The following is a 57,671-nucleotide window of genomic DNA, read 5'->3' as shown; positions in this document are numbered from 1 at the left end:
GGGCTCGCGGCTCCATAGCGAATATTCGATCTGCACGGCGCTGATGGGGTGGACGGCATGGGCGCGCCGCAGCGTTGCGACCGAGCATTCGGACAGGCCGAGGAAACGCACCTTGCCGGCGTCCACCAGTTCCCTCATGGCGCCGACCGTGTCCTCGATGGGAGTGTTCGGGTCCACGCGGTGCTGGTAATAGAGGTCGATGGTGTCGATGCCGAGCCGTTCAAGGCTCGCATCGCAGGCCGAGCGCACGTAGTCCGGCGTGCCCGACACGCCGAGGCGCTCGCCGTTGGGTCCGCGCACGTTGCCAAACTTGGTGGCGAGCACAACCTGATCGCGCCGCCCCTTCAGGAAGCGGGCGAGAAGGCGTTCGTTGGCGCCGGAACCGTACATGTCTGCGGTGTCGAAGAAATTTATCCCGAGATCGAGCGCCGCTGCTAGGGTTGCGAGCGATTGCTCGTCGTCGGTGGGGCCGTAGAATTCGGACATGCCCATGCAGCCGAGGCCGATGGCGGACACGGATAGGCCCGAGCGACCGAGGGAGCGGTGGTCCATGGGGGACCTCATGATGAGAGGATGGCAGGCCGGGGAGGTTTCCGCTGGCCATAGAAGTAAACTACACCGTATAGTTTACATATGTCAATGACCCCGCCTGCGAAACCGCACGCTGCCCGCCCGCCCGATCCCGGCGGGCCTGCCGCCGCCGCGCCCCGCCGCGGCCGGCGCGACACGGCGGAGCGCATCCGTTCCGCCGCGCGCAAGCTGTTTCTGGAAAAGGGCTATGGCGCCACCTCCATGGATGCGGTGGCGGCGGCGGCGCCGGTGTCCAAGCGGACGCTCTACCAGCACTTTCCCGGCAAGGCCGAGCTGTTCGGCGCGGTGATCGACGAGGCGTGGTCGCATTTCACCCGGGCTCCGCTCCTCTCCAGCGAGGCGCCGGGAGATCCCCGAGCGGTCCTCCACTCTTATGTCCAGCGCCTGACGGACCATTGGGACCGTCCCGACGTCATCCCGCTCCTGCGGCTCGTCATCGCCGAGGCACCGCGCTTCCCCGAGATGTCGCAGGCCTATTTTGCCGCCGGCAAGGAACCGGCGGTGATGGGCCTCGCCGCCTATTTCGCCACGCTCGCCGCCGACGGGCGGATTGATGGCGCGCGCGACCCCCAGCTGGCTGCCGCGCAGTTCCTCGGCGCCATCAAGGAGCCCCTGTTCTGGCCCCGCGTCCTCGGCGTGCCGGTCGCGTTCGATGCCGAGGACGCCGTGGCGCGCGCCATCGACGCCGTGCTCCGGCGACGCTGAGCACGGCCGACGTCTTGTCTGCCGGCTGAGACTATCGTCGCGGCATCCTGCGATTGCGCCGGCGCTGCGGCCTCGGCTACGTTCCCCGCCCAATTCGACCGGGAATCCCGGCGGCAGCACTCATGGCAGGGGGGACCTGATGGCCGGCATCTACGATCTTCATCTCGAACGCACTCCGGCGAACTTCCAGCCGCTCACCCCCCTCGGCTTCCTGGAGCGCGCGGCCAGCGTCTTCCCGGACCGCACCGCCATCCTCCACGGCCGCCTTACGCGCACCTACCGCGACTTTTACGGCCGCAGCCGCCGCCTCGCCTCGGCGCTGGAGAAGCTGGGCGTCGGCGTCGGCGATACCGTGGCGGTGATGCTTCCCAACGTGCCGGCCATGCTTGAGGCGCACTACGGCGTGCCCATGGTGGGTGCGGTGCTCAACTCGCTGAACACCCGGCTCGACGCGGCCATCCTCGCCTTCACCCTCGATCACGGCGAGGCGAAGGTGCTCATCACCGACCGCGAATTCTCCCCGGTGATGAAGGCGGCCCTCGCCATGGCCACCCGCAAGCCCATCGTCATCGATTATGACGACCCGGAATTCACCGGCGCCGGCGAGCGCATCGGCTCCATGGAGTACGAGGATTTCCTCGCCACCGGCGATGCGGACTTCGCCTGGAAGCCGCCGGCGGATGAATGGGACGCCATCGCCCTCAACTACACGTCCGGAACCACGGGTGACCCCAAGGGCGTGGTCTATCACCACCGCGGCGCCCATTTGCTGGCGGTGGGCAATGTGGTGACGTGCAGCCTGGGCAAGCACCCGGTCTATCTGTGGACGCTGCCCATGTTCCACTGCAACGGCTGGTGCTTCCCCTGGTCGGTCACTTTGGTGGCGGGCACCCATGTGTGCCTGCGGCAGGTGAGGGCAAAGCCCATCTTCGATGCCATCGCCGACCATGGGGTCACCCACATGTGCGGCGCCCCCATCGTCATGTCGACCCTGCTCAACGCGCCGGAGCACGACAAGCGACCGCTGCCGCGGCAGGTGGAGTTCATCACCGCCGCCGCCCCGCCGCCCGAGGCGGTTCTCGCCGCCATGCAGGATGCCGGCTTCAACGTGGTCCACGTCTACGGCCTCACCGAGGTCTACGGCCCCGCCGTGGTCAATGACTGGCACAGCGAGTGGGACGCCCTCGACGCCACCGAGCGCGCCATCCGCAAGTCCCGCCAGGGGGTGCGCTACAGCGCCCTCGAGGCGCTCGACGTGATGGACCCCGAGACCATGGTCCCGGTCCCGTCCGACGGCGAGACGCTGGGCGAGGTGATGTTCCGCGGCAACGTCGTGATGAAGGGCTATCTCAAGAACCCGAGCGCCACCGACAAGGCTTTCGCCGGCGGCTGGTTCCACTCCGGCGACCTCGGGGTGAAGCATCCCGACGGATACATCCAGCTGAAGGACCGCTCCAAGGACATCATCATCTCCGGCGGCGAGAACATCTCCTCCATCGAGGTGGAGGATGCACTCTACAAGCATCCCGCCATCGCCGCCGCGGCGGTGGTGGCGAAGCCCGACGACAAATGGGGCGAGACGCCGGTTGCCTTCGTTGAGCTGCGTGACGGCATGAGTGCCACGGCCGAGGACATCATCGCCCATTGCCGCACCCATCTCGCCGCCTATAAATGCCCACGCTACGTGGTGTTCGACGAGATTCCCAAGACCTCCACCGGGAAGATCCAGAAGTTCCGCCTGCGCGAGATGGCGAAGGGAGTGTGATGCGTGTCCGATCTTGAAGTCCGCGACGCCAACGGCGCACCCCTGAAGGACGGTGACAACGTGACCCTCATCAAGGACCTGAAGGTCAAGGGCACCTCCGTCACCTTGAAGCGCGGCACGCTGGTGAAGGGCATCCGCCTCACCGGCGACCCGGAGGAGATCGACTGCAAGGTCGAGAAGGTGAAGGGGCTCGTGCTGCGCACCGAGTTCGTGAAGAAGGCCTGAGGTCGAACCGGTCGCGCACCGACTCCCTCAGGCGCAGAGGTCGTCCAGTGTCAGGCGAAGCTCCTTGAGGGAGCGCTCGATGGGGCGCTTCCAGCCGGCGATCCCCTGCGCGCAGGCATCCTCGCAAGCGTCGGACAGGGCGAACGGATCCGCTGCCTTGAGGGCCTGGATCAGGGCGCCGGCCTGCACCAGATCCTTGGCGCGTTTGGCCGTATCGCCTCCCAGTTTCTGGGCGATGACCAGCTTGCGGGCGCGGCGATGAGCCACGGGAGGTGTTGAAGAGGCGCCGCCCCGGCCGCGAGCGCAGGCAGCGGCATGGGATTGGGATCGGCGCGTCGGTACTGGGGCGTGAGAAGGTCCACCACGAAACCCGCTGCCGAGCGGAAATGGGAGGGCGGCGCAGCCCGATCGAGGCCGGGCAAGGGTCGGAAGCTGGGATCGGCCCGCTTCAGAATGGTTTCCATCGTCTCGCCCGCATCGGCAGCGCTGATGGCGAGGCTGGCGGTAGCAGGATCGGCACCCTGCCTCATCATGGCAGAGGCGGGCAGCGCGTGGCCCACCGGTGCGGAATAGCATTGATAAGCGGCCGTCCCCACCACCACGGCCTGGCGCAGCAATCCTGCCTCTTCGAGCGCGTCGAGCCCCTGCGACAGGGCTCTCGTCGGGGACGGAATGCCGGAGCGCCGCAAGGTGGAGACGAGACTTGAGCGGACCTTCGCCGCCTTATTCTCCTCCTCGATCAGGCGGATGCTCTCCCTCGTCCCCGCCCGTTGCTCTCTCTCCCCGCCCCTCGTCCCTGCCCCACCGACACCTTTCCAATCCTTCATCCTGCGGCCATGGTTCCGCCATGCGCGAAGCGCCAAAGCTGCGCGGCCCAGTTTGCGGAGAAGTGCCCCGTGCGCGCCCTGATGACCCTCGTCGGCGACATAAGCCGCCTCGCCATGCCCTATTTCCGCAGCGAGGAGCGGTGGAGCGCCATCGGCCTCCTCGCCGCCGTCATCGCGCTGGAGCTCGCCTGGGTCGGCGCCTCCGTGCTGCTCAACGAATGGAACGTCGCCTTCTACAACGCCATCCAGGACAAGGACTTCGACGCCTTCAAGACGCAGCTCCTGGTGTTCTGCGGCCTCGCCGCCGTGGCCATCGCGGTGGCGGTGTACCAGATCTACCTCAAGCAATGGCTGGAGGTGCGCTGGCGGCGCTGGCTGACCCGGCGCTATCTCGACGCCTGGCTGGAAGACAATGTCCACTACCGCCTGCGCCTCTCGGGCGATGCGGCGGACAATCCGGACCAGCGCATTTCCGAGGACGTGCAGCTGTTCATCAACCGTACCATCTCGGTGGGCGTCGGGTTGCTCGGCACCATCGTCTCGCTGGTGTCGTTCAGCGTGATCCTGTGGATGCTGTCGGGCCCCATGTCCTTTGAGCTGTTCGGCCACGAGGTGAACGTGCCGGGCTATCTGTTCTGGGCGGCGCTCATCTACGCCGCGGCCGGCACCCTCATCGCCCACGTCATCGGCCGCCCGCTCATCCGGCTCAATTTCGAGCAGCAGCGCTATGAGGCAGATTTCCGCGTCGATCTCGTCCGCGTCCGCGAAAATGGCGAGCAGATCGCGCTGCTGGAGGGGGCGGGCGCGGAAGGCCGCAAGCTGGAAGGCCGGTTCGCCGCCATCTTCGGCAATTTCGTCCAGCAGATGAAGGCGCAGAAGCGACTCACCTGGTTTACCGCCGGCTACAATCAGATCTCCACCATCTTCCCCTACGTGGTGGTCTCCCCCGCCTATTTCGGCGGGCAGATCCAGCTCGGGCAGCTGATGCAGACGGCGAGCGCCTTCTCCTCGGTCCAGGGCGCCTTCTCCTTCTTCATCACCAGCTATGTGACCCTCGCCGAATGGACCTCGGTGGTGCAGCGCCTCACCGGTTTCGAGGCCTCCATCGCCGCCGCCCGTGCTTCCCGGCCGGCGATGGGCGCGGATGGGCCGCTGCCGGACGGAAAGGCCCTGTTCCTCCAGGCGCTCGACATCCGCCTGCCGGGTGGCGCACCGCTGCTGGCCACCGACGAGCTGCACATCGAGCACGGCGAATGCGTGCTCATCACCGGCCCGTCCGGGGCGGGCAAGACCACCCTGCTGCGCGCCATCGCCGGCATCTGGCCCTATGCCACCGGACGGGTGGACCGGCGCGACGAGCACCGCCTCATGGTGCTGCCGCAGAAGCCTTACGTCCCGGTGGGGCGGCTCGATGTCGCCCTCGCCTATCCAAGGCCGGTGGACGAGGTCTCGCGGGAGGCCCTTGCCGACGCCCTCGCGGCGGTGGGCCTCGGCGAGCTGGCCGGCCGCCTCGGCGAGGAAGCGCCCTGGCCGCACGAGCTTTCCCTCGGCGAGCAGCAGCGCATCTCCATCGCCCGGGCCCTGCTGGAGCAGCCGGAAGTGCTGCTGCTGGACGAGGCCACTTCCGCGCTCGACGAAGCGGGCGAGGCCATGCTCTACCGTCTGCTGCGCGAACGCCTGAAGGACACCACCTTCATCTCCATAGGCCACCGCGCCACGCTGGTGGATCTGCACGACCGGGTGCTGCACCTCCATGGCGAGGAGGCCCCGCGCACGCTGGGCCCGGCACAGCCGCCGACGCTGCGGGCGGTCTGACCCGCTCCATGTGACGCGCGGGGGGAAAAGGGACGTCGGGAAGCAAGGCACAACGCTCGGCTTCTTGCGCCGGGCGCGTGGCCTCAGCTAAGTCTGCTGCACGGCGCCAAGCTGCCGCGACAGGCTGCTTCTGCCTCCAGTTCCGCCCCGAGGTCCCGCGTGACATCCGCCGAGCCCGCCCAGAAGCCCCGCGACGTCGTCTATTACGCCCTCGCCGCGGTGGTTGGCTTCCTCGGCGGCGGCGTGGGCGCCGGCTTTCATTGGGCGACATCCAAGGCCGGCGAATGGCCGCTGCTGCTGCGCGACCATTTCCAGGGACCCGCCCTCTATGCGGCGCTTTCGGCGGGGGCGGCGGTGATGGTGGCGCTCGCGGTCTTCCTGGTCCGCCGTTTCGCCCCGGAGGCGGCGGGCTCCGGCGTGCAGGAGATCGAAGGCGCGCTGGAAGGCCTCAGGGAGGTGCGCTGGAAGCGGGTGCTGCCGGTGAAGTTCGCCGGCGGCGTGCTGGCCCTCGGCTCCGGGCTGGTGGCAGGCAGGGAAGGCCCGACCATCCACATGGGCGCCTCCATCGCCAAGGCCATATCGGAGGCCACTCACCTCGACCTGCGCGACAGCCGCGGCCTGCTCGCCGCCGGCGCGGCGGCCGGCCTCGCCGCTGCCTTCAACGCGCCGCTGGCCGCCATCCTCTTCGTCATCGAGGAGACCCGGCGCCAGTTCCCCTACGGCCTGCGCACCTACAGCGCGGTCATCATCTGCTCGGTGGCGAGCGCCATCGTCGCCGAGGCCATCGGCGGCACCGGGCCCGACATGCAGATGACGGTGGCCGCCGTGCCCCTCTGGCTGCTGCCGGCCTTCATCCTCCTCGGGGCGGTCCTGGGCATCGTGGGCATCGCCTTCAACGCCGCCTTGGTGGCGTCCCTCGATGCCGCGCGCGGCCTCGCCGTGCGGGTCTCGCCCTATCTGCTGCCGGTGCTGGTGGGCGCGGCCGTGGGGCCGCTGCTGGTGCTGCGGCCGGAAGCGACCTTCGGCGGGGAATTGCTGGCGGTGTCGCTGCCGGGCATGGGGCTCTCCGCCCTTACTCTCGCCGGCATCGTGGCCATCCGCTTCGTCATGACCATGGCAAGCTATTCCACCGGCATTCCCGGCGGCATCTTCGCCCCCATCCTCGCTCTCGCCACCGCCGTGGGCGTGCTGGTGGCGACGCTGCTGGGCGCACTCGTCCCGCTGCCGGAGGGGGCGGTGGCCGCATTCGGCGTAGCGGCCATGGGCGGGCTGTTCTCGGCCACGGTGCGGGCGCCCCTGGTGGGCATGGTCCTGGTGGCGGAACTGACCGGCGCCTACGACATCCTGGTGCCGGTAATCCTCACCTGCGTCACCGCCAATCTCGTGGCCGAGGCCCTCGGCGGCAAGCCGATCTACGAGGTGCTGCTCGACCGCACCTTGCGCCTCGCCGGCACGCCGCGACCGCCGGAGCCGGCGGAGGACGCCATCGGCGGCTGGGACGAGCGCGAACGGCGACCGAGCTGAGCGCGGCTCACCACCATCGCACGGGCCATTTGCGCCCGCCGAACATGTTGTGCCAGCCGAAGGCGTAGACCAGCAGCATCAGCGCGCCCGACAACACCGGCACCATGAGGAAGCCGGCCGTCATCCCCTCGATCACCACGATGATGGGATTGATCGCCGCCGGTGGATGCAGGGTGCGGGTCGCCCGCATGGCCACCACGGCGAGCCCCACGGCGGCGGCCGCCGCCGGTTCGGAGCGGCCGAACAGGGCCAGCATGGCGAAGCCGACCAGGGTGGAGATCACATGCCCGCCCACCAGCGCCCGCGGCTGCGCCGCCTCGGCATCGGGCATGCTCAGCACCAATACGATGGAGGTGGCGAAGGGGATCAGCGCCAGCGGTGTCTCGCCGAGATGGGCGGCGATCTCCATGGCTCCCACTGCCAGCGAGGCGCCGAGCCCCTGCCAGGCCCACAGAGCGACGCTCCGCCATGCTGGCCGGCGCCAGCGCGGGGGGGCGGAAATCTGGGGCGTGCCAGCGACAGCTGCGGGAGGAGCTGCGGCAGCCGGCGGCTGGGGTGGCGCGGAACTGGTCATGCCTCATGATGCATCATCCGCCCGCAGCGCCGCAATCTTCGGCAGCATCACTGACGCAGATCCGCGGTCGGCGATCCGCCCCTCGTTCATGAGCACGATCTCGTCCATCAGATCGAGCCCCGAAGCCCGGTGGGTGATGAGCAGGACGGCCCTGTCCCGCGCCTCGTCCAGCACGGCGGCGATGACGGCGCGGGCGGTCTGCGTGTCGAGGCCCTCCAGCGGCTCGTCCAAGATCAAGAGGGGTGCATCCTTCAGCAGGGTGCGGGCGAGATTGAGCCGCCGCGCCTGCCCGCCCGAGAGGCTCGCGCCGTGGGCGCCGACGAAGGTGGCAAACCCGTCCGGCTCGGCGTCGATCACATCGAGTATGCCCGCGGTGGCGCAGGCCGCAGCGCGGCGGGCAGGCGGCGCCTGGGGGTCGGCGAGGGCAAGGTTCTCCGCCACGGTCGCAGCGAAGACGTGGTCGTGTTGCTGCAGCACCGCGAGGCGCCGGCGCAGGGCATCGGCATCGAGCAGCGCCACGTCGCGGCCAGCGAAGGTGATGCGGCCCGCATCGGCCGCGCGGAAGCGCAGGGCGAGGGCGACGAGGCTCGATTTGCCGGACCCGCTCGGCCCCACCACCGCCACCCGCCGCCCCGGCACGAGATCAAGGTCGATGCCGGCGAGCGCAGGACGCGTGGCGCCGGGATAGGTGAGACAGACATTGCGGAACGCCAGCGTCCCCTGAGCCGGCACGTCCGCGGCGCCGGCCTCCGCCACGGGCGGGGCGCGATCGGCCAAGGCGAACAGGCGGCGGGCGCTGGCGAGCGTCGCCGGCAGCGCCTGGACGGCGGCAGGCAGGGGGGCGAGGGCATCGAACAGGGCGAGCGCCATCAGCGCCAGCATCACGAGGTCCGGCCCGGCGAGGGCGCCACCCAGCGCCACCGGCGCGCCCGCGAGGAGCACGCCGAGCAAGGCCGCCTGCCCGGCAAATCCCACCCCGGCCGTGCCGGCGGCGGCGACGCCGGCGAGGTGGCGCGCATCGGCGAGCAGCGCGTCACCCGCTGCCTCTACGCGGCGCCTGTGACGACCGTCGCCGTCATAGACGAGAAGCTCGGCCTGGCCCTCCAGATGGTCCACCAGCGCCGCCTCGAACGCGCCGGTGTCGCGGGCAACCCGCGCCGAGGCGGCCGCCCCCAGCCGATGGACGGCAAGGGGGATCAGTCCGCCCGCCAAGAGCGCGAGCACCGCCAGCACCAGCGCCGCGGCGCCGGACCACAAAGCGGCGAAGGCCACCGCCACCAGCACCACCACGACGGCCGTCAGCGCCGGCGAGAGGATGCGCAGGAAGGCGAATTCCATGCGGTCGATGTCGCCGGCGAGGCGCGCGAGCAGGTCGCCGGAGCGCTCACCCTCCAGCACCGCCGGAGCCAGCGGCACGAGGCGGCGGAAAAACCAGGGCCGAAGGTCGGCAACGAAGCGCAGCGTCGCATCGTGGCCCAGCAGGCGCTCGGCGTAGCGCGCGACGGTGCGCAGCAGGGCAAAGGCCCGGATCGCAGCGGATGCGGTGAAGGGGTTCATGGCCGCACCGGCGACGCCGGCCAGCGCCATGGCACTGATGAACCAGCCGGAGGCCGCCATCAGCCCCACATGGGCAAGGCTCGCCGCCGCCGAGAGCAGCACCGCCAGCGCCATCCACCCGGCCTGCCGGCGCATGGCGGCGAGCAGCCGGAAAAACACCGCCCACGCCCCGGGGGTAGACGCCGCCGAGGCGGGTGCCCCGCTGCCCTCCCGCCTCATGGCGCCACCTCCCGGCCGGCACCCGCCGCAACGAGGCGGGCATAGAGACCGCCCTGCGCCATGAGGTCCGCGTGGCGGCCACGCTCCACCACCCGCCCCGCGTCCAGCACCACGATGAGGTCCGCCGTCTCGGCCTGCGACAGGCGATGCACGGCGAACAGCGCCGTACGCCCCGCCACCAGGCGCGCGAGGGCGGCCTCGACCTCGCCCGACAGCGCGGCATCGAGATGCGCGGTCGGCTCGTCGAGGGCGACGAAGGGCGCATCGCGATAGAAGGCACGGGCGAGGGCGAGGCGGTGGGCCTCGCCGCCGGAGAGGCCGGCGCCCCCCTCCCCCACCGACGCAGCGAGGCCTTGCGGACGGCCCGCGACCACCCCGGAAAGCCCCGCGGCCTCCACGGCGGCGGCGAGCCGGCCGGGCGCGGGCGCGTCCTCTCCCGGGGCGATGTTGTCGGCGAGGGTTCCTGCGAACAGGCGCGGGCGCTGGGCGGCATAGGCCACATGAGAGCGCCAGCCGGCCATGTCGAGATCGCCGAGGGGCACCCCGTTCACCAGCACCCGGCCGGTCGTGGGCCGCGCGAAGCCAAGCGCCAGATGAAGCAACGAGGACTTGCCGGCCCCCGACGGCCCCACCAGCGCCACCCGCGCGCCCGCCGGCACCGTCAGCGACACGCCGTCGAGCGCCCGCCGGCCGTCGGCGAAGGCGAGGCCGACCTCCTCAAAGCGGATTTCGATGCGGCCGGGATCGCGGAGCGCCAGGGTCCCGCCCGGCTCGGCGGGTGACGGCGTATCGGCCAGCGCCACGAGACGCTCGGCGGCGCCCATCGCCTCCATGCGGGCATGGTAGGCCGTGCCCATGGCGCGCAGCGGCGCGAAGAATTCCGGCGCCAGCAAGAGGACGAACAGGCCGATGAAGAAGTCCATGCCGCCCCACAGCAGGCGGAAGCCGATGAAGATGGCGGCCATGGCGATGGCGACGGTGGCGAAGAATTCCAGCACCAGCGAGGACAGGAAGGCGATGCGCAGCACCGCCATGGTGTCGCGCCGATAGGCCTGCGCCGCCTCCGCCACCTGCCCGGCCATGCGTCCCGCCGCGTTGAATGCCTTGAGCGTCGCGAGCCCCTGCACCGCGTCCAGCAGGTGGCCGGACAGGCGCGCGAGCGTGCGCCACTGCTTCTGGTTCTGCGCTTCCGCCCCCTTGCCGATGAGGATCATGAAGCCGGGAATGATCGGCGCGGTGACGAGGAGGATGAGGCCGGAAACCCAGTCGAGCGGGACCACCACAGCGAGGATGGCGAGCGGCAGCAGGACCGCCATCACCGAGGCGGGGAGATAGCGCGCGTAATAGGGCTCCACCGCCCGCACGCCGGACGAAACGGCGGCCACCGTCTCCCCCGTGCGCAGGCCGGACAAGCCTATGGGGCCGAGGCGGGCCACGTGGGCGAGGAGCTCGGCGCGCAGCCCCCGCATCACAATGGCGGCGGCGGCGAAGCCGGAACGCTCGGCCGCGAAGGCGCACAGGGCCCGAGCGAGGATGACGGCCAGAAACAGCGCGATCTCGCCTTCGGCACCTGCGCCGCGACCGCCGGAGATCAGCGGCGCCTGATCGATCAGAACGTGATGGATGAGGGATGCCGCAAGGCCCGCCTGGGCGATGGTGAGGAGGCCGGCGGCAAAGGCGAAGCCATAGGCGCTGGCGAGATCGCGTCGCGCCGGCGCCTTGCGGTCCGCCAGGAAGCGCGACAGGCGCGCGCGGTCGCTGCTGGCCTCGCTTGCGATGCTCCTGATCTCCCGCTCATGGCTGCCGCAGCCCGCCCTTCCCGATAGCACGGGATCGCCGCCGCCCCCAACGAGGCCAGCCGCCGCGCGACAGGACCGCGCGGGCCCTCAGCGGTTCAGTTCGTCCCATCCGGTGGCGGTGGCGAGGAAGATGCGGGGCGCGGGCCCGTCCACGGCGAAGGCATAGGCTGCGTCCGGCAGCGTGCCGGCGCCGGTGAGGAAGCTCTGCCCGTGGCGCGTCACCACCCCGCCGGCGGCGGGAAGGCGCACGCGACAGGGATCGGCCGACAGGCCCTCGCCGGTGGCCTTCAGCAACGCTTCCTTGCCGCACCATTGGGCGAGGGCGGCAGCGGGCCGTTGCTCGGTGGGAAGGCGCGACCAGAGGTCGATATCCTCGGGATGCATGAATTCGCCGGCGAGGCGGGTCCACAGGTCGAGGTCCCGCGCGCGCTCCACGTCCACGCCGATGATGCCCCCGTCGTTGCGCTCCGCCGTCGCCGGGGTGGCGCGGGCCAGACCCACCGCGACCCAGCCGGAGGCGTGGGCGACATTGAGGTCGTGACCGCACCCGGCGGGCAGGAAAGGCCGGCCGCTCGTGGCGCGGAACAGCGCCACGCCGGCGGGATCGCAGGCGAGGGCGATGCCCGCGAGCCGGCGTGCCAGGCGCCAGGCGGCGCGCCGGTCGGCCCGGTCATCGGCCTTCACCAGACGGGTGATGCGCGCTTCGTCGTCCTGCGGCAAATCGAAAGCGAACGTGTCGTGGCCGGCAAGGTTTGCCACGCGGCCGATGGCCACGAGGCTCGCACCGGGGGCGAGCCGCGCCGCCTCCAGCGGGCCGGCGACCACCTCACACACCCGCGCGGGCCGCACGCCACGCCGGAAGCTGGCGCTTGAGCAGGGCGAGGAGGCGCGCTTCCTCCTCCCGCACGAAGAAATGGCCGCCCGGCCAGATCTCGACCGCGAGCGGGCCGCCGACGAGCTCGCGCCACGCGTGGAGGCTCGGCTCCGGCGTCGCCAGATCGTCGGCCCCGCCGAGAATGACTGCGGGGCAGTCCAGCTTCGGGCCGGGCGCGAAGGCGTAGGTATCCACCATGCGGAAGTCGGCCTTCAGCGCCGGCAGCATGACGGCGAGAAGATCGGGTTGGGCGAGCACGGCATCGGACGTGCCGCCGATGCGGCGCAGCTCGGCGATCAGCTGGGCGTCGCTCATCTGGTGGCGGTCGAGGCTGGGGAACGGCAGATGCGGCGCCGCGCGGCCGGACAGGACGAGGCCGGCGACGGTGACGCCGTGCCGGGCCAGGGCCCGCGCCGTCTCGAAGGCGAGCAGTGCGCCCATGGAATGGCCGTACAGCACCAGCGGCACCGAGCGCTCGGCGAGCGGGGCGGCAAGGTCCTCGGCGAGGGCGACGATGCCGGCCGGGAAAGGCGCGCTCTGGCGCGTGCCGCGGCCGGGCAATTCCGGGCTGTCCACGCTGGCGACGCCGGCGAGGGCGGCCTTCCACGGGCGATAGATGGCGGCGGAGCCGCCGGCGTGGGGCAGGCAGACGAGGCGCATGGGTCAGCCTCCGCACCGCGTGGCACGGTCGGCGGGCGCCTTCCTGTGCACAAAGTCCCCCGCGCGCCCAAGGCGGGCGCTGACGGATTCCGGCGGGCTGTGGTCACGATTGCTGCGGCGCATCATTCAAGCCTCCCATGGGAGATAAGCGGTAAAGGCGCGTCCGCTCAAGCCGCTTGCCGCATCGCGGGACGAAATTGCGCGCCGCGGGGCGCACCAGCTCTACCGCAGTGCCTCCCCTTCGCCGCGTCGGGCGCGGGAGATGGCGCTTGACAAGCCGCGGAGGCGATCATGTAATTCACCGGTTAGTTACTAACGGAGCCGCAGAGCTCCGGCGCATCGAGACAGGGACAGGGAGGAGACCGCCATGGCGTCGCCGCGCCACCGCAACCGTGTGCTCGCCGTTCTGGACCAGCCGTGGGCAAAGCCCGTCGGCCTGCTCCTCATGCTGGTGGTCCTGTGGGACCTTGCGGTCCGCATCTTCAACATCCCGCCCTATCTGATCCCCACCCCCGGCGACGTCATCCTCGCCTTCCGCAACGAAGGCGGCATGCTGCTCCAGGAGGCGGTGCCGACCACCATCGCCACCCTCGCGGGCTTTGCCCTCTCCGCCATCATCGGCATCCCGCTCGCCATGCTGATCGCCGGCTCGCGCACGGTGGAGGCCTATCTCTATCCCCTGCTGGTGTTCTCCCAGTCGATCCCCAAGGTCGCCATCGCACCCCTGTTCGTGGTGTGGTTCGGCTTCGGCATGATCCCCAAGGTGATCTCCGCCTTCCTGCTGGGCGTGTTCCCGGTGGTGGTGGCGGGCGTGCAGGGCTTCAAGTCGGTGGAGGGCGACATGCGCGACCTCGCCCGCTCCATGAAGGCCTCGCGCCTCCAGACCTTCGCCATGGTGAGCCTGCCCCACGCCATGCCGGCCATCTTCGCCGGCCTCAAGGTGTCGGTGACGCTCGCGGTGGTGGGCGCTGTGGTGGGCGAGTTCGTCGGCGCCAATTCCGGCCTGGGCTTCGTGCTCCAGCGCTCCATCGGCAATTTCGAGCTGCCCACCATGTTCGCGGCGCTGATCCTGCTGGCGCTCATCGGCGTCGTGCTGTTCTGGATCATCGACCTCGTGGAGCGCCTGATGGTGCCGTGGCACGCCAGCCAGCGCCAGGACATGTTCGTCACCGCGTGAGCGTCGCGTTTCTCCGTTGTTTCGCCCCGAAAACAGGCTCGTGACCCGCCATCCAAGGCCGGCACAGGAGGAAGCCCCATGAAGATGATCCGCCGTCTCGGCGTCGCGCTGGCCGCGACCCTCGCCGTCTCGACCGCCGTCCCGGCTGCGGCCGCCGACAAGGTAACTCTGCTGCTCAACTGGTACGTCTATGGCGAGCACGCGCCCTTCTTCTACGGCAAGGCCAAGGGCCTGTATGCCGCCGAGGGCATCGACCTCGAGATCCAGGAAGGCCGCGGCTCGGCGGTCACCATCCAGGCGGTGGCGGCCGGCACCGCCCAGTTCGGCTATGCCGACGTGCCCACCATGATCCGCGCCGCCGCCAAGGGCGCCCCGGTGGTGGCCGTGGGCGTCGCGCTGCAGAAGAGCCCCATGTCGGTGATGGGCTTCGCCGACAAGAACATCCGCAAGCCGGAAGACATCAAGGGCAAGATCGTCGCCACCACGCCGGGCGATTCCATGTCGCAGATCTGGCCGCTCTTCCTGAAGCAGACCGGCCTCAAGGCGTCCGACTTCCAGGTGGTCTCCGGCGACGGTCAGACCAAGCTCAACGCCGTCATCAACGGCCGCGCCGACCTGCTGCTGGGCTACGCTATGGACCAGAGCATGAAGATCAAGGACGCCACCGGCAAGGACGTCTACCCGATCATGTTCGCGGACTACGGGATCAACATGGTGTCCTCGGGCATCATCACCTCCAAGGATCTCATCAAGTCCAACCCGGACCTCGTGCGCCGCTTCATGTCCGCCACCACCAAGGCGTTCATCGGCGCCGAGAAGGACCCCAACGCCGCGGTGGACGCGCTGCTGGTGGACCTGCCAAAGGCCGGCAAGAAGGAGACGCTGCTGGAAGGCTTCGCCCTGACCACGCCGCTCTACCGCACCGAGGAGACCAAAGGCCGCCCGCCGTTCCAGGTCACCGACGCCAACATGACCTCCACCGTCGACCTGCTGGTGGAGTACGGCGGCCTCGAAGCGGCGGCCAAGGCCGACACCAAGACCTACTACACCCGCGATTTCCTGCCCGCCGCAAGCAACTGAGCCGCGGCGCCGATCGACCGACGGGCTGAAAGGGAGAGCCTCATGGCCGTGTCCAACACATTGCGGGTGGTCGCGCGCGACGAGGGGACGGCGGTGCGCCGCCGCCTCATCGAGATCCGCGGCCTGACCAAGACCTACCGCACCCGTGACGGCGAGGTGCCTTCTCTCAGGCCCATCGATCTCGACATCCAGGAAGGCGAGTTCATCTCCGTGGTAGGGCCGTCGGGCTGCGGCAAGTCCACTTTGCTCAAGCTGGTGGCCGGCCTCATCCCGGCGACCAGCGGGGCCATCACCATCGACGGCAAGACCGTGACCGAGCCGCCGGACGACGTGGGCATCGTGTTCCAGAGCCCGGTGCTGCTCGCCTGGCGCACCGTGCTGCGCAACGTGATGATGCCGGTGGAGGTGCGCCGCCTCGACCGCGCGACGCATCTGGAGCGCGCCCGCCAGCTCCTCGCCACGGCCGGCCTCTCCGGCTTCGAGAACAAGTATCCCTGGCAGCTCTCCGGCGGCATGCAGCAGCGCGCCGCCATCTGCCGGGCGCTCGTCCATGACCCCAAGATCGTGCTCATGGACGAGCCGTTCGGCGCCCTCGACGCCATGACGCGCGAGAAGATGAACCTGGAGCTCCAGCGCATCCATTTCGAGACGCGCAAGACCATCCTGCTCATCACCCATTCCATCCCCGAGGCCATCTTCCTCGCCGACCGGGTGGTGGTCATGACCGACCGGCCGGGCTCCATCGCCGCCATCTACGACGTGCCGCTGCCCCGGCCGCGCGCGCTGGAGATGATGGGCAGCGCCGCCTTTTCCGAGCTGGCCCAGACCATCCGCGGCCATTTCTACGCCCGCGGGCATCTGGACTGAGGCGATGAGCGCACCGCGCCTCCATATCCACAGTGTGGAGCTGGGCGAGCGGATGATGCCGTTCGCGCACGCGTTCCGGTTCGGCCCCTCGGTGGTGGAGGCGGCGCCCCAGGCCTTCGTGCGGGTCGAGGCGGAGGTGGAGGGCTTCGGACGGGCCACCGGCCTTGCGGCCGAGATGATGATGCCGAAATGGTTCGACAAGAACCCGGCCAAGAGCCCCGCCGACACGGTGGACGATCTGCGCCGCGGCCTCATCCAGGCCGCCCGCGTCTATGCCAATGCCGGGTCCGGCACGGCCTTCGGATTGTCGGCTGCGGCGCGCGCGCCGCAATCCATGTGGGCGCAGCGCGACGGCGTGCCGGCGCTGGCCGCCAATTTCGGACCCGCTCTCCTCGACAAGGCGGTGCTGGACGCGCTGCTGCAGGCGATGAAGCTGCCCCTGGCGGAGGGGCTGAAGCACAATGCCATGGGCCTCGACGGTCGGCTGACGCCCGATCTCTCCGCCCGCCAGATCGACGGCTTCCTGCGCGGGCTCACCCCTGCCCCTGCGGTCGCCCTGCGCCACACCGTGGGACTGCTCGATGCGCTGGACGGGCCGCACGGCCTCGCCACCGAAATCGCGGCCGCGCGCCTCGCCTTTTTCAAGATCAAGATCGGCGGCGACCTTGCCGCCGACGTGGCGCGGCTGGAGGCCATCGCCGCCATCCTTGCTGAGGCGGCCCCCGGCTATGCCGCGACCCTCGACGCCAACGAGCAGTACGACCCCGACCGGCTGGCGGAGCTCGTGCAGGCCCTCGCCCGACCGCGGCTCAGGGCGTTCCGCGACCGCCTCCTCTATGTGGAGCAGCCGTTCGACCGGCGCGAGACCTTCGCTGCCCCCTTGCCCTCCGCGCTGGACGGGCTCGCGGTCATCATCGACGAGGCGGACGACGCTCTCGACAGCTTCCCCCGGGCGGCGGCGCTTGGCTATCGCGGCGTCTCGTCGAAGTCGTGCAAGGGCCTCTACAAGTCCATCCTCAACGCAGCGCGGGTGAGCGCCTGGAATGCCGGCGGCACGCGCGGGCCGTTCCTGATTTCGGCCGAGGACCTGACCTGCCAGGCGGGCCTCGGCATCGAGCAGGACACGGCCCTCGTCGCCGCTTTGGGCCTCACCCACGGCGAGCGCAACGGCCACCATTACGTGGACGGCTTCGGCCCGGCACCGGACGCGGAGTCGCGCGCTTTTCTCGCTGCCTGCCCCGAGCTTTACGCCGAGCGCGACGGCCGCATCGGCCTTGACGTGTCGCGGGGACTGATCCCCACCGCCGGACTTCTTCGCGCCCCCGGCTTCGCCCGGCGGGCGGAACCGGAATGGGCGAGCCTCTCGCCCATTCCCCTCACCCCCATCACCGACCAGCGTTTACAGGAGATCTCCGCATGAGCCAGCGGCGCCTCGGCCTCATCATGAACGGCATCACGGGACGGATGGGGCTCAACCAGCATCTCATCCGCTCGGTGGTGGCCATCCGCGCCCAGGGCGGCGTTCAGCTCTCCGACGGCTCGCGCGTGCAGCTCGATCCCATCCTCGTCGGCCGCAATGCCGAGAAGGTGGAGGGGCTGGCGAAGGAATTCGGCATCGCGCGCTGGACCACCGACCTCGACGCGGCGCTCGCCAACCCGGACGACCAGATCTTCTTCGACGCCGCCACCACCCAGGCCCGGCCGGTGCTGCTGGAGCGTGCCATCCGCGCCGGCAAGCACGTCTATTGCGAGAAGCCCATCGCCACCAACCTGCCGGAGGCCATCCGCATCTGCCGCCTCGCCGAGGAGAAGGGCGTGAAGAATGGCGTGGTCCAGGACAAGCTGTTCCTGCCCGGCCTGCAGAAGCTGAAGCTGCTGCGCGATTCCGGCTTCTTCGGCCGCATGCTCTCGGTGCGCGGCGAGTTCGGCTACTGGGTGTTCGAGGGCGACTGGGGCCAGCCGGCCCAGCGCCCCTCCTGGAACTACCGGTCCGAGGACGGCGGCGGCATGATCCTCGACATGGTCTGCCACTGGCGCTACGTGCTCGACAACGTCTTCGGCCCTGTGAAATCGGTGTCCTGCATCGGCGCCACCCACATACCCGAGCGGGTGGATGAGGCCGGCAAGGCCTACACCGCGACGGCGGATGACGCCGCCTACGCCACCTTCGAGCTCGAGGACGGCGTCATCGCCCACATCAACATGTCCTGGTGCACCCGCGTCTATCGCGACGACCTCGTGACCTTCCAGGTGGACGGAACGCTGGGCTCGGCCATCGCGGGTCTGTCGGACTGCATGTTCCAGTCCCGCGTCGGCACCCCGCGCCCGGTGTGGAACCCGGACCAGAAGCGCGAGGCGGATTTCTACGCCGACTGGCAGAAGGTGCCCGACACCGTCCCCTACGACAACGGCTTCAAGGCCCAGTGGGAGATGTTCATCCGCCACATCGCCGAGGACGCGCCCTATCGCTTCACCCTGCGCGAGGGCGCCAAGGGGGTGCAGCTGGTGGAATGCGCGCTGGAAAGCTGGAAGGAGCGTCGCTGGATTGACGTGCCGACGCTGGAGGCCTCCGAGAAGGCCGTGCTCCAGGCGGCCGAGTGAGGCGGCGATGAACGAGATCGCCCGCGCCACCGCCCTCTCCCTGCGCCTGCCGGTGGCCGGCGGCGCCCTGGAGACCTTCCGCCTCTCGGCGCCGCGGGACTTTCCCGCCCGCGCCGCCGGGCCCATGAACCGCATCGCCTTCTCCGCCGCCCATGTGGTGGCCGACCCGCTGAAGGAGTGCGACCCCTGGCTCGACGCCGCCATCGACTGGGACAGCACCATCGCCTACCGCGCCCGCCTGTGGGACCTCGGCCTCGGCGTGGCGGAGGCCATGGACACCGCCCAGCGCGGCATGGGCCTCTACTGGCCGACCTCGCTGGAACTGATCCGGCGCTCGGTCGCGGCCGCCAAGGCGCACGGTCCGGAAGCCCTCGTCTTCTCCGGCGCCGGCACCGACCACCTCGCCCCGCAGGACGCACGCTCCGTCGACGACGTGATCCGCGCCTATGAGGAGCAGGTGGAGGCGGTGGAGGCCGTGGGCGGCCGCATCATCCTCATGGCATCCCGCGCCCTCGCCCGCGTGGCGCGCTCGCCCGCGGACTACGAGAAGGTCTATGGCCGCATCCTCTCCCAGGTGAAGGCGCCGGTCATCATCCACTGGCTCGGTGACATGTTCGATCCGGCGCTGGCGGGCTATTGGGGGACCAGCGACCTCGACGCCGCCATGGACACCGCGGTCGCCATCATCAACGCCAACGCCCGCGGCGTGGACGGGGTGAAGATCTCCCTCCTCGACAAGGACAAGGAGATCGCCATGCGCCGCCGGCTGGACCCGGCCGTGCGCATGTATACCGGCGACGACTTCAACTATGCGGAGCTGATCGCCGGCGACGCGATGGGCCATTCCCACGCTTTGCTCGGCATCTTCGACGCCATCGCCCCGGCCGCCTCCGCCGCGCTGACCGCGCTGGCGGCGGGCGATGCCGCGCGCTTCCACGACATCCTGGGGCCCACCGTGCCCCTGTCGCGGCACATCTTCCGGGCGCCGACGCGCTTCTACAAGACCGGCGTGGTCTTCATGGCCTATCTCAACGGCCACCAGGACCATTTCACCATGGTGGGCGGGCAGGAGAGCACGCGCTCGACCCTGCACCTCGCCGAGCTGTTCCGCCTCGCCGACGCCGCCGGCCTCCTCGCCGATCCGGACCTCGCGGCGAAGCGCATGAAGGCCGTGCTCGCCGTGCGCGGCGTGGACGCCTGAGCCATGGGCGACCGCATCCCGCCCGCCGCCCTTGCCCCGGCGCTGCGCGACCTCTCGGCCGACCACCGGCTGCTGTCCCTGAACACAGCCACGGTGCGCAAGCAGGGCGATCTCGCCGCCATCATCGAGGCCTGCGCCCGCGCCGGCATCCCCGCCATCTCCCCCTGGCGGGACCAGGTGGCCGCCATCGGCCTCGACGAAGCCGTGAAGCGGGTGAAGGACACCGGCCTCAGGCTCTCAGGCTATTGCCGCGGTGGCATGTTCCCGGCCGATCCGGCCCGCCTTTCCGAGGTGATGGACGACAACCGCCGCGCCGTGGACGAGGCGGCCGCCCTGGATGCGCCCTGCCTGGTGCTGGTGGTGGGCGGCCTGCCGCATTTCTCGCGGCCGGGCTCGGCGCCGTCCAGGGACATCGGCGCGGCCCGCGCCATGGTGGAGGACGGCATCGCCGCCCTCATGGAGCACGCCCGCGCCGCCGGCATGCCCCTCGCCATCGAGCCCCTGCACCCCATGTATGCCGCCGAGCGGGCCTGCGTGAATACCCTTCGCCAGTCCCTCGACATCTGCGACCGGGTGGATCCAACGCGCACCGGCATGCTGGGTGTCGCCGTCGACGTCTATCATGTGTGGTGGGACCCGGAGCTCGCCGCCCAGATCGCCCGCGCGGGACGCGACCGGCTCCTCGCCTTCCACGTCTGCGACTGGCTCACCCCCACCAAGGACATGCTGAACGACCGTGGCATGATGGGCGACGGCGTCATCGACCTGAAGGCCATCCGCGCCATGGTGGAGGCCCAGGGCTTCGCCGGCTTCTGCGAGGTGGAGATCTTCTCGGACCATTGGTGGTCGAAGCCCATCGACGAGGTCCTCGCCACCTGTATCACCCGTCACCGCTCCGTCGTATAAGCGCGGGAGCGGGTCTGTTGGAGTAAAGGGGCATGGCGGAAGGCGGCGACATGGTTTCGGCCGCGGGGCGGAAAGCCCGCACCCGCGCCGCGAAGCCGGCCGAAGCGCCCGATGCCCGCGTGCCGCACACGCCGCCCGATCCGGCGAAAGCCGAGGCGAAGACCGCCCGCACCCGCGACCCCGAGCGGACCAAGGCGAGCATTCTCGCTGCGGCCACGGCGGAATTCTCCGCCCGCGGCTTCGCCGGCGCCGGCATCGACGCCATCGCCTCGCGCTCGGGGGCCAACCGGCGGATGATCTACCATTATTTCGGCTCCAAGCGCGGCCTGTGGCTGGCGGTGCTGGAAGCGGCCTATGAGCGCGCCCGGACCGCGGAGCTGAAGCTGGACCTGGAGCGCCTGGCACCGGAGGATGCGCTCCGGCGGCTCGTGACCTTCACCTTCAATTCCTTCATCGGCAACCGCACCTTCATCAACCTCCTGAACAGCGAGAACCTGCATCAGGCCCGCCATCTGAAGGAATCCGCGCGGGTGAAGGAGATGCATTCGCCGCTCATCGGCATGATCTCCACCATCCTCGACAAGGGGGTGAAGGCCGGCGTGTTTCGCCCGGGGCAGGATCCGGCGGAGCTGTGGATCTCCATCGCCGGGCTCTCGTATTTCTACTTCTCGAACATCTTCACTTTGTCGGTCATCCTCGGCCGCGACCTCGCCAGCGAGGCGGAGCTGGACCGTCGTCGCGCCCATGTGGCCGATCTCGTGGTGAATGCCGTCCTCGTGGCGCCGCCGGCCTGAGCCGGCCGGCGGAGCATCGGGGAGACAGCCCAGGGCGATCGTGCGCTCGCCGCGTCGGCGCCGTCACCGGCAGGCGGCGGCGGAGAGCCGGGCGCGCCACAGCACCGCGCCGGCGCGGGTGGGGTGAAGTCCATCGTTCGTCGCCGCGGCGCGGGGCGCCGGCACCACCACCGCACCGGTTTCGGCGGCGAGTTCGCGGATCGCCGCGTTCTGCTCGGCGATGAAGCCGGCGTCCAGCCGCTCCACATAAGGCGAGCGGCTGGCATCCACCGGATTGATCTCCACCAGCACCAGCTCGGCTCCGGCGAGCGCGCCGAGCAGCGCGCGATAGCTTGCCTTCCAATCGGCGATGGACGGATGGGGGAGGGCGGAGTCGTTCACACCCACCGCCACCACCACGCGCGCCGGCTTGAGATGCGCTGCCAGCGCCGGTGCGCGCTCCAGCAGGTCCGAGATGCGGTCGCCGGGCACGGCGGCGTTCAGCACCTCCTCGCCGCACAAGGTGCGGGGCGCGGCCTGATAGGCGATGCTATCGCCGATGGCGAGCACAGGGGAGGAGGCAAGGCGGGCGCCCACCTCCGCTGCGAAGGCGACGCGCGTGCGCTGGGGCAGCTGCCCGATGCCCAGCGCCACCAACCCCGCCGTCAGGAGCACCGCCAAAAGGACGCGCAGGCGCCGCGGCACAAGGCCGGCGAGTCGTTCCCATGCGCGGGCCGAAGGCAGGTTCGCGGTGGACGGGATCATACGGCTTCACCTTTCGTCATGCGCGCCGGCACCGGCAGGGCACCCTCACGCAAGGGGGAGAGGCGGCTTCGATGGGGCGATCGCCATTGTCACGGTCCCGGTGTCGGCATTGGGACGGCATCGCGACTTTTGATTTCAACGCGTGACGGAATGTTTCCGGCGCACGGAAAAAGTGCGGGTGGCACTGAACGCTTTCCCCGCCTTGGCCGTTAAGCCTGCGGTCGGGCGCCGGCGGCATCGGCCGCCACGGCGCCGCGCGACCCAAGGAGGACATCATGGCGATCATCCGCACCGGCTCGGCCGAATGGAGCGGCGGCATCAAGGACGGCAAGGGCAAGATCTCCACCGAGAGCGGCGCGCTTGCGGCCTATCCCTACGGCTTCGCCAGCCGCTTCGAGGGCCAGCGCGGCAGCAACCCCGAGGAACTGCTCGGCGCCGCCCACGCCGCCTGCTTCACCATGGCGCTGTCGCTGATCCTCGGCGAGGCCGGGCTCACCGCCACCGCCCTCAACACCTCCGCGAAGGTCTCGCTGGAAAAGCAGGACGCCGGCTACGCCATCACCAAGGTGGACTTGGTACTGACCGGCACCGTGCCGGGCGCGACGCCCGAGCAGTTCGAGGAACTGGCGGGCAAGGCCAAGGCCAATTGCCCGCTTTCCAAGGTCATCCGCGCCGACATCAGCCTCGAGGCGACGCTGGAGGGCTGAGCCGCGTCAGGGCGTGGCGGGCTCCGGCACCGCCGCGCCCTTGACCGGAGCAGAGGCGCCCTCCCCCTCCCCCGCCACCTCGGCGATCATGCGGTAGGACGCGAGGCGCCGGTCGTGGTCGAACACGTCGGACACCACCATCACTTCGTCCACCCCGGTCTGGGCCACGAAAGCGGCAATGCCGTCCGCCACCCGCACGGGATCGCCCACCACCGAGCGCGAGAGGAAGCGCGCGGCCTGTGCCTTCTCCATGGGCGACCAGTACGTCTCGATATCGTCGATGGGCGGCTTCGACAGGCCGCGGGCACCGCGGAAGATGTCGGCCACCGACATCTGCTGGGTGGTGGCGAGCCGGCGGGCCTCGGCGTCGGTCTCCGCCGCGATCACGTTGAGGCCGGCCATGGCATAGGGCCGATCGAGCTGCGCCGAGGGCTTGAAGCGCTCGCGATAAATTTCCAGCGCTGGCAGCAGGTCGGCCGGGGCGAAGTGGGACGCAAAGGCGTAGGGCAGGCCCAACGCCGCCGCGAGCTGGGCGCCGTAGGTGCTGGAGCCGAGGATCCACAAGGGCACGTTGGTGCCCGTCGCCGGCACGGCATGCAGCGCCTGCCCGTCGCGCGCCTCGGCGAGATAGGCCTGAAGCTCCAGCACGTCCTGCGGGAAATTATCGGCATTGGTGAGCGAGCGGCGCAGCGCCCGCATGGTCATCTGGTCGGTGCCGGGCGCGCGGCCGAGGCCGAGGTCGATGCGGCCGGGAAAGAGATGGGCGAGGGTGCCGAACTGCTCGGCGATCACCATGGGCGCGTGATTGGGCAGCATGATGCCGCCTGCGCCGACGCGGATGCGCGTGGTGCCCGCCGCCACATGGGCGATCACCACCGATGTCGCCGCGCTGGCGATGCCCTGCATGTTGTGATGCTCGGCCACCCAGAAGCGGCGATAGCCCCAGTCTTCCGCCTGGGCTGCGAGATCGCGGGCATTGTCGAGCGCCTGTCGGGGCCCATAGCCCTCCCGCACCCGCACCAGATCAAGAATGGAAAGCGCGGCCATGGCCTGCCTCTTTTGTCCCCGTAAAGCCCCCGAGGTGCTCAGATAGGCACGCCGACCGGCCGGCGAAAGGGCGGGCGACTTACGCGGGCGTGCCCTCGAACAGCGGCGCCTCGGCAACGAAGAGGCCGATCAGCGCCTCGCGCACCGCCGAAACCGCGCCGCCGGGCGCGGGCAGCGGGCTGGTGAGGGCGAACAGGGGGCGGGTCGGCGCAACCGGTGCGAGCGGCACGGCTACGAGCTGCACGTCCTGGCCGCCGATGAAATGCGGCAGCAAGGCGATGCCGAGCCCCTCCCGCGCGGCCAGCGCCTGCGTCACCTGGCTGTTGGCCCGCAGCACCACCCGGGCGCGGGGAAAATGGCGGGCAAGATGGGCGGCCTCGGGCAGATGGGCGTTGGCCTCGTCGAAGCCCACGAAGACCGGCGCCGCCCCCTCTGCCAGACGGCGCGCCTGCCCGGGGGTCGCATAATAGCCGAAGCCGATGCTGGCGAGGCGGCGCGCTACCACCTCGCCCTCCTTGGGCGCGCCGAGACGCAAAGCGATGTCGGCCTCCCGCCGGGCGAGGCTGGCGACGCGCCGCTCGGCGATGATCTCGATGTCGACGGCGGGAAGTTCCGCGGTAAGCCGCGCCAGCCGCGGCACCAGAAAAGCGTCGGCGAGGCTCGGCGTCGCGTGGATGCGCACCAGCCCGGCGAGCGGGCGATCCGCCGGATTGCCCCTCAGGCGCGCCGCCGCCGCTTCCATGGCGCCCACCGCCTCCAGCGCGCCCGCGCCGGCCGGGGTGAGGACATAGCCGTCGGCGCGACGCTCGAACAGGCGCTCGCCCAGCGCCGTCTCCAGACCGGCGATGCGGCGCGCCACGGTGGCATGGTTGACGCCGAGCGCCCGCGCTGTCGCGGACAGACTGCCGTACCGCGCCAGCGCCGCGAAATAGCGCGCATCCTCCCAGTCGAATGCTGTGCGTGAACGATCAGCCATTGCGCGAAGATAGGGAATTTTCGCTCAGGCCGGAAGGCGCCATCCTCGCCGCGAAACGAGAGGCCGCACCATGCACAACACCCTGTCGCCCCATTCGACCCCGCCTGAAGGACCCGCTCCCGTGGCGGCGGCCCCCGCCCCCATCACCCTGACGATGATCGGCGGGCCGACCGTGCTCATCGAGATCGCCGGGTTCCGCCTTCTCACCGACCCGACCTTCGATCCCCCCGGCCTCTACCGCACCGCGCCGGTGCGCTTCGAGAAGACCAGCGGGCCGGCCCTCCCGGTCGAGGCCGTTCTGCCGCTGGACGCGGTGCTGCTGAGCCACGACCAGCATCTGGACAATCTCGATGCGTCCGGCCGGGCCTTGCTGCCCGAAGCCGGCGTCGTCTTCACCACGCCCGCCGGGGCCGGGCGCCTGGACGGCAATGCGGTGGGCCTCGAGCCGTTCGAGACGCGTGAGCTGACGGTGCCGGGCAACGGCCGGCTGCTCGTCACCGCGGCGCCCGCCCGCCATGGCCCGCCGGGCATCGAGCCCATCACCGGCGACGTGGCGGGACTGCTGATCGGCATCGAGACGCCCGGGGACGCGATCTACGTCACCGGCGACACCGTCTGGTACGCGGGCGTAGCCGAGGTGGCACGTCGGTTCTCGCCAAGGCTGGTGATCGTCTTCGCCGGGTCGGCCGAGCCGCGCGGCGCGTTCCACCTCACCATGGACGCCAATGACGCTTTGGAAACCGCCAACGCCTTTCCCGGGGCCACTCTGGTGGCGGCCCATACCGAGGGATGGGTGCACTTCAAGGAGAGCGCCACCCAGCTTGCCGCCGCTTTCGCGGCGCTCGGCATCCCCGAACGGCTGGTGGTGCTCGAGCCTGGACGGGCGACGCCCTTCCCGCCCGATGGCGCGCCAGCCTGAGGCGGACGCGGCTTACGCCGGCAAGATGGGCGCTGTGACGGTAGTCCTGAGGCCGGGGGCGTTGTCCTCGTCCTCGATGGTACCGCCGAGGCCCTGCACCATGGCGCCGATCATGATGGTGCCGAACCCTTGCCGCTGGCCGCTCTTGCCGCGGCCGCGATCCGCCACCACGAGGCGGAAGCGGTCGCGGTGCTGGTCGAGCCTGAGATGCAGCGGACCGGGCGCGCCGCCATAAGCGTATTTGGCGGTGTTCAACACCAGCTCGGTCAGGATCAGCCCGAGACGGACGGCGCGGTCGGCAGCCAGCAGCACGGGCGCAAGGTCGAGGTGGATATGGGAGCGCCACTCGGCGCCCAGCGAGCTCGTCACCTCGGCGGACAGGTCGATGAGGTAGCGCGACAGGTCCACCGATTCCAGCTGCTCGCCGGCATAAAGCTGGCGATGCACCAGCCCCACCGCGGCGACCCGCCGCTCCGCCTCGGCGAGGGCGCCGGACGCCGCATCGGTGCCGAGGCGTCGGGACTGAAGGCGCAGGAAGGAGGACACCAGCTGCAGGCTGTTCTGCACGCGGTGATTCACTTCCCGCATGAGGAAGTCCTTGTGCTGCAGCAGGCGCTCGTTCTCCACCACGGTGGCGGAGAGCTGGCGGTTGAGATCGCGGATGCGGCGGTGCTGGCGCGCCTGCAGCACGGCATGGCCGAGGCGGGACACCGTCTCCACCTCCGCCACTGACCAAGGCCGAGCCCGACCGCGCACCGTCTGGGTCCACGCCTCGAACGAGGCGCGCGGCGTCAGCTCCATCTTTTCGTCGCCCGCCGCCGACTTGGCGTGGGGGTTGCCCGCCCAGTTCACCACCTCCACGTGCTCGGCGCGAAACCAGAGCAGCACCAGGGGATCGTCGCCGGGCACGCTGATCGCGGCGAGCCCGCTGGCGAGCGCGGAGAATTCGCTGGCCTGCGGAAACTCCCCGGTGAGGGCATGGGTGCTGAAGGCGCGGGCGGGCGAGCGATCCGCCACCCACTCCGCGAGCCTGTGCAGGGATGCGGAGGCCGGGCAGCGTCCGCTCGCATGCACGGTGGACCCCTGCACGACGGCGAAGCCATCGGCGCGCAGGGCACGGCGCAGATCGTCCGCATGGCGGACCAGCACGTCCTCGACAGACGCATCGGCGGAAAGTCGGTCGGCCAGCGTATCTTCCGCGCCCCGTAGGCGAATGCGGTCGCGATACTGCATCGCCTCCTCGCGGGCGCGGATCTGCCGCGCCAGGCTGCTCGCCAGGGACTGGCAGGCCATGCGCAGCTCGTAAGGCAGCAAGCGCGGCGTGCGGTGGTGGCAGGCCACGAGGCCCCACAGCATGCCATCCTTGACGATGGAGACCGAGGCGGAGGCGCCAACCCCCATGTTGGCGAGGTATTGCAGATGGACCGGCGAGACGCTGCGAAGGGCCACGTCGCTGAGGTCCAGCCGGGCCAGCCCCGCGCTCTCGGGGCGCAGAGGCGCGGGCACGTAGACCGAATCGGGAATGGCCCGCACCCGGTTGCGCACATAGAGCGCCCGCGCCTGGCGCGGGATGTCGGAGCCGGGAAAATGATGGTTGAGGAACGAGCCCATCTCTGGATCCCGCGCCTCGCCGAGCACGACGCCCGCATCGTCGTCCAGGAACTGGTAGATCATCACCCGGTCGAAGCCGGTGAGCCTGCGGAAAACGGCGGCGGCCTCGGCGCAGAGATTGCCAAGGTCCGGCGCGCGCTCGAAGCTTACCGCGGCGGCGTCGAGGGCCGCGAGCACCTCGGAGGCGCCGAGGGACACATCGGGGGCCGGCTCGAGCTCCACCAGCAGTCCCTGAGGCATCGCGTGCAGCAAAGCCTCGAAGGTCTCGCCCCGACCAGCCACGAAACCGATGCGAGCCGAGCCCTGGATCGGAGCGGAGCGCGCGATGGCGCTGGCGTCGACGCCCAGGAGCGCGTCGAGCGATGCGCCCAGCCAGTCGGGCGAGAGGCGCCCTTCGAGGTCGCCGGCGCCGCCGACCACCGTCATCGTGCGCAAATCGGCCACAAGCAGCAGCCCGTGGGGCTGGATGGAGCCGGGGATGTGGATGGGCTCGCGATCGCAAGCCGTAGGATCGACCAGAGGCCTGGGGGCGGGGCTACGGGAGAGTGGCTCGTTCATGCGGAAGCTTCGTCGATCATCCTGTCGCGGGCCGCGACGCGACGGATGCCGCGCCCCTTACCGCAGCAGCTTGCCGCACGATCTCCCCGCCCCCGGGTTTGATCGGCGATGGGCTGCCTCCGCGCACCGGACCTTGAAAGGAGCGGCCGCGTTCTGGGTTGAACCCCAATTATGACATCCCGGTTCCTGCCAAGCCAAACGCGATTGCAGGGCTCGGAATTGGCGCGTTTCCTGCTTACATCATGCAGACCATGAAGACGCAGCAGCTTACCCGTGAACTCATCGAGGCCGGCGGTATCGACGCGCTGGTGCGCCGCGACGCGCCAAGCCTGCGGGTCCTGACCGAGGCCGAGCGCGCCCAATCCCTGCGCGAGACACTCGCGTTGCGGCCGGACGGGCCGGTGTGGCTCTTCGCCTACGGCTCGCTCATCTGGAACCCGATGATCCGCACCGAGGAATGCCGGACAGCGCGCATCGAGGGCTGGCACCGGGCCTTCTGCCTGTCGACGATGGTTGGCCGCGGCACCTGCGAGAATCCCGGCCTCACCCTCGCCCTCGACGAAGGGGGGAGTTGCACCGGCGTCGCCTTCCGCATCGCCGAGGAGGAACTGGAGCCGGAGCTGGCGTTGTTGTGGCGGCGGGAGATGCTGTCGGGCTCCTACGTGCCCCGATGGCTGGACGTGCATGCCCCGGACGGCGAGCGATTCGGAAGCGCCATCGCCTTCACCACGAACCGATCCAGCGCCCAATATGCGGGCGGCCTGCCGCCGGAAGAGGTCATTCGCCGCCTCGCCACGGCCCATGGCGCCATCGGTTCGGCCGCCGAATATCTCTTCGCCACCTGTCGCGGGTTGGAAGGCCACGGCATTCCCGACCCGGTGCTGGAGGAACTGGCCGCCGCGGTGGAGCGCCATCGGGCGCAGTTCGCCTCGTCGACCGAGGCGGCGGACGTGCCGTGCGCCGGCGGCACCCCCTGAAGCCGGCCGTGTTCAGGCGCTTTGGGCCTCGGGCGGGTCCGCGGCGCGGGTGCGCAGCGCCGAGGGCGGGCGGCCGAAGCTTTTGCGGAACAGCCGGTTGAAGGTGGCAATGTCGTTGAAGCCGGCCTCGAACGCGATATCGGACACCTTCTTCCCCGCGTTGGCGGGATCCAGCAACGCGCCGCGCGCCAGTTGGAGGCGGGTGGCGGTGATGTGCTCCTTCAAGGTGGTGCCACGTTTCTGGAACATCTTCTGAAGGGTGCGCACGTTCACCTTGTGGCGCTGGGCGACCTGGTTGACGCCGAAGTCATGGCGGCGGCAGTTGGCGGCGATGTCCAGAAGGATTTCGCGATAGAGCAGTTCCCGGCTGTCGAGCCGGGCCTTCTCGTGGTCGCCCCCCTCGATGGCGACGGCGAGAAGGCCCGCAAGCCCGGTTTCGCACACCTGCGCGACGGGCGGCGGCAGGCTGCGGCCGACGAGGCACGCCGCCTGAGCCATCAGGACGTCCAGGGCCGGGTGCCCCGCCCCTGAGAACTGGCTTTGCGCCGGATCCGACCCGGTGAGCGCCACCTCCTGCCGGGGAACGACGACGAAAATCGCCTCACCGGGCGACAGGCGGATATCGACGCGGCCTGCGAGGGTTCCCACCAGGCTGGTGCCCGCGCCGAACTGACGGGGCGCGCCGCCATCCCAGACCACATCGGAGGATTCGCTGGCGCGGGCAGCGACAATCAAAGCCTCCTCGGCGGCAACAATACCCAACGTGCCCGCATCTCGCACGTTTGCACAAATAACAGCCATATGCATGAGCGAGGCCGCAATGATGCTGACCTCCGAATCGACCTGTCCAACCGCACCGCGCGTAGGGTGCTCGTGCCTTTGCAGACCCGTCGAAGCTTGAGTCGGCTTCGCACTTGACCAGTCAATACTGAAATATTGCAAGTGCGAAGACTTGTCGTTTTCTCGCATCTCAGAGCCCGCCGCCACCCCTGACGGACTAAAGATCAAGGCAAAGAGACGGTAAATGCAATGATAGTTATTATAGTACCGTCACTGATACTGGCCAATTTTGCGCTGTAAGGCGGTATCATGGACCGGCAAACAGCCGCGAAAATCAGCTATCACTCTGAAATCATTTAATTACAGCAATATATGGCTAATTCGCCACACTTGCCGCGAATGTGACAAAATTCGTTTATTGAGCAGCAGAGATTCGTCTTCTGCGGAGAGACGATTGCATCCCCCCGATAAGTTCGCCGGAGTTGCAAGGTGCGCCAATGCGCGTCCCGGCAAACGGCTGCGTGCATGCGCAGTGGAAGCAAGCACATGAGGCGGCAGAGCCTGGCTCCTGCTGAACCTGGGGGTGAAGATGGTCCTTTCGGGCGGCACCATCCTGTCTGGCACGCACGTGCATCCTTCGGTGAGCCGGGGGCGCATGAAGGCACTTCTCCTCAGCTCGGCACTCGCGACAGTACTCGCAGGCGTGATCCAGCCGGGCCAGGCCAATGCGGCCTGCTCGTCGGCCGGCATTCTCACCGTCACGGTCACCTGCTCGGGCGATGATGCCAACGGCTTCGCGCTGAACGACCTGCGCGCCGTAACGGTGAACGCGCCCCTCGGGGCGACGGTGCAGACCGCGCCCGGCGGCAACGCCATGAGCATTACGTCCGCGCTGGGCATCACCAGCAACAACACCGGCGCGACCTTCACCGGCTCCAACAATGGCATCGTCTACACTTCGCTGCTCAGCATCTCGATGGTGGGCTTCAGCGGATCGGCCAGCGGCGGCACCGGCGACGGCATCGACCTGACGGCCGGGACGGGCGTCACCTACTCCTCCCTGCCCACCGCCTTCGTGAGCGGCGGCACCAACGGCCTGGTCGTCAACACGGGCGGCACCGCGAACGTCACCACCATGGGTGGCTTCTACAGCGGCGGCACCGGCAACGGCATGTCGGTCAACTCGGTCGGCTTCGCAGTGGGGCCGGTCGCCACGCCGGCGGTCACCAACGTGACCACCATGAACACCTTCGTGCAGGGCGGCAACACGGGTATCAGCGCCACCGCCAGCTCCATCGGCCTCGCGGGCAACGGCACCAACGCCACCACCACCGTCACCGCCAACGGCGGCCTCATCATGGGCGGCACGGGCGACGGCATCTTCGCCTCGGCCATCACCGCCCCGCTCGGCGGCGGACCGAAGACCGCCACCACCACGGTCCAGGGCAGCGCCGACATCACCGGCGGCTCGAACGGCATCTTCGCCCTCTCGGGCAGCCTGAACGGCAACGCCAACACCACGGTGGACGTGTCGGGTGACGTGGAAGGCACGTCCGGCAACGGCATCTTCGCCATGGCCGCCAGCGTCGGAGACCTCTCCGGCTTCAACCCGACCGACCCCTCCACCTGGAACTCGGCGGTGGGCACCGGCAAGGCCACCGTCAATGTCGAGACCGACGACGACGTGACCGCCGGCAACGGCACCGGCATCCTGGCGGTGGGCATCGGCACCGGCAACGAGGTCAATGTCGAGGCCAACGACAATGTGGAGGCCACCGGCGGCTTCGCGGTGATCGCCGGCTCCATCGGCACCGGCGGCACGGTGAATGTGGAGACCGAGAGCGTCTCCGGCACCATGGGCGGCGTGCTCGGCTTCAACACCGGCGGCGACACCACCGTGACCACCAACGGCACGGTCCAGGTGGCCTCCGGCGGCCTCGTGGGCGTCGGCGCCATCTCCAACAACGGCAACGCCACGGTCAATTTCTCCGGCGTGATCGACCCGCCGCTGATCGGCGTCGCCTCGGTCGCCATCGGCAACGGCACCGCCGCCACCAACACCTCCGGCAGCATCGACGCGGACGTCGTCGGCATTCTTGCCCTCAACGTGGGCAACGGCCAGGTCGACATCGACAACAACGCCTCGGTGGAATCCAGCGTCGGCACCACCCCGATCGCCGGCATCCTCGGCGTCAAGGTGGGCGACAACAACGCCGGCCTCGACGTGAACGTCCAGAACAAGGGCGTGGTGGAAGACTTCGCGGTGGGCGTGGCCGGCGTCGCCGTCGGTAACGGCAACGACGTGACGGTGAACAACCTCGGCGTCGTCTCTGCCGGCGTCCTCGGCGTCGGCGGCATCGTGATCGGCGATGGCACCGGCACCGAGACGGTGTCCGTCACCAACCTCGGCGCCATCCAGACCGGCGGCATCGGCGTGCTCGGCGCAGCCATCGACCTCGACAGCTCCGGCCTCGGCACCAACGTCTCGGTGGACAATTCCGGCGCCATCAACGGCGGCTTCCTCGGCGTCGCCGGAGTGGCGATCGGCACGGGCACTGGCACCACGGTGGACGTGCAGAATTCCGGCGCCATCGGCAACAATTCCGGCATCGGCGTGGCCGGCATCGGCATCGGCACCGGCCACACCGTGACGGTGAACAACCAGGCTGCGGTCAACGCCGACATCGGCGGCGTCATCGGCATCATCGGCGGCGACAGCGGCACGCTGGGCCTCACCAATTCCGGCGCGATCACTACCCAGGGCGTCGGCGTCGCCGGCCTCGTGATCGGCGACAACGGCCAGGTGGACGTCAAGAACACCGGCGCCATCTCCGGCGGCGTCCTCGGCGTCGGCGGCGTGGTGATCGGCGACAACACCACCGGCATCGCCCAGACGGTTCTGGTCAATAACCAGGCGGCCATCACCAACGACGGCATCGGCGTGCTCGGCGGCGGGATCGGCGACAACCACACCGTGGACGTCACCACCTCCGCCTCGGTCAATGCCGGCATCCTCGGCGTCGGCGGCTTCTCCATCGGCGCCAACGGCAATGTGGACGTGACCACCACCGCCGCCATCACCTCCGGCGGGGCCGGCGTGGTGGGCGCGGGCATCGGCGACAATTCGGTGGTGAACGTCACCACCGGCGAGCAGGTCAACGGCGCCTTCCTCGGCGTCGGCGGCCTCATCGGCGGCACCGGCTCGCAGCTGACCATCCTCACCCAGGACAAGGTGATCTCCTCCGACGGCTTCGGCGTCGCCGGCCTCGGCATCGGCACCGCCCAGACCATGACGGTGACCACCGAGCAGGAGGTGCAGGGCGATCTCCTCGGCGTCGGCGCCCTCAACCTCGGCGGCGGCGGAACCACCGTGACGGTTGAAACGCTGGCCAAGGTGACCTCGGCCTCCGGCTTCGGCGTGCTCGGCGGCTCCATCGGTACCGGCGCCAACACGGTGAGCGTCACCACCCAGAAGGAAGTCTCGGGCGACCTGCTCGGCGTCGGCGGCATCATCGGCGGCACGGGCGGCACCCTCACCGTCGAGACCAAGGACATCGTGAACTCCGCCAACGGCTTCGGCGTGGCGGCGCTGGGCATCGGCTCGAACACCATTGACGTGACCACCGAGAAGGCGGTCACCGGTCGCTACCTTGGCGTCGGCGCTCTGGCGCTGGGCGACACCAACGTGGTGACCGTCCACACCCTCGACACGGTGACCTCGGCGGACGGCTTCGGCGTGTTCGGCGGCGCCATCGGCGCGGGTCCGAACGCCGTCTCCGTCACCACCGACCAGGCGGTCGCGGGCCGGCTCCTCGGCGTCGGCGGCATCCTCGGTGCCAACGGCGGCTCCCTCGACATCCACACCCTCTCCACGGTGGACTCGGCGGACGGCTTCGGTGTCGCCGGCCTCGCCTTCGGCAACAACAATACGGTGACCGTGCTCACCGATGCGGCGGTCACCGGCGACCTGCTCGGCGTGGGAGCGCTCTCCATCGGTAACGGCGGCACGGTTGACGTGCACACCCTCGCGGCGGTCACCTCGGCCAGCGGCATCGGCGTGTTCGGCGGCAACATCGGTGCCGGCACTTCGGTGACGGTGGTGACCGACGGCACGGTCAACGCGGCGCTCGCCGGCGTTGTCGGCATCAACACCGGCGGCGCGGTCGATGTCACGGTCAACCAGAAGGTCACGGTGGCCCCCGGCGGCCTCATCGGCGCGGCGGCCATCGGCGGCGGCGCGGGCAACGCCACCTTGAACATCAACGCGATCATCGATCCCCCGGCCGTGGGCGGCGCCGCCGTCACCATCGGCTCGGGCACGGCCACCGCCAACGTCAACGCCGAGGTCCAGGCGACCACCATCGGCATCGTCGGAGCCAACATCGGCAACGGCGCCATCGACGTGAACATCAACGCGGGCGGTTCCATCAAGTCCGACGGCATCGGCATCCTCACCTTCAAGCTTGGCGACGGACCGACCACCATCGACGTGAACGGCCCCATCGGCGGCCTGAGCCAGGCGGCCACTGGCGGCGACGGCATCCTCGCCATCGCCATCGGCCAGAGCCCCATCGCCATCACCACCACCGCCAACGGCATCATCAACGCCGGTGACGACGGCATCTCGGTCGCCCACCTCGGTGGCGGCAACATCGACATCGTCACCAACGGCATCATCTCCGCTGGCGACGAGGGCATCCAGGTGCTCTCGGCCTCCTTCACCACCGGCGACGTGAACGTCACCAACAACGCCGAGATCACCGCCGTCGACAACGGCATCTTCATCCTGAAGGGCGGCGACGGCGCGGTGGCGGTGAACGCCAACCACAGCGTCTTCTCCACCACCGCAAACGGCATCGAGGCCAACAGCCTCCTCGGCACCGGCGACGTGACGGTTCAGCTCGCCACCAGCCGGATCATCACCGCCGCCGACTTCGCCATCATCGCCACCAAGTCGCTGGGCGACGGCAACGTGCTGGTGCAGACGGGGACGAACACTGGCATCATCGCCAACGCCGGCATCTTCGCCGGGCACTTCTTCGGCACCGGCAATACGACGGTGAACACCGGCGTGGACAGCATTATCGTGGCCGGCACCACCGGCATCGAGGCGCAGTCCATCGCCACCTCGGGCGACGTGACCGTCAATACTGGCATCAACAGCCTCATCGAGGCGGGCGGCGACGGTGTCGTCGCGGGCAAGGCCGCCGGCAGCGGCGACGTGTTCGTGAACACCGCCACCAGCGCCCGCATCTTCGCCGGTGACGATGCCATCACGGCCACTAACTTCGCCTTTGGCCCGGGCAACGACGTGACCGTCACCACCGGCGGCCTCTCCGTGAGCTCCGGCAACGACAAGGGCATCCGCGCCGGCGGGTGGGACAACGTCACCATCACCACCGGGGCCTCGTCCCTCGTGCGCGGCGACGCGGATACGAACGGCGTCGGCAACGGCATCCGCATCTTCTCCGCGGACATCGCCACGGTGAACGTCGGCACCAATGCCGCGGTCATCGGCTCCGGCAAGAGCTGGCCCGAGGCGGTGATCTCCATCCAGAGCGACGACGCCACCGCCATCAACGTGGGCTCGGGCGCCCTGGTGAGCTCCTGGAGCTACACCGGCGGCAACAACCTGCCCGGCCTGATCGTGGCGGCGAGCGACATCGTCATCGACACCGACGGCGGCGCCACCACCATCACCAACGAAGGCACCATCGTCGGCCGCATCGGCCTCACCGACAATGACGACGTGTTCAACAACCTGTCGTCCAACACCTGGGTCACGGTCGGCGCCAACTTCTTCGGCGCCGGCACCGACACGGTGAACAACTCCGGCCGTGTCATCACGGCGCTGCAGGGCGCGGTGGCCGAGACCACCGCCTTCAACAGCCTCGAAACCTTCAACAACGGCGACCCGCTCTTCCTCCAGGCGGGCCTGCTGACGATGATCGACGAGGTGCCCGGCCAGATCGCCTTCAACGGCGCCCGCGACGTCACCTACGTCAGCGGCACCTGGAACGGCGTGGGCAACAGCACGGTGGGGATCGACAGCTTCCTCGGCGCGCCGGGCTCCACCTCCGACGTGCTGGCGGTGGGCGGCCTCGACGTGAACGGGGTCGAGATCGCCGGCCTCGTGACCACCGGGCAGACCAGCCTGCTCATCAACGACGTGAACGCCGGGCCCGGCGCCTTCAACCTCGCCGGCATCCTGGTGGTGGACGTGCAGAGCGCGGCGGGAACGACCCTGCCGGGCAGCTTCATCATCGACCCCAACTCTGCCAATTACGCTCCGAAGTTCGGCGGCGTGATCGACAAGGGCCTGTTCTTCTACGACCTCGCGGTGATCGGGAACGACCAGTACCTCGTCGGCCTGCCCGACCAGGAAGTGTTCGAGCTGCCCAAGCTCGTCACCGGCGCCCAGGCCATCTGGCACGAGACCACCGGCGTGTGGCTCGACCGCCAGGCCGACCTGCGCACCTACCTGCGCGGCACCACCACGCCGCTGGTCACCAAGGAAGGTGTGAAGGCCGTGCCCGGCGCCCCCGCCTCCGTCACCCCCGGCATCTGGGGCAAGGTGGTCGGCAGCTGGGCCTCGCGTGACGCCTCCAACAGCTTCTCCGCTCTCGGCAGCGTCTACGGGTTCGACACCAGCTACAGCCAGAACATCTACGGCTTCATGGCGGGTATCGACTTCGGCAAGGAGAACGTGGCGACCAGCAACGACGCGGTGGTGTTCGGCGTCCTCGGCGGGTATGTGGGATCCGACCTGTCCTTCGACAGCTCGCCGACCTCGGCGACCTACTCGGGCGGCACGGTGGGCGTCTATGCCACCTACCTGACGGGCAACTGGTACTTCGACGCCCTGTTCAAGGCCGACTTCCTCTCCATGGACTACGATGCCCCGTCCCTCGCCGGGGTGGGCTACTTCGGCCAGTCCACGGATGCCCGGAACCTCGGCTTCGCGCTCGACACCGGCTACCGCTTCTACACCTGGGGCGCGACCGGCTTCGTCGATGCCCTGGCCACCCTCAGCTACGTCAACACCAACATCTCCGACCTCGCCCTGGTGCCCAGCACCATCGTCGACTTCGGCAACAACGACAGCCTGCGCGGCGCCATCGGCGCCCGGGTCGGCGGTCAGGTGTATGACGCGGCCACCTACCGGGTCGAGGCCAGCCTGACCGGCCGGCTCTGGTACGAGTTCCTCGGCGACAATGCGGTGACCATCTTCAATCCGGGCGTGCCCTTCAGCACCGGCGACAATTTCGACGGACTGTTCGGCGAGCTCGGCGTCGGGATGAACGTCTTCGCCAAGGACTCCGGCTGGAACGGCTTCGTCAACGCCGACGTGAAGTTCGGCGAGAGCTATACGGCGGGCAGCGCCAAGGGCGGCGTGCGCTACCAGTGGTAAGCCTCGGCTGAACGGCTCGTGACGCGGGCGGCCCCATCGGGCCGCCCGTTCCATCTCAAACGCAGGGGCGCGCGCCGCCGGCGGCATCCCTGATCCCGGAGACGGCCACCGTGAATCTCGCCAAGCCCTTTCTCGCGCTCGCCGCGCTGATCGCGGTCACGCCTGTGGCCGTCCTCCTGTCGGACGGCTCCGCCGCCGTCGCGGTGGCGCAGAGCCCGCAGCCCGCGCGCCCGGCCCCGAGCCAGCAGGCCCAGCAGGCGCAGCCGCCGGCGCAGCCCGCCGGCCCGGTGAAGACCGAGACCACCAGCTTCGACAATTGGGTGCTCACCTGCCAGGAGGTGCCCCCCGCCGCGGGCGCCAAAACCGGCAAGCGCACCTGCTTTGCCGCCATGCGCGTCACCGACAGCCAGTCGAAGCGCGTGGTGGTGGTGTGGAAGATCGGCCGCGACGCCAAGGATGCGCCCACCATCGCCATAACGACGCCCACCGGCGTGCTGGTGCGCGAAGGGGTCGACATCGCCATCGGCCAGAACACGCGCAAGCTGGCCTACCAGTGGTGCAACGCCAGCGAATGCGAGGCGAGCCTCGCCTACGACCAGCCCCTCGCCAACGACCTCGGTGCCAGCAAGGAGGCCACCATCTCCTTCCGCCTCCAGGACGGGCGCCAGGTGAACGTGAAGGTCGCCATCGCCGGCATCGACAAGGTGCTCGCCGGTCTCAAGAAGGGCTGACCCGGCGCGGCCCGCCGCCACCGCGGGCTGCCTGCACTTGCGGCCTCGCCCGCGCCCCGCTGGCGCTGGTGCAAGCGGCCGTGGCGCCGGCGCACATGGACGACGCTTGTCTTTTCGCTCCGCTCGGGCAACGAGGGCACGGCCTCACCTGCCCTAGGAGCCCACCATGCAACTCGGCGTCTACACCTTCGCGGACGTGGGGCGCGATCCGTCGAGCGGCGAGATGGTCTCGCCCGGCCAGCGGCTGCGCAATCTCATGGAGGAGATGGAGCTCGCCGACGCTGTGGGGCTCGATGTTTTCGGGCTCGGCGAGCACCACCGGGCGGACTATGCTGTCTCCGCCCCCGCGGTGGCGCTGGCCGCCGGCGCCGCGCGCACCCGACGCATCATCCTCGCCAGCGCCGTCACCGTGCTGAGTTCGGACGATCCGGTGCGGGTGCACGAGCAGTTCGCCACCCTCGACCTCCTGTCGAGCGGGCGCGCCGAGATCATGGCGGGGCGCGGCTCCTTCATCGAATCCTTCCCGCTGTTCGGCTACGATTTGAAGGATTACGACGCCCTCTTCGCGGAGAACCTCGCCCTGCTCCTGCGCATCCGCGAGAGCGAGCGGGTGAGTTGGCCCGGCGGGCATCGCACCGCCATCGACGGCCTCGGCGTCTATCCGCGCCCCGAGCGGCGCATCCCGGTGTGGGTCGCGGTGGGCGGCACACCCCAGTCGGCCGCGCGGGCGGGCTCCCTCGGCCTCCCCATGGCGCTCGCCATCATCGGCGGCGAGCCTGCGCGCTTCACCCCCCTCGTCGATCTATATCGCCGCGCCGTGCGCGAAGCCGCCGCCCCGGGTGCGGACAGCGCAGTCAGCATCAACAGCCACGGCTTCGTGGGGGAGACCTTCGCCGGCGCCATGGACGCCTGTTTTCCCGCCTATGCCGCGGCCATGACCACGATCGGCCGTGAGCGGGGCTGGCCGCCGTTGACCCGCGAGCAGTTCGAGCGCGGCACCGCGCTGAAGAACCATCTGGTGTTCGGCACCCCCGACCAGGTGGTGGAGAAGATCCTCTACCAGCACGAGCTGTTCCGCCACGACCGCTTCATGCTCCAGCTCGCCGTCGGGGCCACGCCGCACCGCGAGGTGCTACGCGCCATCGAACTCTACGGCACAAAGGTCGCCCCCGCGGTCCGCAAGGCGTTGGGCGGACCCACCGCGGTACCCGCCGGCGGTGCGGCGCCTGCCGCAGCGACACCGGAACAGGGCGATCGGCAAATTCCGGTGTGATGCCGGCCGCTTCCCTTCTCGGATGGATGCACTAAGGCCCGTTCCGGCCTTATGGTCACGCTCGATGTTTCCATCGAGCGATCGCCCCGGAGGGTGCCGTGCGCCGCCGCCTCATCATCGTCCTCTGCCTTGCCGTGGTGCTGGTCGTCGCCGCGCGTCTCGTCATGGTCACGCGCGATCTGCCCGCGCAGCTCACCGGCGCGCATTTCGAGGGGCTGCGGCCGGAGCCGAACCGGCTGCGGGCCTTCCTCCACCGCATGCCGAAGGGCGGCGATCTGCACACCCATCTGTCGGGCGCGGTCTATGCCGAGCGGCTGATCGCCTGGGCCATCGCCGATGGCCTGTGCCTCGATCCCGCCGCCATGGTCATCCTGTCCCCGCCCGCGAACGCCCCGGCGGAGCGGCCGTGCGGCGACGAAGCCAAGGTGGTGCCCATCGCCGATGCGGTGGCGGGCTGGCGTGGGCAGACCACCTATGACCTTCTCGTCGACGCCCTTTCCATGCGCTGGTTCCTGCCGACACCGGCGGTGCCTTCCGGCCACGACCAGTTCTTCTCCACCTTCTCCAAGTTCAACCCCGCTACCGGCGGATCGGACTGGCAGCGCACGCTGGCGCGCACCGCCGAGATGACGGTGGACCAGCTGCGGCAATACCAGGCCGAAAACGTCCAGTATGCAGAGTTCATGGTCACGCTGCTCGAAGGCGAGGACCGCCGCAGGCTCGGCGAGGCCATCGGCAGCGAGCGCGAGCCCAAAGCCATGCTGGCGGCGCTGGAGCAGTCCGGCATCACCGCGGTGGTGACCCAGAAGGTGGAAGAGCTGCGCGCCCTCGTGGCGCGGGTGGACGAGATGCGGGGCTGCGCCGCCGACCGCACCCGTCCCGGCTGCGGCGTGCAGTTCCGCTACATCGCCCAGGTGAACCGCAACGGCGCGCCGGCCGAGGTGTTTGCCCAGACGGCGGTTGCCGCCGCCCTCGCGCGCGCCGCGCCCAGCATCGTCGCGGGGCTCAACTACGTGGGGCCGGAGGATTACCGCGCCGCCCGGCAGGACTATCGCACCCACATGCGGTGGATCGGCTTCCTCGCCGCCGACGTGCCGGTGGCGCTCCATGCCGGCGAGCTGTGGCTCGGCCTCGTCCCGCCGCCCGACCTCGACTTCCACATCCGCGACGCCATCGAGACGGCCAGCGCGCGGCGCATCGGCCACGGCACGGCCATCGGCTTCGAGCGCGACATGGACGGGCTTCTCGCCGAGATGAAGCGGCGCGGCGTCGCCGTGGAAATCGCGCTCACGTCGAGCGACGTGATCCTCGGCGTGCGCGGGCGCAACCACCCCATCCGCACCTATCTCTCCGCCGGCGTGGACGTGACGCTCGCCACCGACGATGCCGGCGTCTCGCGCATCGATCTCACCAACGAATATGTGCGCGCGGCGCGCGACCACGGGCTCGGCTATGGACGGCTGAAGCGTTTCGCCTTCGCCGCCCTCGAAAAATCCTTCCTGCCGGCGGCGGACAAGCAGCAGCAGGAGCAGAAGCTCCAGCGCGCCTTCGCGGCATTCGAGCAGGAGGTGACGGACGACCTCGCCTGGCCGGACTGGCTCGCGGCTTTCGCCCGGGCCCTCCTCCCCCGCCGCGGATGATCTCCCGCCCGGCGACGACGCCATTGAACGGCCACGCGTTACCGTCCATCCTCCCGGTAAAGAGCCCAGGGAGCGGAATGAGCATGGAGCGGGACGAGCACGGCGAGGCGCATCCTGCGCCAATGGAAGCGGGCTACTACAACGAGCATGCACAGCACCAGGCGGGGGGCGGCGTGAACGGCCTGCCGATGATCGACCGCGCCTTCGCATTGCTTGCCATCGACGGGCCGGTGACCATCGCCGACTATGGTTGCGCCCAGGGTCGCAATTCCCTCGCTCCGGTCGCGCGGGCGCTGACCCATGTGCGCCGCGCACGCGGCGACGTGCCGGTCACCGTGATCCACACCGACCAGCCCGACAACGACTTCGCCACCCTGTTCGGACTGTTGCACGACGATCCGGCAAGCTATCTGAGACACGATTCCAACATCTTCGCCGCCGCGGTCGGGCGCAGCTTCTACGAGCAGGTCCTGCCTCCGGGATCGGTGGATTTCGGCTGGAGCTCCTTCGCCACCCACTGGCTCAGCACCCCGCCGGTGGCGGAGGCCGACCATCTGTGGCCGCGCATGGCGAACCCGGCGGTCACCGCGCGCTTCGCCGCGCAGGCCGCCATCGACTGGCGGACCTTCCTCGCCTGCCGGGCCCGCGAGCTGAAGCCCGGCGGCACGCTCGTCGTGTTGCAGCCGAGCTTGGCGGAGGGCACGACGTCCACCTTTCCCGAGCTCATGGGCTTCGCGCAGGCGGAATTGGAGGGGATGGCGGAGGAGGGCGTCATCACGCCGGCCGAGCGTGGGCGGATGACCATTCTCATCTATGAGCGCACGCCCGACGACGTGCGCGCCCCCTTCGCGGAGGGGATGTTCGAGGGCCTGTCGCTGGTGGAGGACGCCGACTACGCCCTGCAGGATCCCTTCTGGCCCGCCTATCAGGCCAGCGGGGATGCCGAGGCTCTCGCCGACGGGCATCTCGGCTTCTTCCGTGCGCCCTTCTTCCCCTCGCTGATCGCCGCCCTCGACCCGGAGCGCGACGCGGCCTTCCGCGCCGCCTTCGCCGCACAGCTTTCGGCCGGGCTCAAGCGGCGCATGGTGGCCTCGCCCCTGCCCCTCCTCGCGCCCTCCGCCATCCACGTCGGCCTGTTTCGCAAGGCCGCCTGAGAGGCTCCTCCCGCTAGGTGTGGAAGCGGCGGGCCAGAGCCTCGGCACCGCGGGCGAGGAGGCCCGTGTCCGAGCCGACCGCGGTGAAGATGCAGCCGGCGGCGATGTAGCGCCGCGCCAGCGTCTCGTCGCCGGTGAGGATGCCGGCGCGGTTGCCGGCAGCAGAAATGCGGCCGATGAGCCCCTCGATGAGGGTGACGATGGCCTCGTTGTTCTGGTCGCCCAGATGGCCGATGGCGGCGGACAGGTCGCCGGGGCCGATGAACACGCCATCGACGCCGGGCACGGCGCAGATGGCCTCCAGATTGTCCATGCCGCGGCGGGATTCGATCTGCACCAGCACGCAGATCTCCTCGTGGGCGTGCCTGTAATAGTCCTTCACCCGGCCGAACCGGGAGGCACGGGAGGCGGCGGCGAAGCCGCGCACGCCGTCCGGGGGATAGCGCGTCGCCGCCACCGCGGCCGCCGCCTCCTCGGCGGTTTCCACCATGGGGATGAGGAAGCTCTGAACCCCGGCGTCCAGCAGGCGCTTGATGGCGACGGTGTCATTCAGCGGCGGGCGCACGATGGGCTGAACGTCGTGCTCCATGCAGGCCTGGAGCTGGCACAGCACCATGGGCAGCTCGTTGGCCGAATGCTCGGTGTCGAGCAGCAGCCATTCAAAGCCCGCGCCGGCGAGGATCTCCACCGTGACATGGCTGGCGAGGCTGCTCCACAGGCCGATCTGCTGCCGGCCGCCATGGATGGCGTGCTTGAAGGCGTTCCTGGGCAATTCCACGAGTGATATCCCTGTTCAGTAGATGGCGGGTTCGCCCGGGCCGGGACCGAACGCGGTTTCGAGAAAATCGAAGTCGCAGCCGAGATGCGCCTGGCTGACGTGGCGCGAATACATCCAGCCGTAGCCGCGCTCGAAGCGCGGCGCGGGCGCGGGCAGCACGGCCCGGCGGCGCTCCAGCTCCTCCGGCGCCACCTGCATGTCGATGCGCCGGTTCGGCACGTCGATGCTTACGAGATCCCCGGTGCGCAGCAAGGCAAGCGGGCCGCCCACATGGCTCTCCGGCGAGACATGGAGGATGCAGGCGCCGTAGCTGGTCCCGCTCATGCGCGCGTCGGAGATGCGGACCATGTCGCGAACGCCCGCCTTCACCAGCCGCTTGGGGATGGGGAGCATGCCCCATTCGGGCATTCCGGGACCGCCAAGGGGCCCGGCGTTGCGCAGGACGAGGACATGATCGGGGGTCACGTCCAGGCTTTCGTCGTCGGTGGCCGCCTTCAGGCTCGGATAATCGTCGAAGACAAGGGCCGGACCGGTGTGGACGCGCAGATGGGGGGCGCAGGCGCTCGGCTTGATGACGCAGCCCTCGGGCGCGAGATTGCCCCGTAGCACCGCGAGCGCCCCCTCCGCATAGATGGGCTTGCCGAGAGGGCGGATGACGTCGTCATTGTGCACCTTGGCCCCGGCGATGACCTCCCCGAGCCTGCGGCCGGACACGGTGAGGGCGTCGAGGTGGAGAACCTCCGCGAGCCGCGTCATCAGCGCCGGCAGCCCGCCGGCGAAGTAGAAATCCTCCATCAGATAGTCGTCGCCCGAGGGGCGCACGTTGGCGAGCACGGGGACGCGGCGGCTCGCGGCGTCGAAATCGTCCAGCGTGATGTCGCAGCCGGCGCGCCGCGCCTGGGCGATGAGATGGATGATGGCGTTGGTGGAGCAGCCCATGGCCATGGCCACCACGATGGCGTTCTCGAAGGCCGCGCGGGTCTGGATGCGGGCGGGCACGAGATCCTCCCACACCATCTCCACGATCCGGCGACCCGCTGCCGCGCACATGCGGATGTGCCCGGCGTCGGCCGCCGGGATGGATGAGGCGCCCGGCAGCGTCATGCCGATGGCCTCGGCGATGGCGGTCATGGTGCTGGCGGTGCCCATGGTCATGCAATGGCCGTAGGATCGGGCGATGCCCCCCTCGATCTCGTTCCAGGCCGCCTCGTCGATTTTGCCGGCGCGGCGCTCGTCCCAGAACTTCCAGGCATCGGAGCCGGAGCCCAGAGTCTTGCCGTTCCAGTTGCCGCGCAGCATGGGGCCGGCCGGGACGTAGATGGCCGGCACGCCGGCGCTGGTGGCGCCCATGAGAAGCGCCGGCGTGCTCTTGTCGCAACCGCCCATGAGCACTGCGCCGTCCACCGGATGCGCGCGGATCACCTCCTCGACTTCCATGGCGAGCATGTTGCGGTAGAGCATGGACGAGGGCTTCAGGAAGGTCTCGGACACGGAATGGACCGGCACCTCCAGCGGAAAGCCGCCGGCCTGAAACACCCCGCGCTTGATGTCCGCCACCCGCTCGCGGAAGTGGGCGTGGCAGGAATTGAAGTCCGACCAGGTGTTGAGGATGGCGATGACCGGCCGGCCCGCCCAGTCCTCCGGCGCATAGCCCATCTGGCGGAGGCGGGAGCGGTGGCCAAAGCTGCGCAGGTCATCGGCGGCGAACCACCGGGCACTGCGCAGCAGGTCGAGACTCTTGGTGCGCGTCATGATCGGAACCTGTGGATGGAATGCTATCTCGGCGCCGGACCGCTGGGCGTCCGGCGGGCCTTTATTGGGTCACGATATTCCCGGCCTTCACCACGTCGCGCCAGCGCTGTTCCTCTGCGGCCTGGAAGGCGGCGAAGTCGGCGGGCGTGCTGGCGACCACCTCGAAGCCGAGCTCGTTGAACTTGGCCTTCACCGCCGGGTCGGCAAGGCCCGCCCGGAAGGCGTCCACCACCTTGGCCCTCACGTCCGCGGGCAGGCCCTTGGGCGCCGCCGCGGCCTGCCAGGAATAGACGTCGATGCCGTCCACGCCGGCCTCCTTCATGGTGGGCACGTCGGGCAGGACCGGATTGCGCTCGGCCGCCGTCACCGCGAGGGCTTTCAGCTTGCCGGCCTTGATCTGGTTGGCCACGGCGCCGAGGTTCTGGAACGACACGTCCGCATGGCCGGCGATGAGATCGGCGATGGCCGGGCCGCCGCCCTTGTACGGCACGTGGATGCCGCTCGTGCCGGTCTTCTGCCAGAACAGCGCCGCGGTGAGGTGATCGGAGGAGCCGACCCCCGAGGAGGCGAAGGTCACCTTATCGGGTGTCTTCTTCAGGTGCGCCACCAGCTCCTTGACCGAACCGACTGGGAAATTGGGATTGGCCACCAGCACGTTGGGAGTGCGCACCGCCACCGTGACGAGGTCGAAGTCGGTCTTGGGGTTGTAGCTCAGCGCCGGATTGAGCGCGGGATTGATGGCGAAGACGCCGATGGACCCGACCAGCAGCGTATAGCCGTCTGCCGGGGAAGCCTTCACATGGGTCGCACCGGTGCCGCCGTTGGCCCCCGGCCGGTTGTCGATGACCACCGGCTGTCCCAGCGCCTCGGACGCCTTTGGCGCGATGAGCCGCGCTGTGCTGTCGGAGGCGCCGCCGGGCGGGAAGGGCACCACCACCGTGACGGGTCGCTGCGGATAGGACTGGCCGAACGCCGGCGCGGCGCAGAGCGCGGCGACGAGGGCGATCGCAAGGGAGCTCCGGCGGGTCATGTTTCCTCCTGGGCGCGTCTGGCGCTTGATTGAGGAGCCGGCGCCCTTGGCGTGGCGACCCGTCTCCTTGCCGCCCCGTCGTGCCGCGGAGCGTGCTTTCGCGCGCAACTAAAGCGCTAATGCATTAGTGCCGTCAAGCGCGAGGTAAGCTATCCTTGCGCCATGGACACGACGACGCCCTCCGCGCGCCCCTCCCGCGACCCCTCCCGCCATGCCGCACCGCAGGTGTTCGACTATCTGCGCGAACGCATCATCGCCCTCGAGTTGCCGCCGGGGACGCTGATCTCGCGGGCGGAGCTTCAGGATCTGTTCGGCTTCTCCTCGACCCCGGTACGCGACGCGCTGCTGAAGCTGCAAGAGGAGCAGCTGGTGGACATCTTTCCCCAGCACGCCACGGTGGTGAGCCCGATCGATCTGGCGTTGGCGCGGCAGGCGCATTTCCTCCGCCGCTCCATCGAGCTGGAGGCGGTGCGCACCATCGCCCTCGACGATGGCCACGCCGCCGTGGCCGGCCGGCTGGAAACGGTGATCGAGGTGCAGGCCACCCTGCTGGCGCGCGGCGACCTGCCCGGCTTCGAGACCACCGACCGCGAATTCCACCGCACCCTGTTCGACGCCACCGGCATCCAGAGCCTGTGGGTCATGTCGCGCCGCTATTCCGGCCACATCGACCGCATCCGCCGCCTGCATCTGCCCATGCCGGGCAAGGCGGAGCGGGTTATCCGCGAGCATCGCGCCATCGCGGCGGCCATCGCTTCGGGCGATGCTGCGGCGGCGCAGGAGGCGCTGCGCAGCCACCTTTCCAACTCCCTCGCCCACACCCCAGAACTGCGCGAGCGCTGGCCGGCCTATTTCCGCGACTGAAACCCGCGCCTGAGACGCCTCAGACTCCGGCCGCGCGCCGCGCCTTCTCGTAGCGGCGGATGACCCGATCGCGTTTCAGCTTGGACAGGCGCTGCAACCAGAAGACCCCGTCGAGCTGGTCGATCTCATGCTGGTGGCAGACGGCAAGGAGCCCCTCCGCCTCCTCCTCGAAAAACCCGCCGGCGAGGTCCTGGTAGCGCACCCGCACCCGGGCGTGGCGCTCCACCTCTTCCGTCGCCCCCGGCATGGAGACGCTGCCCTCAGCGTGGCGCATGCGCTCGTCCGACGCCCACACGATGGCGGGGTTCACGTAGGTCCGCGGCGGCTCCCCCCGCGTCAGCTCCAGCACGCTCACCCGCAGGAGGACGCCCACATGGGGTGCGGTGATGCCGATGCCCGGGGCCGCCCGCATCGTGTCCAGGAGGTCGCCAGCGAGCCGCGCGAGCTCCGCATCGAAAGCCGTCACCGGCGCGGCCACAACCTTGAGCCGCGCGTCGGGAAAGCTCACGATCGGCCTAATCGCCATGAAGTCCGCCCCCTGCCCGCCGGACGCTGCAAAAAATATCCGCTTGCCGGAACCCCTAGCTCGAATCGGCGTTTTACGCGAACTGTCGGTGCGCTCCTGCTCAGCTTGAGCGCGTGGCGCGGGCAACCGGGTCTCGACAGCACGCCAGAACACCGCGCCATGACATCGAGTGCGACCACCATAGTGGCAGGGGGCCAGCGCCGTGAATGCGAACGCGCCGATTCCGTCGAACTGGCTGAAATTGGGGGGCGAGTGCGGCGAGCTCATTGCCGCCCATGATTGGTCGGCCACCTCGCTGGGGCCCATCGACACCTGGAACGAGCACTTTCGCTCCACCGTCTCCGCCATCGTCAACTCGCCCATCCCCAAGGTCCTCATGTGGGGACCCGACCATGTGATGATCTACAACGACGGCTATTCCGTCATCGCCGGCGGCAACCACCCCCGCGCCCTCGGCGGGACGGTGGAGGGGATCTGGCCGGAAATCTGGGACTTCAACCGCCGCATCATCGAGAACGGCATGCGCGGGGAGATCCAGAGCTACCGCGACCAGTCCATGACGCTGAGGCGCAGCGGCGCGCCCGAGGAAGTGTTCTTCGACCTGTTCTATACGCCCATCCCCACTGCCGACGACGTCATCGGCGGCGTCCTGTGCACGGTGCTGGAGATTACCCAGCGGGTGCACATGGAGCGCGAGCTGATCGCCAGCAACAAGCGCTTCGCCGCCGCCATGGCCGCGGTGCGCGGCGTGCTCTGGACCAACAGCGCCGACGGCGAGATGGCCGGCCCGCAGCCCGGCTGGGAGGCCCTGACAGGCCAGAGCTTTGCGGAATATCAGGGCTACGGCTGGTCGAAGGCGGTTCACCCAGAAGACGCGCAGCCCACCGTCGAGGCCTGGCAGCGGGCGGTGGCGGATCGGGACATCTTCGTGTTCGAGCATCGCGTGCGCCGGCGCGATGGGGAATGGCGCCACTTCGCCATCCGCGCCGTACCCATCCTGTCGGATGCGGGCAACATCACCGAATGGGTCGGCGTCCACACCGACATCACCGACCAGCGCGACGCCGAGGAGGCGCTGCGCGACCGCGCCCGCGAACTGGAGCAGGAGGTCCACAACCGAGAGCTCGCGGAAGACAAGCTGCGCGCGCTCAACGAGCATCTGGAGAGTCGCGTCGCCACCGCCATCGAGGAGCGCCGGCAGGCGGAGCTTGCCCTCGCACAGAGCAAGAAGCTCGAGACCATCGGCCAGCTCACCGGCGGCGTTGCGCACGACTTCAACAATCTCCTGCAGGTGGTCTCGGGCAATCTCCAGCTCCTCGCCCGCGACGTGGCCGGCAACGAGCGCGCCGAGCGGCGCGTGGGCAACGCCATGGCGGGCGTGGCGCGGGGCTCCAAGCTCGCCGCCCAGCTCCTGGCCTTCGGCCGCCGGCAGGCGCTGGAGCCGAAAGTGGTGAACGTGACGCGCTTCGTGCGCGGGATGGACGAGATGCTGCGCCGGGCCATCGGCGAGGGCATCGAGATCGAGACCGTCGCCGCCGGCGGGCTATGGAACACGTTCATCGACCCGGCCCAGATCGAGAACGCCCTCCTCAACCTCGCCATCAACGCCCGCGACGCCATGAACGGGCAGGGCAAGCTCACCATCGAGCTCGGCAACGCCACCCTCGACGACGCCTACGCCCGCGTCCATCCCGAGGTGCTGCCGGGCCAGTACGTGATGCTCGCCGTGACCGACACCGGCTCGGGCATTGACGCCAGCATCGTCGACAAGGTGTTCGAGCCCTTCTTCTCCACCAAGGCGGAAGGCAAGGGCTCCGGCCTCGGCCTCTCCATGGTCTACGGCTTCGTGAAGCAGTCGGGCGGTCACGTGAAGGTCTATTCCGAGCTCGGCCACGGAACGACCATCCGCCTCTACCTGCCCCGCGCCATGGCGAGCGAGGACGTCGAAGTGGCGACCACGGCCCAGGACGTGGCGGGTGGGCCGGAAACCATCCTGGTGGTGGAGGACGACGAGGAGGTGCGCAACACCGTGGTGGAGATGCTGGGCGACCTCGGCTATCGCGTGCTCAAAGCGGTGGATGCCCAGTCCGGCCTCAGCGTGGTGGAGAGCGGCATCTCCATCGACCTGCTGTTCACCGACGTGGTCATGCCCGGCCCCATGAAGAGCACCGAGCTTGCGCGCCGCGCCAAGGAGCGCTTGCCGAATATCGCGGTGCTGTTCACATCCGGCTATACGGAGAACTCCATCGTCCACGGCGGACGACTGGACAGCGGCGTCGACTTGCTGTCCAAACCCTATACGCGCGAAGCGCTGGCCCGAAAGGTACGGCACGTGATCAGCAACGAGAAGCAGCGCATCCAGGCTGCCGAGCGGGCGGCCCAGGCGGAAGCCCTGCCCGATCCCGTCCCCCCGGCGCCGGAGCCGGGCCCGTCCCGCAGCGTACTGCTGGTGGAGGACGACCTGCTCATTCGCATGAGCGCCGCCGACATGCTGCGCGAGGCCGGCTGCACCGTGCTCGAGGCGGCCGACGCGGAGGCGGCCCTCGCCATCGCCGGCTCAACGCCCATAGACGTCCTGATGACCGATATCAACCTGCCGCGGCTCTCCGGCCATGCGCTGGCGGAGCAGGTTCGGGCGCTTCAGCCGAACGTGCAGCTGATCTTCGCCACCGGCGAGGGCGGGCCGGAGATCCCCTCCGATGCCCGCCTGCTGCGCAAGCCCTACGTCTTCCGCGACCTCCTGGCGGCGCTGGGGCCAGCGCCGGAATCGGAGTGACGCAGGGATCGCGGCGCGATCCTGCCGCTCACTCGATCTCTTCGGTGATCACCTTGAAGCCGGTGAGCATCGAGGGGCCGAAGGAGGTGAGGATGGCGACGTCGGTGGCATCGCGGCCGCGCGCCATGAGGATGCGGCCGATGCGCGGCTTGTTGTGCCGGGCATCGAACGTGTACCATCGGCCCCCCAGGAACACCTCGAACCAGGCGGAGAAATCCATCGGGTTGGGGTCTTTCGGCACGCCGATGTCGCCGAGATAGCCGGTGCAGTAGCGCGCCGGAATGTTCATGCAGCGGCACAAAGCGATGGCGAGGTGGGCGAAGTCCCGGCAGACCCCACGCTTCTCGTTGTAGCCGTCGTAGGCGGTGCGCAGGTGGCTCGCGTCGGCATAGTTGAACTTGATGTGGCCGTGCACAAAGTCACAGATCGCCTGCACCAGCGGCCAGCCCTTGGGCAGATGGCCAAACATGGACCACGCGATGTCGCTGAGCCGGTCGGTCTCGCAATAGCGGCTGCCGAGCAGGAAGATGAGCACCTCCACGGGCAGCTCGTTCAACGGATGCTGGACCGCGTCGGGGGCGTATTCGTCCGGAGCGCCGCTGTCGCGGATCACGAAGTCCGCATACATGGTGACCGGCCCGGCCGGAGCCTGGATGACGTGGCAGAAGTTGCCGAAGCTGTCGTGATACGTGTTGGCCGGCAGGTCGGGACTGAAGTTCACGCGGTCGACGCTCTCAAGGTCGTTGACCCGCGAGGGGTGGACGCTGAGCGTCAGGATCATGGGTGTGGGCTGGGGACAGGAGTAGCTGATCTCGTAGCCCGCGCGAATTCTCATCTCGAACCTCTTGGGGGTTTGCGCGAGCCCAATGCGCGGATGTCTGCTATGGCTCGCGTTCAATCGTAACGGCGCCGTTCCCGGTGCCGCCTTCAGCGGGACTTCTCGTGGACAGCAACGAAACTGACCGCGTCGGCCAGAGCCGGCACGCCTTGCTGGCCGACGGCGACATCGCGCCCGTCACCGTGCTCAATGCAAAAGGCGCGTCCGCGTTCCTCATCGTCGCAGATCACGCTGGAAACGTGTTTCCCGGCGCCCTGGACCGGCTCGGCATCACCGAGGCGGATCAAGCGCGTCACATCGCCTGGGATATCGGCATTGCGGGCGTGTGCCGCGGGCTGGCGGAACGTCTCGACGCAACACTCATACAGCAGAATTACTCGCGTCTCATCATCGACTGCAACCGGCCGCCGGACACCCCCGCCTCCATCCCGATGATGAGCGAGCGCACGCCCATCCCCGGCAATCGCGACCTCGGCGCCCTCGAACGCCAGGCCCGCCTGGACGAGATCTTCGCGCCCTACCACGCGCGGATCGCCGAGGAAATCGACGGGCGCACCGCCGCCGCGCGCCCGACCGTGCTCATTGCCATGCACAGCTTCACACCCGTCTATCTCGACGAGGCGCGCCCGTGGCATGCCGGCGTGCTCTATCGCGATGATGTGCCCTTCGCCAGCGCGGTGCTGGCGGCGCTGCGCACGAACAGCGACCTCGTCATCGGTGACAACGAGCCTTACGCCGTCAGCGCGGCGACGGACTACACTTTGCCGGTGCACGGCGGCGCGCGCGGCCTGCGGCACGTGGGCATCGAGATCCGCCAGGACCTGCTGGCCGATCCGGCCGGGCAAGAGGAATGGGCAGCGCGTATGGCCGCGGTCCTTGAAACGGCGATCGCCGCTTGCCCGCCTGGCGCCTGACGCTGCGGGAGGGCAATCAGATGCCCTCACCCAGATTGACGAAATCGGCGATGAGACGCGCTTCCGGACGGTGATGGGGGATCGCGGCACGCGACAGTGCGTCCGCCAGTTGGTGCGCCTGCACGGCGATCTCCGGCACCGCCGTCACCTCCCAGAAGGCCGGGCGGGTCAGCGCGCCGAGGGCGAACAGCCAGGTGGAGGCGTGACCATATCGGTCGAGCACCGCGCAGCCACGCGTTTCGATGCCGAGGCCGAGGGCATCGGCGCGGATGCGCCCCGTCTCCCGCAGCGCCTCGAAGGGCGGGGCGGCGAGGCTGGCGAAATCCGAGCGCGGCCCCGTGCAATTGACCACCCGTGCCACTTGGAGCACCGCGGCGCGGCCCGAGTGGCGGCGCCGGATGGTGGCGGCAATGCCGCCGGGCACCCCCTCCAGGGCGGTGAGGCGCCCTGCCATCACCTGCAGCTGGCCCGATGTGACGAGAGCTTCGAGGCCGGCGGCAATGCGCGGCGCCATGCGATGGCGGTGGACGTCCCAATAGGTGCGGGCGTGGCGCAGGAAGCGCGCCCGCGCCGCCTGCGACCAGCCGGACCAGACCCCGGCGAGGGCGGGCCGGGCCGCATCCATCACCCTTTGCCAGGGCACGTCGCGCGCCGCCGCCTGCGCCACCGCCGCGCGGATGATGCGCAGCGCCTGGTTGGGGTCCCGCGCCTCCGCCGGATCGAGGAAAGCCTCAAAGCCGCCCTTGCGGCCGGGCACGTCCGCATGAGTCTGCGGCAGCAGCCCGTGACGCGAGACGCTCCAGATGGGTCCGCGATGCCCGCGCGCGGCGAGCATCAGCGCCACGTCCACCATGGTGAGGCCGGAGCCGAGAAGCAACACCGGGTCGTCCGCGCCAAGAGCGTCGAGGGCGTCGAAGCGCCAGGGATCGGGCACGAACAGGGGGCTGTCGTAGACCCCGCCGTCGCGGCAGCGCGGCGGCCGGGGCGGCAGGTTGCCGGTGGCGAGCACCACATGGGTGCCCTCGATGCGCCGCCCGTCGGCCAGCTGGACGCAGGGCACGGGCCGGTCGCTCACCCGCACCACATCGCCGCGCACCCGCCGCAGGCGCCCGTCGCCCGCGTCGAGCGCCGCTTCCAGCCGCTCGGCAAGATAGGCGCCGAACAAGGCGCGCGGTACGAAGGCCCGGTTCAAATCGCCGCCGGCCTCGTCGAGGGCCGCCGACAGGTCGGCGCCGGAAGCGATGAGCCACTGGGCAAAGGTCGGCGCCAGTCCAAGCTCCATGCGCGCCACCGGGACATTGAGCAGGTGCTGGGGGGCGCATGCGCCATAGGCGAGGCCCGGCCCCGCCCGCCGCTCGCGCTCCACCAGCACCACGTCGAGCCGCGGCGCCGCGGCGGCGGCGAGTGCGAACAGCGTGCCGGCGAAACCGCCGCCGACGACGATGATGGACTTGCGCTGCTCCCAGGCGTTCAGCATGACGATGCTCCTCGCGAGCCGGGGGTTCAGGAGGCCGACACCCGCCGGACCTCGGGAACGATGGCGTTGCCGATGATCTCGCCGAACGGGCCGCGATGATTTGCGGCCACGACCGGCGCGCCGGTCTCCGCCGCACGCGGCAGGAGCGGCAGCACGCTCTCTCCGAAGCGGTAGGCTTCCTCCAGGTGAGGATAGCCGGAGAGCACGAAGGTATCGACACCCAGTGCCATGTATTCCTTCATGCGCTCCGCCACGGTCTGCGGGTCGCCCACCAGAGCGGTTCCCGCGCCGCCCCGCACCAGGCCCACCCCGGCCCACAGATTGGGGCTGACCTCGAGATTGTCGCGCCGGCCGCCGTTGAGAGCGCTCATCCTTCGCTGGCCTTCGGAATCCATGCGGGCGAAGACCTTCTGCGCCTCGGCTATGGTCGTGTCGTCGATATAACGGATGAGGTCCTCCGCCGCCGCCCAGGCCGCCTTGGCGGTGTCGCGCACGATGACGTGGAGGCGGATGCCGAACGTGACCTCGCGGCCCACCGCAGCGGCGCGGGTGCGGATGTCGCGGATTTTCTCGGCCACCTGGGCCGGTGGCTCGCCCCAGGTGAGATACTTCTGCACCTGCCGGGCGGCCACGTCATGGGCCGGGGCGGAGGAGCCGCCGAAGTACAGCGGCGGATGCGGCTGCTGCACCGGCGGATAGAGCAGCTTCCCGCCCTCCACCTTCAGATGCTTGCCGGCGGAGGTGACCTCCTCCCCCTTCAGGAGGCGGGTGTAGATGTCGAGGAATTCGGCGGTGATCTCGTAGCGCTCCGCATGATCGGCGAAGAAGCCGTCGCCCTTGTTCTCCACCGGATCGCCGCCGGTGACGACATTGATGAGCGCCCGGCCGTTGGACAGCCGGTCGAGGGTCGCGGTCATGCGCGCCGCCACCGCCGGCGAGAGCAGGCCCGGACGTACGGCGACGAGGAATCGCAGGCGCCCGGTGAGCCCCGCGAGAGCCGAGGCCACGACCCAGCTGTCCTCGCAGCTTCTGCCGGTGGGAATGAGGACGCCGTAATAGCCGAGCTGGTCCGCGGCCTGCGCGATCTGCCTGAGATACGGAAGGCTCACCTCCCGCGCCTTGTGCGACGTGCCGAGATAGTGGCCGTCGCCATGGGTCGGAAGGAACCACAGGACATTGGCGGCGTCGGCCGGCCTTTGGGCGGCGCTCGGCAGATCTGCACTGGCGGACATGGGAGGCTCCGGTTGCGCGCCGGCGAGGGAATGCGGCGCCGAATTACATAGTCAATAAACTTGATAGAATTTATTGACTCAAGCTGCACCGCCTGTCTATCCTTTTTCTCAGACCCACCCCGAGGGCTTTCCCGGACCCGCCTGGCGCGGCTCCGGCCCGCCGGCCGCGCATCGAAAGCAGTGTTTCATGAACGCGCACGTCCCCTCCGCCTCCGCGCCCGCCACCCCCTCCTCCCATGGGGCGCTGCCCCCCGGCTCGCTCGCTTTCCGTGCCGCCATGCGCAAGCTCGCCGGGTCGGTCAGCGTGCTCACCGTCGGCCAGGGCGAAGCGCGTACCGGGCTCACCGCCACCTCGGTCTCCTCTCTGTCCGTGGAGCCGCCCACCCTGGTCATCTGCGTCAATCGCGCGGCTTCGTCCTTCGCCACGTTGCTGAGCGAGCGGGTGTTCGCCATCAACGTGCTGCGGACCGCGCACCAGGGCGTGGCGGACCGCTTCGCCGGCGTCGGCGGGATCAAGGGCGCGGCGCGCTACGCCGATGCCGACTGGACCCGACTCGCCACCGGCGCGCCGGTTCTCGCAGACGCGCTCGCCGCCTTCGACTGCGAACTGGAGGACGCCATCGAGCGGCACTCCCACGTCATCGTCATCGGCCGGGTGGTGGCCTCGCGCATCACCGAAAATGCCGAGCCGCTCCTCTACTGGGCTGGCGGCTATCGCGGCCTTGCCCTCTGAACCGCCCCGCCCGACCTAATCCGCCCCGCGAAGGAGCCCCTCCATGACCACCCGCCCCACCCGCCGCAGCTTCGCTCTCCTTGCCGTCGGCATCGCCGGCAGCCTCGTTCTCGCCGGTGCCCCGGCCCGCGCGCAGGAGAAAGTGGTGCGCATCGGCTACCAGAAGTACGGCACCCTCATCCTCTTGAAGAACAAGGGGCTCCTGGAGGCGCGGCTGAAGCCGCTCGGCTATCAGGTGAAATGGGCCGAGTTCCCGGCCGGCCCACAGCTTCTGGAGGCGGTCAACGCCGGGGCGGTCGACTTCGGCAACACCGGCGAAGCACCGCCCATCTTCGCCCAGGCCGCCGGCGCCCCCCTCGTCTACGTGGGCTACGAACCGGCGGCGCCCCAGGGCGAGGCGATCCTCGTGCCCAAGGACAGCCCGCTCAAGACGCTCGCCGATCTCAAGGGCAGGACGATCGCCCTCAACAAGGGCTCCAACGTCCACTATCTGCTGGTGAAGGCCCTGGAGCAGGCCGGCGTGCCCTATTCCGACGTCAAGACCGCCTTCCTCACGCCTGCCGACGCCCGCGCCGCCTTCGAGCGCGGATCGGTGGATGCATGGGCCATCTGGGACCCGTTCCAGGCGGCTGCGGAGAAGACCCTCGCCGCGCGCCAGCTCACCGACGGCACCGGCATCGTTGCAAACTACCAGTTCTATCTGTCCACCCGCAGCTTCGTGGACCAGGCGCCACAGGTGGTGGATGCGGTCCTCGCAGGGGTCGCCGAAATCGGCGCGTGGGTGAAGGCCAATCCCAAGGCTGCTGCGGCGGAATTCTCGCCGCTCATCGGCATTCCCGAGCCGATCCTCGAGGTCGCTCTCGCCCGCCAGCAATATGACGTGAAGCCCATCACGCCCGAGGTGGCGGTGGCGCAGCAGAAGGTGGCGGATGCGTTCCACGCCCTCGGCCTCATCCCGCGGCCCATCCGGATCGCCGATGCGCTGCGGGCGCCCAAGTCCTGATCGCCGGCGACCTCGGGAGACGGCCATGAGCCCCACCGCACAGCCGCAGGCCACGGCCTTCGCCCACGGCGCCGTGCCGCCCGTGGCCGCCGCCGATGCCGATCCCCGCGCCGAGGGCGCTGCGATCGGCGCCCTCGCGGCAACGCAGGCCCGCGCCTTAGGCCGGGCGCTGCTGCCCTGGGCGCTGCCTCTGGCCGTGCTGGCCATCTGGCAGGCGGGCGCGAGCCTCGGCCTCATCTCGTCCCGCGTGCTCCCGGCGCCCACGGATGTGGTGCTTGCCTTCTGGCGCACGCTGAACGACGGCAGCCTCCTCGCGAACATATGGGTGTCCACCGGGCGGGCCCTGAGCGGCCTCGCCATCGGCGGCGGGATCGGCTTTGCCCTCGGCGTGCTCACCGGCGTCTTCCGCCCGGCCGAGACCGCGTTTGATTCGGCCATGCAGATGCTGCGCAACGTGCCGCATCTCGCCATCATCCCCCTCGTCATCCTGTGGTTCGGCATCGGCGAGGAGGCGAAGGTTTTCCTGGTCGCGGTGGGCGTCGCCTTCCCCCTCTATCTCAACACGTTCCACGGCATCCGCACGGTGGACCGCGCCCTTGTCGAGATGGCGCGGGTCTACGGCCTGTCCAGCGTCGCCCTGTTCTGGCGCATCGTGCTGCCGGGGGCCCTGCCCTCGGTTCTGGTGGGCCTGCGCTACGCCCTCGGCATCATGTGGCTCACGCTGATCGTCGCGGAGACCATCTCCTCCTCCGCGGGCATCGGCTACATGACCATGAATGCCCGCGAGTTTCTCCAGACCGACGTGGTGGTGCTGGGCGTCCTCGCCTACGCCCTGCTGGGCAAGCTGGCGGACAGCCTCACCCGCGCCATCGAGCAGCGGGCGCTCGCCTGGCACCCCGCCTACCAGGCCGGAACGGGAGGGGTGTGATGGAGATTTTCGCCGCCACCGATGCCGACGTGGCTGCCAGCGTGCGCGCGGCCGAGATCCGCGCCACCTTCGCCCGGCCACCCGCGCCGCCGCAGACCCGGCGGCCGGGCGAGCCGATCCGCCTCAGCGGCGTCACCAAGAGCTTCGGCGCCCGGCCGGTGCTCAGGCGGCTCGACCTCTATGTGCCGGCCGGGCAGTTCCTCGCCGTGGTGGGCCGCTCCGGCGGCGGCAAGACCACGCTGATGCGCCTCCTCTGCGGCCTTGATGCGCCGACCTCTGGCGAGGTGCGCATCGGCGAGCGGCGCGTGGACGGCCTGATGCCCCAGGTCCGCCTGCTGTTCCAGGATCCAAGGCTCGCACCCTGGCAGCGCGTGCTCGCCAACGTGGGCATCGCCCGCGGCCCGGCGTGGCGGGAAGAGGCGTATGCGGCGCTAAAGGACGTGGGCCTCGCCGATCGCGGACGCGATTGGCCGTCGGTCCTGTCGGGCGGCCAGAAGCAGCGGGTGGCCCTTGCTCGCGCCCTCGTCTCGC

At 69.7% G+C, this 57,671-nt stretch carries 46 protein-coding genes and 1 pseudogene (2 of these 47 only partly in view); 28 read left to right on the top strand and 19 right to left on the bottom strand.

Going from position 1 to position 57,671, the window contains the following annotated elements:
* Positions 1–552: the 5' portion of an aldo/keto reductase gene (locus ABLE93_RS14140; protein ID WP_348840476.1), read on the bottom strand. 435 nt of this gene lie to the left of the window's left edge; 552 of the gene's 987 nt are visible here — the first part of the coding sequence; the start codon lies at positions 550–552; its stop codon lies off the left edge, out of view.
* Between the two features lie 87 nt (positions 553–639).
* Between ABLE93_RS14140 and ABLE93_RS14135 the strand changes: the two genes are divergently transcribed.
* The 3 genes from ABLE93_RS14135 to ABLE93_RS14125 all read left to right on the top strand — a co-directional run bounded on the left by ABLE93_RS14135 (position 640) and on the right by ABLE93_RS14125 (position 3,286).
* Complete coding sequence (locus ABLE93_RS14135) at positions 640–1,296, top strand: TetR/AcrR family transcriptional regulator (protein WP_348840475.1); 657 nt, start codon at positions 640–642, stop codon at positions 1,294–1,296.
* A 139-nt stretch (positions 1,297–1,435) separates the two neighbouring features.
* Positions 1,436–3,061 (top strand): acyl-CoA synthetase, encoded by a 1,626-nt coding sequence (locus ABLE93_RS14130; protein ID WP_348840474.1) that lies wholly within the window; start codon positions 1,436–1,438, stop codon positions 3,059–3,061.
* 3 nt (positions 3,062–3,064) lie between these two features.
* Positions 3,065–3,286, top strand: a complete 222-nt coding sequence (locus ABLE93_RS14125) for an alkylphosphonate utilization protein (protein WP_348840473.1) — start codon at positions 3,065–3,067, stop codon at positions 3,284–3,286.
* 27 nt (positions 3,287–3,313) lie between these two features.
* Here ABLE93_RS14125 and ABLE93_RS26985 read toward each other — a convergent pair.
* Positions 3,314–4,113: pseudogene (locus ABLE93_RS26985) on the bottom strand (GSU2403 family nucleotidyltransferase fold protein).
* A 69-nt stretch (positions 4,114–4,182) separates the two neighbouring features.
* Here ABLE93_RS26985 and ABLE93_RS14115 point away from each other — a divergent pair.
* Both ABLE93_RS14115 and clcA read left to right on the top strand, forming a co-directional pair.
* Positions 4,183–5,928: an ABC transporter ATP-binding protein/permease gene (locus ABLE93_RS14115; protein ID WP_348840471.1), complete on the top strand. Its 1,746-nt coding sequence runs from the start codon at positions 4,183–4,185 to the stop codon at positions 5,926–5,928.
* Between the two features lie 159 nt (positions 5,929–6,087).
* Positions 6,088–7,452, top strand: coding sequence for a H(+)/Cl(-) exchange transporter ClcA (gene clcA / locus ABLE93_RS14110; RefSeq protein ID WP_348840470.1), 1,365 nt, complete (start codon positions 6,088–6,090; stop codon positions 7,450–7,452).
* Between the two features lie 7 nt (positions 7,453–7,459).
* Here clcA and ABLE93_RS14105 read toward each other — a convergent pair whose 3' ends face one another.
* From ABLE93_RS14105 to ABLE93_RS14085, 5 genes are read right to left on the bottom strand one after another with little or no spacing between them, the layout of a single operon-like run.
* A complete protein-coding gene (locus ABLE93_RS14105) occupies positions 7,460–8,026 on the bottom strand; it encodes an HPP family protein (protein ID WP_348840469.1) in 567 nt (188 codons plus the stop codon).
* 3 nt (positions 8,027–8,029) lie between these two features.
* Positions 8,030–9,802 (bottom strand): thiol reductant ABC exporter subunit CydC, encoded by a 1,773-nt coding sequence (cydC, locus tag ABLE93_RS14100; RefSeq protein ID WP_348840468.1) that lies wholly within the window; start codon positions 9,800–9,802, stop codon positions 8,030–8,032.
* Entirely contained in the window at positions 9,799–11,631 is a 1,833-nt protein-coding gene (gene cydD, locus ABLE93_RS14095; RefSeq protein ID WP_348840467.1) for a thiol reductant ABC exporter subunit CydD, read from the bottom strand. Before cydD ends, cydC begins: the two co-directional genes overlap by 4 nt.
* A 57-nt stretch (positions 11,632–11,688) precedes the next feature.
* Positions 11,689–12,435 carry a 4'-phosphopantetheinyl transferase family protein gene (locus tag ABLE93_RS14090; protein ID WP_348840466.1) on the bottom strand — a complete coding sequence of 249 codons (747 nt, stop codon included), beginning with the start codon at positions 12,433–12,435 and terminating at the stop codon, positions 11,689–11,691.
* Positions 12,428–13,135 carry a thioesterase II family protein gene (locus ABLE93_RS14085; protein WP_348840465.1) on the bottom strand — a complete coding sequence of 236 codons (708 nt, stop codon included), beginning with the start codon at positions 13,133–13,135 and terminating at the stop codon, positions 12,428–12,430. Before ABLE93_RS14085 ends, ABLE93_RS14090 begins: the two co-directional genes overlap by 8 nt.
* Positions 13,136–13,580: 445 nt before the next feature.
* Here ABLE93_RS14085 and ABLE93_RS14080 point away from each other — a divergent pair, with 445 nt between their 5' ends.
* The 8 genes from ABLE93_RS14080 to ABLE93_RS14045 all read left to right on the top strand — a co-directional run bounded on the left by ABLE93_RS14080 (position 13,581) and on the right by ABLE93_RS14045 (position 21,761).
* Positions 13,581–14,312, top strand: a complete 732-nt coding sequence (locus tag ABLE93_RS14080) for an ABC transporter permease (RefSeq protein ID WP_510183031.1) — start codon at positions 13,581–13,583, stop codon at positions 14,310–14,312.
* 78 nt (positions 14,313–14,390) lie between these two features.
* Positions 14,391–15,392: an ABC transporter substrate-binding protein gene (locus ABLE93_RS14075; RefSeq protein ID WP_510183025.1), complete on the top strand. Its 1,002-nt coding sequence runs from the start codon at positions 14,391–14,393 to the stop codon at positions 15,390–15,392.
* 42 nt (positions 15,393–15,434) lie between these two features.
* Positions 15,435–16,259 (top strand): ABC transporter ATP-binding protein, encoded by an 825-nt coding sequence (locus tag ABLE93_RS14070; protein WP_348840463.1) that lies wholly within the window; start codon positions 15,435–15,437, stop codon positions 16,257–16,259.
* A 4-nt stretch (positions 16,260–16,263) separates the two neighbouring features.
* Positions 16,264–17,679, top strand: coding sequence for an enolase (locus ABLE93_RS14065; RefSeq protein WP_348840462.1), 1,416 nt, complete (start codon positions 16,264–16,266; stop codon positions 17,677–17,679).
* On the top strand, positions 17,676–18,860 hold the full coding sequence (locus tag ABLE93_RS14060) for a Gfo/Idh/MocA family protein (RefSeq protein ID WP_348840461.1): 1,185 nt from the start codon (positions 17,676–17,678) through the stop codon (positions 18,858–18,860). Before ABLE93_RS14065 ends, ABLE93_RS14060 begins: the two co-directional genes overlap by 4 nt.
* Positions 18,861–18,867: 7 nt before the next feature.
* A complete protein-coding gene (locus ABLE93_RS14055) occupies positions 18,868–20,061 on the top strand; it encodes a dihydrodipicolinate synthase family protein (RefSeq protein WP_348840460.1) in 1,194 nt (397 codons plus the stop codon).
* A 42-nt stretch (positions 20,062–20,103) separates the two neighbouring features.
* Positions 20,104–20,967 (top strand): sugar phosphate isomerase/epimerase family protein, encoded by an 864-nt coding sequence (locus ABLE93_RS14050; RefSeq protein WP_348840610.1) that lies wholly within the window; start codon positions 20,104–20,106, stop codon positions 20,965–20,967.
* A 32-nt stretch (positions 20,968–20,999) separates the two neighbouring features.
* On the top strand, positions 21,000–21,761 hold the full coding sequence (locus ABLE93_RS14045) for a TetR/AcrR family transcriptional regulator (protein WP_348840459.1): 762 nt from the start codon (positions 21,000–21,002) through the stop codon (positions 21,759–21,761).
* Positions 21,762–21,824: 63 nt separating this feature from the next.
* Here the strand turns inward: ABLE93_RS14045 and ABLE93_RS14040 are convergent, their stop codons facing one another.
* Entirely contained in the window at positions 21,825–22,505 is a 681-nt protein-coding gene (locus tag ABLE93_RS14040) for an SGNH/GDSL hydrolase family protein (RefSeq protein ID WP_348840458.1), read from the bottom strand.
* A 275-nt stretch (positions 22,506–22,780) separates the two neighbouring features.
* Here ABLE93_RS14040 and ABLE93_RS14035 point away from each other — a divergent pair, with 275 nt between their 5' ends.
* Positions 22,781–23,212 carry an OsmC family protein gene (locus tag ABLE93_RS14035; protein ID WP_348840456.1) on the top strand — a complete coding sequence of 144 codons (432 nt, stop codon included), beginning with the start codon at positions 22,781–22,783 and terminating at the stop codon, positions 23,210–23,212.
* A 6-nt stretch (positions 23,213–23,218) separates the two neighbouring features.
* On the opposite strand, the gene ABLE93_RS14030 is transcribed toward ABLE93_RS14035, so the two are convergent.
* Both ABLE93_RS14030 and ABLE93_RS14025 read right to left on the bottom strand, forming a co-directional pair.
* Positions 23,219–24,259, bottom strand: coding sequence for an LLM class flavin-dependent oxidoreductase (locus tag ABLE93_RS14030; RefSeq protein ID WP_348840455.1), 1,041 nt, complete (start codon positions 24,257–24,259; stop codon positions 23,219–23,221).
* 79 nt (positions 24,260–24,338) lie between these two features.
* Positions 24,339–25,235 (bottom strand): LysR family transcriptional regulator, encoded by an 897-nt coding sequence (locus tag ABLE93_RS14025; protein ID WP_348840454.1) that lies wholly within the window; start codon positions 25,233–25,235, stop codon positions 24,339–24,341.
* Positions 25,236–25,389: 154 nt separating this feature from the next.
* Between ABLE93_RS14025 and ABLE93_RS14020 the strand changes: the two genes are divergently transcribed.
* Positions 25,390–26,154, top strand: coding sequence for an MBL fold metallo-hydrolase (locus ABLE93_RS14020; protein ID WP_348840609.1), 765 nt, complete (start codon positions 25,390–25,392; stop codon positions 26,152–26,154).
* Between the two features lie 12 nt (positions 26,155–26,166).
* Here ABLE93_RS14020 and ABLE93_RS14015 read toward each other — a convergent pair whose 3' ends face one another.
* Positions 26,167–28,323 (bottom strand): histidine kinase dimerization/phosphoacceptor domain -containing protein, encoded by a 2,157-nt coding sequence (locus ABLE93_RS14015; RefSeq protein ID WP_348840453.1) that lies wholly within the window; start codon positions 28,321–28,323, stop codon positions 26,167–26,169.
* Positions 28,324–28,565: 242 nt separating this feature from the next.
* Here ABLE93_RS14015 and ABLE93_RS14010 point away from each other — a divergent pair, with 242 nt between their 5' ends.
* Positions 28,566–29,300, top strand: a complete 735-nt coding sequence (locus ABLE93_RS14010) for a gamma-glutamylcyclotransferase (protein ID WP_348840452.1) — start codon at positions 28,566–28,568, stop codon at positions 29,298–29,300.
* Positions 29,301–29,312: 12 nt separating this feature from the next.
* Here the strand turns inward: ABLE93_RS14010 and ABLE93_RS14005 are convergent, their stop codons facing one another.
* On the bottom strand, positions 29,313–30,269 hold the full coding sequence (locus tag ABLE93_RS14005; RefSeq protein WP_348840451.1) for a helix-turn-helix transcriptional regulator: 957 nt from the start codon (positions 30,267–30,269) through the stop codon (positions 29,313–29,315).
* Positions 30,270–30,735: 466 nt separating this feature from the next.
* Here ABLE93_RS14005 and ABLE93_RS14000 point away from each other — a divergent pair, with 466 nt between their 5' ends.
* From ABLE93_RS14000 to ABLE93_RS13980, 5 genes are all read left to right on the top strand, one after another.
* Positions 30,736–37,491: an autotransporter outer membrane beta-barrel domain-containing protein gene (locus ABLE93_RS14000; RefSeq protein WP_348840450.1), complete on the top strand. Its 6,756-nt coding sequence runs from the start codon at positions 30,736–30,738 to the stop codon at positions 37,489–37,491.
* Between the two features lie 110 nt (positions 37,492–37,601).
* A complete protein-coding gene (locus ABLE93_RS13995) occupies positions 37,602–38,222 on the top strand; it encodes an invasion associated locus B family protein (protein WP_348840449.1) in 621 nt (206 codons plus the stop codon).
* A 166-nt stretch (positions 38,223–38,388) separates the two neighbouring features.
* Positions 38,389–39,495, top strand: coding sequence for an Atu2307/SP_0267 family LLM class monooxygenase (locus ABLE93_RS13990; RefSeq protein WP_348840448.1), 1,107 nt, complete (start codon positions 38,389–38,391; stop codon positions 39,493–39,495).
* Positions 39,496–39,593: 98 nt separating this feature from the next.
* Entirely contained in the window at positions 39,594–41,135 is a 1,542-nt protein-coding gene (locus ABLE93_RS13985; RefSeq protein WP_348840447.1) for an adenosine deaminase, read from the top strand.
* Positions 41,136–41,212: 77 nt separating this feature from the next.
* Entirely contained in the window at positions 41,213–42,289 is a 1,077-nt protein-coding gene (locus ABLE93_RS13980) for a class I SAM-dependent methyltransferase (protein ID WP_348840446.1), read from the top strand.
* A 13-nt stretch (positions 42,290–42,302) separates the two neighbouring features.
* Here ABLE93_RS13980 and ABLE93_RS13975 read toward each other — a convergent pair whose 3' ends face one another.
* The 3 genes from ABLE93_RS13975 to ABLE93_RS13965 form a co-directional block, all read right to left on the bottom strand.
* Positions 42,303–43,067, bottom strand: a complete 765-nt coding sequence (locus tag ABLE93_RS13975; RefSeq protein WP_348840445.1) for an aldolase/citrate lyase family protein — start codon at positions 43,065–43,067, stop codon at positions 42,303–42,305.
* 15 nt (positions 43,068–43,082) lie between these two features.
* A complete protein-coding gene (gene araD, locus ABLE93_RS13970; RefSeq protein WP_348840444.1) occupies positions 43,083–44,819 on the bottom strand; it encodes an L-arabinonate dehydratase in 1,737 nt (578 codons plus the stop codon).
* A 61-nt stretch (positions 44,820–44,880) separates the two neighbouring features.
* Complete coding sequence (locus ABLE93_RS13965; RefSeq protein WP_348840443.1) at positions 44,881–45,849, bottom strand: Bug family tripartite tricarboxylate transporter substrate binding protein; 969 nt, start codon at positions 45,847–45,849, stop codon at positions 44,881–44,883.
* A 162-nt stretch (positions 45,850–46,011) separates the two neighbouring features.
* Between ABLE93_RS13965 and ABLE93_RS13960 the strand changes: the two genes are divergently transcribed.
* Positions 46,012–46,713 carry a GntR family transcriptional regulator gene (locus ABLE93_RS13960; protein WP_348840442.1) on the top strand — a complete coding sequence of 234 codons (702 nt, stop codon included), beginning with the start codon at positions 46,012–46,014 and terminating at the stop codon, positions 46,711–46,713.
* Between the two features lie 19 nt (positions 46,714–46,732).
* On the opposite strand, the gene ABLE93_RS13955 is transcribed toward ABLE93_RS13960, so the two are convergent.
* Positions 46,733–47,239: a peptide deformylase gene (locus ABLE93_RS13955; protein ID WP_348840441.1), complete on the bottom strand. Its 507-nt coding sequence runs from the start codon at positions 47,237–47,239 to the stop codon at positions 46,733–46,735.
* Positions 47,240–47,441: 202 nt separating this feature from the next.
* On the opposite strand from ABLE93_RS13955, the gene ABLE93_RS13950 reads away from it, so the two are divergent.
* A complete protein-coding gene (locus ABLE93_RS13950; RefSeq protein ID WP_348840440.1) occupies positions 47,442–50,015 on the top strand; it encodes a hybrid sensor histidine kinase/response regulator in 2,574 nt (857 codons plus the stop codon).
* A gap of 28 nt (positions 50,016–50,043) precedes the next feature.
* Here ABLE93_RS13950 and ABLE93_RS13945 read toward each other — a convergent pair whose 3' ends face one another.
* Positions 50,044–50,850: a transglutaminase-like domain-containing protein gene (locus ABLE93_RS13945; protein ID WP_348840439.1), complete on the bottom strand. Its 807-nt coding sequence runs from the start codon at positions 50,848–50,850 to the stop codon at positions 50,044–50,046.
* Positions 50,851–51,002: 152 nt separating this feature from the next.
* Between ABLE93_RS13945 and ABLE93_RS13940 the strand changes: the two genes are divergently transcribed.
* A complete protein-coding gene (locus ABLE93_RS13940; protein WP_348840438.1) occupies positions 51,003–51,767 on the top strand; it encodes an N-formylglutamate amidohydrolase in 765 nt (254 codons plus the stop codon).
* A 16-nt stretch (positions 51,768–51,783) separates the two neighbouring features.
* On the opposite strand, the gene ABLE93_RS13935 is transcribed toward ABLE93_RS13940, so the two are convergent.
* Together ABLE93_RS13935 and ssuD are read right to left on the bottom strand one after the other, a co-directional pair.
* Entirely contained in the window at positions 51,784–53,244 is a 1,461-nt protein-coding gene (locus tag ABLE93_RS13935; protein ID WP_348840437.1) for an FAD/NAD(P)-binding protein, read from the bottom strand.
* Positions 53,245–53,270: 26 nt separating this feature from the next.
* Positions 53,271–54,476: an FMNH2-dependent alkanesulfonate monooxygenase gene (gene ssuD / locus ABLE93_RS13930; RefSeq protein ID WP_348840436.1), complete on the bottom strand. Its 1,206-nt coding sequence runs from the start codon at positions 54,474–54,476 to the stop codon at positions 53,271–53,273.
* 187 nt (positions 54,477–54,663) lie between these two features.
* Here ssuD and ABLE93_RS13925 point away from each other — a divergent pair, with 187 nt between their 5' ends.
* The 4 genes in view from ABLE93_RS13925 to ABLE93_RS13910 are tightly spaced (at most 43 nt apart) and all read left to right on the top strand, a layout consistent with a single transcriptional unit that may run on beyond the window.
* On the top strand, positions 54,664–55,209 hold the full coding sequence (locus ABLE93_RS13925; protein ID WP_348840435.1) for a flavin reductase family protein: 546 nt from the start codon (positions 54,664–54,666) through the stop codon (positions 55,207–55,209).
* Positions 55,210–55,252: 43 nt separating this feature from the next.
* Complete coding sequence (locus ABLE93_RS13920) at positions 55,253–56,212, top strand: sulfonate ABC transporter substrate-binding protein (protein WP_348840434.1); 960 nt, start codon at positions 55,253–55,255, stop codon at positions 56,210–56,212.
* A gap of 25 nt (positions 56,213–56,237) precedes the next feature.
* Complete coding sequence (locus tag ABLE93_RS13915; RefSeq protein WP_348840433.1) at positions 56,238–57,140, top strand: ABC transporter permease subunit; 903 nt, start codon at positions 56,238–56,240, stop codon at positions 57,138–57,140.
* A protein-coding gene (locus ABLE93_RS13910; protein ID WP_348840432.1) for an ATP-binding cassette domain-containing protein crosses the window boundary here: on the top strand, positions 57,140–57,671 show its 5' portion. Its footprint extends 275 nt past the window's final position; 532 of the gene's 807 nt are visible here — the first part of the coding sequence; it begins with the start codon at positions 57,140–57,142; its stop codon lies beyond the right edge, outside the window. The genes ABLE93_RS13915 and ABLE93_RS13910 overlap by 1 nt, the downstream gene beginning before the upstream one ends.

The organism is Xanthobacter pollutisoli (assembly GCF_040044995.1).
Classification (GTDB): Bacteria; Pseudomonadota; Alphaproteobacteria; order Rhizobiales; family Xanthobacteraceae; genus Xanthobacter.
This window is presented reverse-complemented; position numbering and strand designations above follow the sequence as displayed.

Excerpts from the sequence above, each read along its gene's own strand:
- ABLE93_RS14135 (WP_348840475.1), top strand. The coding sequence starts at position 640 with ATGACCCCGCCTGCGAAACCGCACGCTGCCCGCCCGCCCGATCCCGGC.
- ABLE93_RS14130 (WP_348840474.1), top strand. The coding sequence starts at position 1,436 with ATGGCCGGCATCTACGATCTTCATCTCGAACGCACTCCGGCGAACTTC.
- ABLE93_RS14105 (WP_348840469.1), bottom strand. The coding sequence starts at position 8,026 with ATGACCAGTTCCGCGCCACCCCAGCCGCCGGCTGCCGCAGCTCCTCCC.
- cydC (WP_348840468.1), bottom strand. The coding sequence starts at position 9,802 with ATGAGGCGGGAGGGCAGCGGGGCACCCGCCTCGGCGGCGTCTACCCCC.
- ABLE93_RS14085 (WP_348840465.1), bottom strand. The coding sequence starts at position 13,135 with ATGCGCCTCGTCTGCCTGCCCCACGCCGGCGGCTCCGCCGCCATCTAT.
- ABLE93_RS14080 (WP_510183031.1), top strand. The coding sequence starts at position 13,581 with ATGCTGGTGGTCCTGTGGGACCTTGCGGTCCGCATCTTCAACATCCCG.
- ABLE93_RS14075 (WP_510183025.1), top strand. The coding sequence starts at position 14,391 with ATGAAGATGATCCGCCGTCTCGGCGTCGCGCTGGCCGCGACCCTCGCC.
- ABLE93_RS14070 (WP_348840463.1), top strand. The coding sequence starts at position 15,435 with ATGGCCGTGTCCAACACATTGCGGGTGGTCGCGCGCGACGAGGGGACG.
- ABLE93_RS14065 (WP_348840462.1), top strand. The coding sequence starts at position 16,264 with ATGAGCGCACCGCGCCTCCATATCCACAGTGTGGAGCTGGGCGAGCGG.
- ABLE93_RS14060 (WP_348840461.1), top strand. The coding sequence starts at position 17,676 with ATGAGCCAGCGGCGCCTCGGCCTCATCATGAACGGCATCACGGGACGG.
- ABLE93_RS14055 (WP_348840460.1), top strand. The coding sequence starts at position 18,868 with ATGAACGAGATCGCCCGCGCCACCGCCCTCTCCCTGCGCCTGCCGGTG.
- ABLE93_RS14045 (WP_348840459.1), top strand. The coding sequence starts at position 21,000 with ATGGCGGAAGGCGGCGACATGGTTTCGGCCGCGGGGCGGAAAGCCCGC.
- ABLE93_RS14040 (WP_348840458.1), bottom strand. The coding sequence starts at position 22,505 with ATGATCCCGTCCACCGCGAACCTGCCTTCGGCCCGCGCATGGGAACGA.
- ABLE93_RS14035 (WP_348840456.1), top strand. The coding sequence starts at position 22,781 with ATGGCGATCATCCGCACCGGCTCGGCCGAATGGAGCGGCGGCATCAAG.
- ABLE93_RS14030 (WP_348840455.1), bottom strand. The coding sequence starts at position 24,259 with ATGGCCGCGCTTTCCATTCTTGATCTGGTGCGGGTGCGGGAGGGCTAT.
- ABLE93_RS14025 (WP_348840454.1), bottom strand. The coding sequence starts at position 25,235 with ATGGCTGATCGTTCACGCACAGCATTCGACTGGGAGGATGCGCGCTAT.
- ABLE93_RS14020 (WP_348840609.1), top strand. The coding sequence starts at position 25,390 with ATGATCGGCGGGCCGACCGTGCTCATCGAGATCGCCGGGTTCCGCCTT.
- ABLE93_RS14015 (WP_348840453.1), bottom strand. The coding sequence starts at position 28,323 with ATGAACGAGCCACTCTCCCGTAGCCCCGCCCCCAGGCCTCTGGTCGAT.
- ABLE93_RS14010 (WP_348840452.1), top strand. The coding sequence starts at position 28,566 with ATGCAGACCATGAAGACGCAGCAGCTTACCCGTGAACTCATCGAGGCC.
- ABLE93_RS14005 (WP_348840451.1), bottom strand. The coding sequence starts at position 30,269 with ATGCGAGAAAACGACAAGTCTTCGCACTTGCAATATTTCAGTATTGAC.
- ABLE93_RS14000 (WP_348840450.1), top strand. The coding sequence starts at position 30,736 with ATGAAGGCACTTCTCCTCAGCTCGGCACTCGCGACAGTACTCGCAGGC.
- ABLE93_RS13990 (WP_348840448.1), top strand. The coding sequence starts at position 38,389 with ATGCAACTCGGCGTCTACACCTTCGCGGACGTGGGGCGCGATCCGTCG.
- ABLE93_RS13980 (WP_348840446.1), top strand. The coding sequence starts at position 41,213 with ATGAGCATGGAGCGGGACGAGCACGGCGAGGCGCATCCTGCGCCAATG.
- araD (WP_348840444.1), bottom strand. The coding sequence starts at position 44,819 with ATGACGCGCACCAAGAGTCTCGACCTGCTGCGCAGTGCCCGGTGGTTC.
- ABLE93_RS13965 (WP_348840443.1), bottom strand. The coding sequence starts at position 45,849 with ATGACCCGCCGGAGCTCCCTTGCGATCGCCCTCGTCGCCGCGCTCTGC.
- ABLE93_RS13960 (WP_348840442.1), top strand. The coding sequence starts at position 46,012 with ATGGACACGACGACGCCCTCCGCGCGCCCCTCCCGCGACCCCTCCCGC.
- ABLE93_RS13955 (WP_348840441.1), bottom strand. The coding sequence starts at position 47,239 with ATGGCGATTAGGCCGATCGTGAGCTTTCCCGACGCGCGGCTCAAGGTT.
- ABLE93_RS13945 (WP_348840439.1), bottom strand. The coding sequence starts at position 50,850 with ATGAGAATTCGCGCGGGCTACGAGATCAGCTACTCCTGTCCCCAGCCC.
- ABLE93_RS13935 (WP_348840437.1), bottom strand. The coding sequence starts at position 53,244 with ATGCTGAACGCCTGGGAGCAGCGCAAGTCCATCATCGTCGTCGGCGGC.
- ssuD (WP_348840436.1), bottom strand. The coding sequence starts at position 54,476 with ATGTCCGCCAGTGCAGATCTGCCGAGCGCCGCCCAAAGGCCGGCCGAC.
- ABLE93_RS13925 (WP_348840435.1), top strand. The coding sequence starts at position 54,664 with ATGAACGCGCACGTCCCCTCCGCCTCCGCGCCCGCCACCCCCTCCTCC.
- ABLE93_RS13920 (WP_348840434.1), top strand. The coding sequence starts at position 55,253 with ATGACCACCCGCCCCACCCGCCGCAGCTTCGCTCTCCTTGCCGTCGGC.
- ABLE93_RS13915 (WP_348840433.1), top strand. The coding sequence starts at position 56,238 with ATGAGCCCCACCGCACAGCCGCAGGCCACGGCCTTCGCCCACGGCGCC.